This window comes from Acinetobacter sp. 766875, assembly GCF_000582055.1.
Lineage (GTDB): Bacteria > Pseudomonadota > Gammaproteobacteria > Pseudomonadales > Moraxellaceae > Acinetobacter > Acinetobacter nosocomialis.
This window is the reverse complement of sequence record NZ_JEXX01000011.1, coordinates 57,672-99,191: the sequence shown is the minus strand read 5'-3', so window position 1 is coordinate 99,191 and position 41,520 is coordinate 57,672. Positions and strand designations below refer to the sequence as shown.

The window sequence follows — 41,520 nt, the reverse complement described above, 5'->3', positions numbered from 1 at the left end:
TAGGCAAGCGCATGCGGTGATTCCACCTAGAAAAAATGCGAAACCATGGAAAGATACAAAGATCAGCTCGCTAGAGCGAAATGAATTACTTCGAACAGTTAAACGTTTAGGCAGCACACTATGGAAAAAATGGTCAGGCTATCATCGGCGAAGTTTGGTTGAAACTAAGATGCATTGCATCAAGTTATTAGGCGATAAACTCAGTGCTAGGAATTTTGACAGCCAAGTGAATGAGATCCATGCACGCGTAGCCGTATTAAATAAATTTACAGAATTAGGCAGACCTCATACCCAAGTTGTAACCTAAATTTTAGCAACTTAGGAAAACTCTGCCGTCAAAGGCTTTATGCAACAAAGCCTATTCAATATACAGATTATGCTTGAAAAAATTAAATTTTACAGGATGCATTTTATTCCAAAAAACATAGTTTTTAAAATAAAAAAACAATGCTCATTATTTAATCTTGAAATTATATTTTATTAATTTAATTAAATAATACATTTCAACAATGACCCAAGAAATATAATTTTACCAATCATTATATATTCAAACTAAAAAATAAATAATTATTTAGCAAATCAAATAATTACATGGTGGCTTATTTTAGTTAAAACTATTGTTTTAATAACAAGTATAAAAGCCACCTAAAAAAGCTAAAAAAAGTAAGTCAATTGAGCATTGTCAAAAGCATTTTTTATATTATAACTACAAGATAATCATTTTTTACTTTAGCCAACCTTAATACTTGAATAATCTTCCAATAAGAATAGCTTAACGATATAGGGCAAATTATATTTAACCTGTTAAACATAACAGTATTTAATTGGCAATAATTTATGGTATTTATCAAAAGATTTCTATTTCAGGGTACTTGAACAGGTAGCATGGCCAACATTACCCCTCATTTTTCAATTTCGACAGATGGTTTTATTCGTATGAATGAGAACCAACTCATGAATTACCCTTTTCAACACGTTGTATCTATCGTTGAATCAACCCAAATTGAAAAATCTCAAATTGTTTATTATGGTTTTACTGAATGGGCGACATTAAAAACTCCTGCTTTAAGTACAGGATGGGACTGGGAATTCGTTGAACAAAACGGTTTTGTTACTTTAAAACGAACTGGTTTGCCTAGAAGCAATATTATGATTGTTGATATATCTGGTACAGATATTGGATTTGATAGCACTGAAACATTAATCAAAAGGAAGATAGATATTTTGTTCTGGGAACAGTTCATTTATGCTCAAATCAATACAAGCTTAACCAAGCCTAAAGTAAGTCTGAATTTCTCTTAGAAACCTGTAAATTTTTACAGTTACCGCCTTTCCAGCTGTTCAGTAAAGTCACATCAAAAATAAGTGGAAGCACTTGTAGTGAATATTATTGCTGGATTTCAAAACAATTTTTCAGAAGGCTTATATAGCAAATTTAAAAGTTACCGTTATAAGGTATTTGTTGAGCATTTGGGATGGGAGTTAAACTGCCCACATAATGAAGAACTCGATCAATTTGATAAAGTCGATACAGCTTATGTGGTCGCTCAAGATAGAGACTCTAATATTATTGGCTGTGCCAGATTACTACCTACGACTCAACCGTATTTACTTGGTGAAATATTTCCTCAATTACTGAATGGAATACCTCTCCCGTGTTCCCCAGAAATTTGGGAATTATCAAGGTTTTCAGCCGTAGATTTTTCAAATCCGCCTACAACAGCAAGTCAAGCAGTGTCATCGCCAGTTTCTATTGCAATTTTGCAAGAAGCGATTAACTTTGCAAGAGAACAAGGGGCCAAACAACTTATTACGACCTCTCCTCTAGGTGTAGAGCGTTTATTACGTGCTGCTGGTTTTCGCGCCCATCGTGCAGGCCCACCAATGACGATTGATGGCTATTCTATGTTTGCCTGTTTAATTGATGTGTAATGGTTTAAAGGTTAACTCTTGTCTCTCGGACATGAGTTAACCTAGTTTTTTTATAATCAAGAAATACGCTTATTACGAAGAATAAATAACGCGTATCAATCAATCTTGGTTTTTAAATTTAAGTTTGCTTTTTTATAATAAGTCTCATCCGTTTTAGAGTTTCCATCACGCGGCATAAATGATGTCGATATAATTGCAACGACAGCCATACTTCCAATATAAAGCATAATTAAATATGGGTTACCTTGCCCAATACTGAGCAGCTTGGTGGCAATCATAGGGGCTAAACCACCACCCAAAACACCTGCCAACTGTACTGAAATCGAGATACCGCTGTAGCGAATTTCCGCAGGAAATTGACGCGCAAAAAGCTGAGCTTGTGGCGCATACATAATTGGAAACACCACACCAATTGCCAAAACAATTGCCGTCCAGACCAGTACAGGATCTTTGGTATTGAGCATGCTAAAAAATGGATAGCAGTAAAGTGCTAATACGCATAGACCAAACATAAACATATTGCGTTGACCGACTTTATCGGACAAATGTCCGCATAACGGCGTCATAAATAAAATCACGGCTGCACCGCAAATGGTGGCAAATAAAATATCTTGGCGGGGAATACCAAGTTGTGCAGTGGTATAAGCCAAAGTAAATGTTGACGCAATATAAAACCATGCATTTTCAGCAGCACGCGCCAGAATAATGGTGATAAGCTGTTTTGGATGATTTTTAAAAACCTGAAAGGCAGGAACTTTGACTTCTTCAGATTGCTGTTTTACTTTTTCAAAGTCTGGTGACTCAGGCACTTTTACACGAATATACCAGCCCACTGCCAGTAAAATAATGCTGGCAAGAAATGGTAACCGCCAGCCCCAGCTAAACAGTGCTTGCTCAGGTAATAACGATACCAGTCCTAGTGCGATTGAGGCGAGCATTAAGCCCCCACCTGTACTCGCCTGTGGCAAACTTCCCCAGAACCCTTTACCACCTTCGGGTGCATGTTCTACTGCCATAAGCACGGCACCGCCCCACTCACCGCCCATGGCCATACCTTGAATAAATCGCAAGATCACCAAACCAATTGCGGCCCAATATCCAATTGATTCATAAGTTGGTAAGAGGCCAATCAGTACGGTTGGAATTCCCATGAGCATCAGCGTTAGCAACAACATTGACTTACGACCAATCTTGTCACCGAAATGACCAAAGACCAAGCCGCCTAAAGGCCGCCCAATAAACCCAACGGCATAGGTTGCAAATGCTGCAAGCACACCTGTAAGTGGGTCCAGATTAGGGAAAAATAACTTGTTAAAAATGAGCGCTGCTGCTGCACCATAAACAAAAAAGTCATACCACTCAATCGTGGTGCCAACCATGCTAGAGATGCCTGCTAATCGATGTGACGACTTTTTAGGATGTGAACCGTTTCCATGTATTGTTTGCATCGTAATGTCCTTTTTAGATTTTCTTGTTTTGTCTTTTTATGCTTATGATCTGTCCTGTCCATAAGCATGTTCAGGTCTCGCTTGATCTCCTTAAGCTTTTTGTGTGTTTTTAAAATGGGTTAGCTTAGTTTTTCTAAAATTTGCTCTAACTCCGGATTACGTTCTTGCCAACGTGGTTGTTTATCTTTATCGACAATCAGTGCACGAACGCCCTCAATAAAGTCACCATGCTCAAACCAGATATCCTGTAAATCACGCTCAAGCTGCATACACTGCTGTAGTGAAAGACCGCGCCCTAAATATTGCAGTTTCAAGCTGGTTTGTTTGGCAATAAATGAACGCTGCTGCAAAATACTAAGCATCTTACTCGCCCAAGCCTTTAAGCTTTCATCCTGTTCATTTTCAAGGCTTTGCTCAATCTCATCTAAATGCTGATATCCGAAGTGTTTACGGATGCCTTCGGCAAGTTGTTTAAGCTCACTTTCGACAGGCCGAGTAATAAATCGGGTAATGATGCGTTCAATTCCCTCTTTGCTTAAACTTGGCGCTTCAACGAGAGCGTCTTGTAAAGCTTGTAACTGATCGCTTGGCACATGGTAGTCAATTAAGTCGAGATAGAGCGCATCGCTACTACTAATCTGCTCACCCGTAATTGCCATATAAACGCCAATATCATCAAGGCGAGACAGGAAATGAGTTGCGCCAACGTCAGGGAAAAAACCAATCGCTGTTTCAGGCATGGCAAATCTGGACTTTTCACTGCTTACCACAATGTGACACGCCTGAGCCAAGCCAAAACCACCGCCTAATACATAGCCATCAAGCACAACAATGATTGGCTTTTCATATTCGCGCAGTGTATTGAGCATTTTATATTCGGCACTAAAGTAGCCTTTGTAATCGGCTGTGCCATTTTTATAACTGTCGTAGAGATAGCGGATATCACCACCTGCACAGAAGGCTTTTGGGCTATTTGATTTGATTAAGATCGCCTGAACAGCAGCATCATTTCGCCACAGTTCCAATTGGGCACCAATCCCTTCAATCATATCTAGCGACAATGCATTGAGATGAGTCACACGATCTAACGTAATCACGCCGAGCTTACCTTGTCGCTCAATCATTAAGTGATTTTCTGTATTCATTTTATTGATCTCTTACTGATTTTTAAAATTTGCCTGCCGTTTTTCAACAAAGGCCTGCATGCCTTCTTTTTGGTCCGCAGTTGCAAAAATTGAGTGGAACATGCGGCGTTCAAAACGTAAACCTTCGGTAAGATTCACTTCAAAAGCTCGGTTAATGGTTTCTTTGAGCATCATGTTTGCAGTTAAAGACCGTGCTGCGATTTTTTCAGCGGCTTGCAAGGTTTGTTCAAGTAATTCTTCTTTACTAAACACACGTGCAACCAAACCACTTTGTTCTGCCTCTACTGCGCCCATTTGACGAGCGGTAAGGCACATTTCCATTGCCTTAGCTTTACCAATGGCATGGGTTAAACGCTGTGTCCCACCAATGCCCGGAATTACCCCTAAAGTGACTTCGGGTAAACCAAACTTGGCGTTGTCCGCACAATAAATAAAGTCACACATAAGCGCCAGCTCACAGCCACCACCCAAGGCATAGCCACTCACCGCAGCAATTAAAGGTTTACGGCGCTGTGCAATACGGTCTGCAAGATGAAAAAAGTCATCTAAATAAATATCGGGGAAAGCCAAATCGGCCATTTCTTTAATGTCGGCCCCTGCGGCAAAAGCTTTTTCTGAGCCTGCCAATACGATGCAACCAATTTCGCTGTCTTTTTCGAGTTGATCTAATGCCTGATTAATTTCACTAATTAATTCACTGTTTAAAGCATTGAGCGCTTGAGGGCGATTTAAGGTAATCAGTCCAACCCCATTACGCTTTTCTAATAAAATACTTTGCCACTGCATTATTTATTCCTTGTTCTGGTTCTATAGACTACGTGCGATGACTAAACGTTGGATATCACTTGTGCCTTCGTAAATTTGACAAATACGCGCATCACGATAAATACGCTCAATTGGGAAGTCTCTGAGATAGCCATAGCCACCAAACACTTGTAGGGCACTTGAGCACACACGCTCAGTCATTTCTGAAGCAAATAACTTAGCCATTGAGGCTTCGTTGAGACACGGTTGGCCTGCTTCTTTGAGACGTGCAGCGTAATGAACCAGTTGTCTCGCTGCTTCAATTTCGGTTGCCATACTGGCAAGGCGAAATGCGATGGTTTGATGCTCAAAAATTGGTTTTCCAAAAGTAATACGCTCTTTGGCATAACGAGTTGCTTCTTCGAGCGCTGCCCGTGCTAGACCGACTGCTTGTGCGGCAATACCAATACGCCCACCTTCTAAATTGGCAAGAGCGATTTTCAAGCCCTCACCTTCTTTACCCAGCATGAGACTTTTATGAATGCGCACATCGGTCAGAGCAATCTGACACGTATCTGAAGCATGCAGACCGAGTTTTTCTTCAACACGAATCACTTCATAACCCGGTGTCTCGCGTGGGACTAAAAAGGCACTAATACCTTTTTTGCCCGCGCTCGGATCGGTCACGGCAAACACAATAATGACACCGGCATTATTACCTGAGGTAATAAACTGCTTGGCACCATTTAAAATGTAATCGTCGCCATCTTTCACCGCTCGGGTTTTAATGGCTCCCGCATCCGATCCTGTATGCGGTTCGGTTAAGGCAAAAGCTCCAATCATTTCACCTTGTGCCAGAGGTTTTAAAAAGCGCTCTTTTTGCTCGTCGGTACCAAACTTTAAAATAGGCACACAACCAACCGAGTTATGTACGCTCATGATGGTTGAGGTTGCACCATCTGCCGCCGCAACTTCTTCGAGTGCCAGTACATAGGCTAAGTTACCCGTGTCTGAACCGCCCCATTGCTCTGAAACAAGCATTCCCATAAAACCGAGTTGTCCCATTTGAGTCAGAGTGTCTTTTGGGAAAGTCCCGTCTCGATCCCAATCACTGGCATTAGGCTTGATTTGTTCTTGGGCGAAACTTTTCGCCATATCACGAATGAGTAATTGTTCTTCGGTAAATTGCATTATTATTTCCTTTACCCTGCTTTAGCTTGTTGTTTAGCAATTTCTTGATTACGCAATAAAAAGCGCTGAATTTTGCCACTTGGAGTTTTAGGTAATTCACTCACAAATTCAACTAATCGTGGGTAAGCATGAGCAGAAAGTCGTCTTTTCACAAACTGGCTGAGTTCTTCAGCAAGTGCATCTGAAGGTTGTACGCCCGCAGCTAAAATTACAAAGGCCTTGACCACTTCGGTACGATCCGGATCAGGCACGCCTATTACTGCGGCTTCAATCACAGCATCATGTTCAAGCAGTGCGCTTTCTACATCAAAAGGCCCAATACGATAGCCCGATGTGGTGATTACATCATCACTACGGCCTACAAAGCTCATACTGCCATCGGCATGAAGTTCGGCAGTATCACCCGTTAAGTAGTAATGACCAACGAAAGGTGATTTACGGCTTTCTTTATAGCCACCAAACCACATCATTGGAGACTGGCTAATGTCGACTGCTAAAATTCCCGGTGTGTCTGGCGGAAGTTCTTCACCTTGTTCATTAACAATCGCAACACGATAGCCCGGACTTGGGAAACCTGCTGAGCCAGCATGAATTTCATGTTTTAAACCATGATGATTACACACCACCATGCCAACTTCGGTTTGTCCGTAATGGTCATAAATTGGAGCGTCTAAGACTTGTTTAAACCAGCGAATGACTTCCGGGTTAAGCGGCTCACCTGCACTGCTCACCACACGGAACTGACCTTTTAACGGCGCCATTTGTACCGGATCTGCTGCCATCATCATGCGGTAAGCTGTTGGTGCACCTGCCAAGTTGTTAACTTTATAATCTTTCACAATTTGGCATAGGCTATCTGTGCTGAACCCACCTTCATAAAACAAAGTGGCATGACCTAAAAATAACGGCCCAGTAATCGCATAATACAAGCCATACGCCCACCCCGGGTCGGCAATATTCCAGAATGAATCTTCTTCGGTTAAACCAATGGCATCTTGCATATATCGACCAAAAGCAATCAGTGCTTTTAATGGCACTTCCAACGGTTTAGCAGGCCCTGTTGTACCTGAAGTAAACATGAGCAAGAAAGGATCTTGAATGTTACGCATTACCAGATCACATTGATCGGACTGCTGCTTCACTTCATTCCAAAAATTAAAATCCCCTGCTTTAAGCGCAGTACCTTGTGCATCGGCCACCGTCATAATTGCAGGACACTTTTCAATTTCGTCGAGCTTGCTACGGTTACCCATATCGGTCACCACCAACTTGCTTTGTGCAAGCTGAATACGGTGCTCAATCGCTTTTGGGCCAAAGGCAGTAAATAAAGGCTGGTACACAGCACCAATTCGCCAAGCCGCCAAAATGGTTACAATCAGTTCAGGTGTTCTTGGCAATAAGCCTGAAATACGGTCGCCTGCTTTTATACCTTGAGCTTTTAAAAAGTTAGCAAATTGACTCGACCATTCTTTTAGCTCACGGAAGGTATATTGCTCTTTGCGACCGTCTTTTCCTTGCCAATACAGCGCAATTTTGTCGCCATCTGCATGTCGATCACAGCATTCATAACAAGCGTTCAGTGCATCGAGTGAACCTGACAACATCTGTTTAGCAGTGCTTTCCAAATCGAAAGCCTGTACAGCATTTTGATAATCCATCATATCTTTTCCCTCAGTCCGGATTTGTTGTTATTCACGACAGGGTTTGATTTATTGGTTTAAAGCCATCCTTTGGCTTTACCGTTATGCCTCTTGTGGTAGGTATTGCTGAATAATGCTCGAAAAATCGAGATTGGCATTACCACGCATGCACATTTGCTGATAAAGCTGTTGCACCATACCACCTAATACAACAGGCTGTTTGACTTGGCCTGCGGCTTCTACAGCGAGTCCTAAATCTTTTAGCATTAGCTGAGTTGCAAAACCGTCTTGATAGCCTCGAGATGCGGGCGCATTTTCATTAATGTGTGGCCATGGGTTACATACATCCGAACTCCAACAACGACCACTTGAGGTGTTAATTACCCCTGCCAATGCTTGTGGGTCGATGCCTAGCTTCACACCGAGTGCCATGCCTTCGGCCACCGCAGCCATTGAAATGCCTAAAATCAGGTTATTGCAAATTTTGGCAATTTGTCCTGCACCCACATCACCACAATGAACAATATTTTTGCCCATATGGCTGAGCACAGGTTTTACTTCGTTAAAGGTTTGTTCATCGGCACCCACCATAAAGGTTAAGGTTCCTGCTTGAGCACCAATGGTTCCACCAGAAACTGGTGCATCACAAATTTTAATATTTTTGCTATGTGCAACAGCAGCAATGTCTTTAATAGTTTGCGGGTCAATAGTGCTGCTATCAATGCATAAGCTACCTGCTTTTAGCACTTCCAAGACACCATTTTCACCCAAGTAAACCTCTTTAACATGCTTCGCCGCAGGCAACATGGTAATGACTACATCTGCTTGTTTAGCTGCATTCTGGGGGCTGTCGCAGACTATGCCACCTGCCTCGGCGAAGTGCTGAATAGCAACTTCACTGAGGTCGTAACCATAAACTTTGAGTCCGGCTTTTAATAGATTTTGGGCCATTCTGCCGCCCATATTGCCTAGACCGATAAAGGCGATATTCATCCGTGATCCCCTTAACGTAAACTAATGGTTGTATTTACACCGCCAACTTCATGGCTATCTTCAAACCAACGGCTGGTAATGGTTTTGGTTTGGGTATAGAACTGCACAGCCTGTTTGCCGTATGGTCCCAAGTCGCCGAGTTTTGAGCCTCTTGAGCCGGTAAAACTAAAGAACGGAACAGGTACAGGAATTGGAATGTTGATACCGACTTGGCCGATATCAATCAAGTTTTGGAAAGTACGTGCAATAGCACCGCTTTGTGTGAATAGACCTACACCGTTACCAAATGGGTTGGCATTGATAAGAGCAATTGCTTCATCGAGTGTATCGACACAAATAATTGAAAGTACCGGCCCAAAGATTTCTTCTTTATAGATACGCATGTCGGTATTTACGCCACTAAAAATCGTAGCACCCACAAAGTTACCCGATTCATAGCCTTGCACTTGCACATTGCGACCATCGAGTAGAAGTTCTGCCCCTTGCTCAACACCGCTATTAATCAAGTCAATTACACGCGCTTTGGCACGTTTTGAAATCACTGGACCAATGTCAGTATTTGGTTCATGACCTGCATTTACTTTTAGAGTTTTCGCTTTTTCAACTAACTCTTGAATCCACTGTTTACTGTCGCCAACCATCACTGCAACCGACAATGCCATACAGCGTTGCCCCGCAGCACCAAACGCTGCGCCCACTAAGGCATTTAGCGTTTGTTCTTTATTGGCATCTGGCATAACAACCACGTGGTTTTTTGCGCCCATCATGGCTTGCACACGTTTACCATGTTGCCCTGCAAGGTTATAAACATGTGTTCCAACCGCAGTTGAACCTACAAATGAAATCGCTTTAATGTCTTTATGGGTACACAAACGGTCAACCATTTCTTTGCCACCATGCACAACGTTCAGCACACCTGCTGGAATACCTGCTTGAATCGCAAGTTCAACCAGCATCATGGTTGATAACGGATCTTGTTCTGATGGTTTTAAAACGAAGGTATTGCCACACACGATTGCCATTGGGAACATCCAAAGCGGGATCATGGCTGGGAAATTAAACGGCGTAATACCCGCACAAACACCCAAAGGTTGTTGCAAGGTATATGTATCTACACCACGTGCTACACCTTCAACATATTCACCCATTTGTAAAGTACCAACTGAACAGGCATGTTCAACCACTTCTAGACCACGTTGAATATCGCCTTCAGCATCTGCCAAGGTTTTACCTTGTTCAGCCGTCAATACTTGTGCAATTTCTTTCATGTTGGCACGAATCAAGTCTTGTAGCTTAAGCATGATGCGCATACGTGCCTGAATTGGGGTTTGGCGCCAAGAAGTAAAAGCATCTTGTGCAGCTTGAATAGCAGCGTCGACTTCTTCAACCGTTGCAAAAGGCACACGGCCAATCACTTCCTGAGTTGCAGGGTTAATAATGTCTTGCCATTCTTGGGTTTTAGATTCGATAAACTGTCCGTTAATAAGTAATTTAGCGGTGTCCAATTCGATTTTCTGGATTGTGTTCATAACCTCTCCGTAGGTCATATTTTTATTGTGTTCAGTTATTAGAAAATACTTTTCTACGTATTTTCTTTATTCAGGTTTTATTTGAGACTAACAAAGAAATCTTTGACCACCAACGCAAATTCATGCACGATTGTTGTGCAAATATGCACAGGGACAACAACAAAAATGAAAGTGGATTGGGATCATCTACAGTTTTTTCTGGTTTTAGCACGCACTAAAACTCTAACCAATGCTGCACGTATTATTGGTGTTGAACATAGTACGGTAGCTAGACGGATTCAGGCCCTAGAACTTGCTTTAGGTACGACGCTATTTAAGCGTGAAGCAACGGGCTATGAGTTAACTCTCGAAGGGATGGCACTTGTCCCTCGAGTTGAGCAAATGGAACAAGCTTTCTTACAAATTGAAAAACCGCATCAACCTTTACAAGGACGTGTGCGAATTGGCACACCTGAGGGCTTTGGAACTGCATTTTTAGCCCGCTTACTGGCTGAGTTCTCTATTCAGTATCCACTGCTTACCATCGATCTAATACCCGTGCCAAAAATGATTAAGCTTTCGCATCGTGAAGCAGATATTGTGGTATCCATTGAACGCCCAACCTCGGGCCCTTATATCATTACGCGCTTATCAGACTACTGCTTAAAAATTTATGGCAGCCAGAGCTATCTAGCACAAAATCCACCGATTCGTGGTTTAGAAGATTTAACTCAGCATCGCTTTGTAAATTATATTGATGATCTGGTGTATAGTCCGGAGCTGTATTGTCTAGAACGTTTACCTTTAAAGCTGAATGCTAACTTTCGCAGTAGCAGTATTTTGGCCCAACAAATTGCAGTGAGTGCTGGTGCAGGGCTTGCAATTTTGCCGAAGTTTTTAGCAGATGACAAACCTGAGCTCGAAGAGGTATTAGAGCAACAAGTTCGTTTTACCCATACCTTCTGGATGCTGACCTTCGTTGATTTACAGCATGAGCCGCGCATTAAACTGGTCTGGGATTACTTGCGTAAACAAGCTGATAAATATCAACATTTGCTGGTCGATTAATCTTTTAATAAAAAAGCCAATCAATGATGATTGGCTTTTTGGTAAATCGAGAAAGGATAATTAAAAGATTTCTCGGCCTAATTTTTTCATGCGCGGCTTATAGAATGCATAGTAAGTCACACCTAAAACCACCACCCATACCGGACTGACGTAGAGCGCTTTTAATGTATCTGGCTCTAATGCCAAAATCACTAAAGTAAACAAGAAAAAGGCTATAACCGCATACGCCATTAACACGCCGCCCGGCATTTTAAAGGTTGATGCAGCATGAAGTTCAGGACGAGTTTTACGATAACGTAAATAGCAAGCCATGATCAAAATCCACACGCTAATGAACAAGATTACACAGAGTGAACTTGCCAGAGTAAATGCTTCCATTGTGTTTGGAACAAAGTACTGAAGCACTGCCCCACCCATAATGAAAATACATGAGAAGATTAAACCATTTGAAGGTACGGCACGTTTTGATAAACGTCCTAATATACCCGGCGCTTGACCATCTTTTGATAAGCCGAACAACATACGGCTTGTTGAAAATACGCCACTGTTCATTGAAGACATGACCGACGACAGCACAACCAAGTTCATAATAATTGCAGAAATAGGAATACCTGCATTTAAGAACAACTCAACAAACGGGCTTTTATCGGCACGAATATGATCCCAAGGCGTTACAGACATCACCACAAAAAGTGCTAACACATAAAACAGGATAATACGTACCGGAATCGCGTTAATTGCTTTTGGTAGGTTCTTTTCTGGATCTTTCGTTTCAGCAGCAGTTGTACCAATCAGCTCAACACCAATAAAGGCAAATACGGCGATCTGGAAACCTGCCAAAAACCCGCTTACACCTTTTGGAAATATACCACCATGTGACCAGACGTTACTGATGCTTACCACGTCACCATGAGGAGCTTGGAAGTGGGTTAAAATCATGTAGCCGCCCACACCAATCAAACCTATAATGGCTAAAATCTTAATAAGCGCAAACCAGAACTCAACCTCACCAAACAACTTCACTGTAAGAAGGTTAAGGCTTAAGACGAATAGTACACAGCCTGCACTAATCATCGCTTGTTGCATGGGTGAAAAACTGGCGCCTTGGGGTAACCAGAAACTTAAATAGTTAATAACCGCAGAAAGATCGGCAATACCGACCAGTACCCAGCCTAACCAATAGGTCCAACCTATATAGTAGCCAGCCCACGGACCAATTAGGTCATACGCCATGTCGACAAATGACTTGTAATGTAAATTAGCAAGTAGTAATTCACCTAATGCGCGCATAAGGAAGAAGAACATTCCACCAATTAACATGTAGATTACAAGAATTGAAGGACCTGCGAGAGAGATGGTTTTGCCCGAGCCCATAAATAGACCGGTACCAATTGCGCCGCCAATTGCAATGAGCTGTAAGTGGCGATTACTTAATTTCCGTTGTAAATGATCAGGGGAGCCTGCCTCATCTGAATGATGAACCATTGTCATATTAGAAGTCCTTTTTATATTTTGCTTAATTTAAATCAGCAACCTATAGGGAGAAAACGAACCGTATATCGTGGGTTGCTGAGTCTATACCTCAGGACAAGATGTTCAAGTATATTTTTTCCTTAATTGATCTATCTTTTGTCCCTATTTTTTAAGTTGCATTATTTATGTACTGCCTTCACGGCAATTTTAATTATCCAATCTCGATTCACCAGATTAGCCGGAGTTTAGCATGTGATAATGCTAGATGTCGCTTTACTCCCCCCCTCAAAACTGTGCTATTGATTCAAAAATAAACAATATTATTCCGATAAAAAAACTGATGAAAATAAAAAAAGCCAATCATGATTGATTGGCTTTTTAATAAAACTTAATGATCGTTAACGAGTTCACGTCCTAGCTTTTTCATGCGTGGTTTATACAACACATGATAGGTAACACCTAAAATAACTAACCATACCGGACTGACATATAAAGCTTTCAAAGTATCTGGCTCTAATGCCAAGATGACTAAAGTAAAAAGCATAAATGCCAAAACAACATAACTCATCAAAATGCCACCCGGCATTTTAAATGTCGATTTTTCATGTAATTCAGGACGTAATTTACGATAGCGTAAATAGCACACCATAATGAGACTCCACACACTAATGAATAGAATCACACAAAGTGAACTTGCCAACGTAAATGCCTCCATCGTGTTTGGAACAAAGTACTGAAGCACTGCCCCACCCATAATGAAAGTACAAGAGAAAATCAAACCATTTGACGGTACTGCACGTTTTGATAAACGACCAAAAGCACCCGGTGCCTGACCATCTTTTGATAAACCGAACAGCATACGACTGGTTGAAAACACACCGCTGTTCATTGAAGACATCACCGATGACAGAACAACCAAGTTCATAATAATTGCAGAAACCGGAATACCCGCATTTAAGAATAACTCAACAAATGGGCTTTTATCGGCACGAATGTGGTCCCATGGGGTTACTGACATCACAATAAATAGTGCTAGCACGTAGAAGAGGATAATACGTACCGGAATCGCGTTAATTGCTTTTGGTAAGTTCTTCTGCGGGTCTTTGGTTTCAGCAGCTGTCGTACCAACCAACTCAACACCGACAAAAGCAAAAACGGCAATCTGGAATCCTGCCAAAAAGCCTTCTGTACCTTTCGGAAATAAACCGCCATGTGACCAGACATTACTAATGCTGGCAACAGCGCCTTGCGGAGCTTGGAAATGGCTGAAAATCATATAGCCACCTACCCCGATCAGGCCAATAATTGCCAGAATCTTAATAAGGGCAAACCAAAACTCAATTTCACCAAATAGACGTACTGTTAGGAGATTAAGACCCATCACAAACAACACACAGCCAGCACTAATCATAGCCTGCTGTATTGGAGAAAAACTTGCACCATCTGGCAACCAGAAACTCAAATAGTTAATGACTGCTGAAAGGTCCGCAATACCGACCAGCACCCAACCTAACCAATAGGTCCAACCCAAATAGTAACCGGCCCAAGGACCAATCAGGTCATGAGCCATATCAACAAAAGATTTGTAATGCAGATTTGCAAGGAGTAGTTCACCCATTGCACGCATTAAGAAAAAGAACATGCCTCCAATAATCATATAAATAAAGAGAATTGAAGGACCTGCGAGGGAGATGGTTTTACCTGAGCCCATAAATAGGCCAGTTCCAATTGCACCGCCAATTGCAATCAGTTGTAAATGACGGTTAGACAGTTTTCGTTGCAGATGATCGGGAGAATTTTCCGTATCTGAATGACGAGCCGTTGTCATATTAAAATTCCTTTTTGAATTCCTTTGTTAAGATCAGCAACCTATGGCGAAAATTGAACCGTATGCCATAGGTCACTGAATCTGTTCACCAAAAAACGACTGGTTAAACCGTATCTATCTTCCTTCTGTTAGATACATCATCGTTTTTGGAGTAAAGCCGAATTACTTTTGTGCTGCCGTCACGGCAATTTCAATGAGCCAATCCGGATTGACCAAATCGGCCTGAATTGTGGCACGCGATGGAGCAACACACCCTTTTAACCATTCAACCCAAATTGCATTTACGGTTGAAAAGTCAGAAAGATTTTTCAAATAGAGCTGCGCAGAGAGCAAGCGAGATTTATCGGTATTGGCTAATGCCAAAAGTTCATCAATTGTTGCAAGAATTTCACGAGTTTGGCCTGCCACGTCTTGTTCGGTATTTTTAGGCACCTGACCTGACAGATAAACCACTTTGTTAAAAACAGTCACGGCGCTCATGACTTCGTTGGTGTTGATCTTTTGTATATCTGAATTAGACATTCGGATTTCCTTATACCTGATTAATAAATTGAACACGGGCGGTGACAGCACACATCAGTTCATAACCCACCGTACCGGATGAAACTGCGACATCATCTATAGGTAAAATGACGCCTGTACTTGATTGCCCCCAGAGCACCACTTCACTACCGACTTTGGCACTCTCAATCCCCGTTAAATCGACTGCCAACATATCCATACTGACGCGGCCAACTGTACGCGTGCGTACTGAGTCCACTAAAACTGGAGTACCTGTTGGCGAAATACGTTGATAACCATCGGCATAGCCGAAAGCCACAATCCCAATCCTCATGGGTTGCTCTGCGACAAAGTTTGAGCCATAACCTACGCTTTCATTCGGCTCTAAATGCTGAACGGAAATAATTTCACTGCGTAAGCTCATGGTCGGCTGCAAGCCCCAATCTGCAATACTATGCGTTGGGTAATCTGGCGAGCTGCCATAGAGCATGATGCCACTGCGGGCATAATCTGATTTGAGCTGGTCTTGATAGCGCAAAATTGCCGCACTATTACTTACCGATCTTTCACCCGGTAAATCCTTCACAATTTCTTCAAAGGCAGTAATTTGATAATCAATACCTTGCTGACCGAAACGATCTGCATCTGCATCTGAAAAATGCGTCATGTGCGTAATCTTGGACACATTTGCCAAGTTATTTAAACGTTCCCAAGCCTGCACATAATGTTGTGGTTTAAAACCAAGACGGTTCATACCACTGTTCATTTTCAAGAAAACATCAAATTGAGCCGGATAAGGATGCTTTTCTACCCACTCGATTTGCGCTTCACTATGAACGGTGAAACTAAGCTGATACTGCACACAATCAAATAAATCTTGAGGAGAGAAAACTCCTTCGAGCAATAAAATTGGACCTGTCCAACCTAGAGCACGAATTCGTTTTGCTTCATCAAGATCAAGTAAGGCAAAGCCATCTGCTGCTTTAAATGCTTCATAAACACGTTCAATTCCGTGTCCATAAGCATTGGCTTTTACAACGGCAAAAACCTTACTGTTTGGCATAGCCTTGCGCACCACCACCAAGTTATTTTGTAAAGCTTGATGGTGGATCACTGCGGTAATAGGACGAGGCATGATTTACTTTCCTAACGTCCGTTAAGCTGCGTGGGCGTGTGAATAACGCTGAATTGAAAGGCCATCGGTACTGATATCAGTCTTATGATTCAATACGATGTCACTGATTAATTTTCCTGAACCACACGCCATGGTCCAACCTAAAGTACCGTGACCTGTATTCAAGAACAGATTTTTAAAGCGAGTCGCACCAATAATTGGAGTACTGTCTGGTGTCATTGGACGTAAACCTGTCCAGAAAGACGCCTGTGCCATATCGCCGCCCGGGAACAAGTCTTGAGTCACCATTTGCAAGGTTGCACGGCGGTCTTCGTTTAGACCCAAATTGAAACCGCTTAACTCTGCCATTCCACCTACACGAATACGTTGGTCAAAACGAGTAATCGCGATTTTATAGGTTTCATCAAGCACTGTAGATTGCGGAGCAAAAGCAGGGTCAACAATAGGAATCGTCAACGAGTAACCTTTCACAGGATATACAGGCAACTGTAGATCAAGTGGTTTCAAGAAATCACGTGAATAACTACCAAACGCTAGTACATAACGATCTGCGGTTAAGACCTTGCCATTGACCTGAACGCCCTTAATTTGATCGCCTTCAACAATCAATTTTTCTACGTTCTGATTAAACTGGAAGTTAACACCCAACTCTTTAGCAATTTGAGCTAAAGCATTGGTAAATAAATAACAGTCACCTGTTTCGTCATTTGGTAAATGTAAACCACCAACGAGTTTATCTTGTGCATTTGCCAACGCTGGTTCTACACGACCAAGTTCGTTACCATTTAATAATTCGTAGCTTACGCCGCACTCTTCAAGCACGCTAATGTCGCGTTGAACCGCTTCCATTTGTGCTTCTTTACGGAATAGCTGCAACGTACCTTTAGCGCGGTTTTCGTAGTGAATACCCGTATCTTTTCTGAGTTCACGTAAACAGTCACGGCTGTATTCAGCCACACGCATCATACGTTCTTTGTTCACAGCATAACTTTGCGGATTACAGTTTTTCAGCATTTGCGCCATCCACTGTAATTGCCACATGCTGCCATCTAAATTAATTGCAAGCGGTGCGTGATGTTGGAACATCCATTTCACAGCTTTAAAAGGGATTCCTGGTGCTGCCCAAGGGGTCGAATACCCAGGCGAAATTTGACCTGCGTTACCAAAACTTGTCTCTTCAGCAGGACCTGACTGGCGATCAAGAACAGTAACCTCGGCTCCTTGTCGAGCCAGATAATAGGCACTTGCCACTCCAATAACGCCGCTACCTAAAACAATTACGCGCATTTCCATTCCCTCACGCACACCAGTTTATTTCACTAGTATATTTCTGCTTCAATAGTTTATTTCACTGTTTTTTAGGCTATAATCTAGGTAATTTTATGTTTTTCTCGCGAGAATTTTAAAAAAAGAGGAAATATCTATGCGCCCGTTAGATCGTATAGATCGCATGATTCTGGACATTTTGCAGCGTGAAGGACGAATTGCGATTAGTGAATTGGCATCGAGAGTCAACCTCTCTACCACCCCCTGTTCAGAGCGAGTAAAACGCCTTGAGCGCGATGGCATTATTATGGGTTATTACGCACGGCTAAACCCCGCCTACGTTGACCGTAACCTGCTGGTCTTTTTAGAAATTAAGTTATCTGCCAAATCTGGCGATGTATTTGATCAAGTAGCCAGAGATCTCGTTGAGATTCCTGAAGTACTCGAATGTCATCTTATTTCAGGTGAATTTGACTACCTTGTAAAAGCGCGTTTAAAAGAAATGAGCGCATACCGTCGCTTATTGGGAGATCTATTAAAGAAACTTCCCGCTTCGGCATCGTCACACAGTTATGTGGTCATGGAAGAAGTGAAAGAAACTCTGTATTTAGATGTAAGCAAGTAAAGCGAGCATTATTGAACTCGCTTTACTTACGTTTTGGAAATTAGAAATATTTTAAAATCGAAATATGTTTGTTTTGGTGCTTGAACTTAGAGAACCATTTAACTGCTGGATAGAGTGCAAAAGACAGCACAATTGTGATTAACCACAGCATCCACACATGGCTGACCGACAAATAACTTCCATAGTTAGCTCCCCACATACTTAGCGCAAATACATACATCAGTTTCAGCACATATAAATGCAGTAAATAAAAGAACATCGGCACCGAGCCAAATACAACCAATGGTTTTAGAAATGAGTATTGCTGCATACGTTCAAAAGCAGTCAGTACAATTAATCCGATCCCAACATTTAGCAAAATAAACAGTAAAGACGGCGGATACTTGGTGAGGTTAAAAAAGCTCATGAGGCTCAGTTGTAATGACTCAAAATGCTGCCACGGCTGGTCACCATAAACATTGATAAAACGTAGTAAAACAAACAACCCAATACTTGCGAAACCTAAACTAAGTAAAGCGCGGCCTCTTTGCTTTGCTGTATATTTTGAACTAAACAACTGGCCTAATACGTAGCCCAATAAAATCACACCAATCCAAGGTAAAACCGGATAGCTTGTGCGAAGCTTAATGCCCGCAAACTCAAGCCAGCCACGTTCGTGTAAAACGAACCATATATTTTGTAGAATGCCTTGTGAGAAGTGCACAGAATCTAATAAGTTGTGCCCAAAAATAATCACCAACGCTATACCAGCAAGAATTGGCAAAGGCAAACTTACACAGCAAGCTAGCACCACCATGCTAATACCAATTGCCCAAATCACCTGTAAATAAATGACTTCGGGTGGAAAAGTTGCTGTCCATGCAAAGTTCACCAGCGTAAGCTCTAACACAATTAAAAATAAGCCGCGTTTTAATAGAAAGGTACGCGTTTGTTGTAAGTCCTGTTTTTTTGATTGAAATAAAAATGCAGAAATACCGGTTAAAAGTACAAAAACCGGAGCACAAATATGGGCCAATAAACGACTGCCAAATAATGCTGGTTCTGTTACTGTTACGTCCATTGGATCGGTAACCTGTTTATGTAAATAGAAAGTTTCTCTTACATGGTCGAGCAACATAATGAGGATAACCAAACCACGCAATGCATCAATCGACTGTAAACGTTCAATATTTTTTTCTAAAGACATAGCAGTAATCAATAAAATAATGTAACGTTATACTATTACATTATGGTTCTTTTGTCTTTTATGGCTGATTATTTATGCAACACAAATTAGGATTGTTGTCTTCGTTGGGTCTATCATTTATATCGACATTCACTTGGGCAGAAGAAACGTCAACGGTACTTGAGACCATACGCGTTCAGGCTGAAAGTACCCAAGAAGGTATGAGCCAAAATAGCTCGGCGACTAAATTTGCTCACGATGTTTTAGATGTCCCTTTTAACCGTGCTTATGTTTCAAAACAAATGATAGAACAACAAGACGTTCAACGGATTGATGACGCATTAAGCTTGGTGAGTGGGGTTTTTCATCAAAACAGTTTTGGTGGCGGCTTTTGGGATAATTACTCTTTCCGTGGTTTTAGTACCGACCCCAATTTAGGTGCCTCTATGATCCGTAACGGCTTGAGTGTCAACCGAGGGATTAGCGCTCCTAAAGATGTCGTAAATATTGAATCTTTAGAGTTTTTAAAAGGGCCTATGGCGGCTTTATATGGTCGCGGCGAAACAGGTGGTTTGCTTAACCTCAACAGTAAAAAACCACAGTGGGAAAGCGAAAGTGAAGTTAACCTACGTGCCAATACCCAAGAACAATATCGAATTAGTCTGGAACACACGGCGCCTATAAACGATGAACTGGCCTATCGTGTAGCAGTGGCTCACGAAGATAATCAAAGCTTTCGTGATCATGTCAGCAGTGAACGCTGGTTCTTTTCACCACAGCTCACATGGAAAATTTCAGACCAAACGCAACTCGACTTTGACAGTGAATTTACAGAGCATAAAGGAACCTTTGACCGTGGTGTAAGCACAGTCAATCATCAGTTTGTGATGGACCCGAAAACCTTTACAGGTGAACCTGACGATGGCGATTTAAAAATAAAAGATTACTTTTACCAATTACGTCTGAGTCACGAATTTAACCCTGACTGGAAGCTAAATAGTGCGGTTAGCTATAAAGACGCTAAAATGGTCGGCTTTGCAACCGAGCCACGGCGTATGCAAGCCGATGGACGTACTTTAGAGCGTCAACGTCGCTATCGTGATTATACAAGCGAAGATGTGCTGGCTCAGACAGAGTTACTTGGCAAGCTTGATACGTCTTGGGCTCGCCATGAAATTTTACTTTCAACCGAACTTGGTCAACTCGACTACAAACAAAACCAGCTTCGTCGTAATCATAGTGCTAGCATGCCTAACACAATTGATATTTACCAACCTGAATATGGCAAATATTTACCAAACCTAGCACCATTTACCAATACAAAAGAACAGCAGCGTTACTTTGCGCTTAATGTACAAGATCAGATCTTTTTTAATGACGAGTGGAGTGTGCTATTTGGCAACCGTTTTGATCAGGTCGAACAAGACTTTAAAAATCACCTGACTCAGACTGAAAGCAACCAGACGCTTCACCAAAATAGTCCACGTTTCGGAGTAAATTTTAAAGCCTCTGACCAGTGGGCATTTTATACAAACTATGGCCGCTCATTTGCCATGAATAGTGGTATGAACCGAAATGGACAAACCTTCGCTCCTGAAAAAGGCGAAAGCTATGAGGTCGGTACCAAATATAAAATAAACGACCAAAGTGTGCTGAGTCTCGCTCTGTTTAAAATGAAAAAACGAAATGTACTCACAACTGACCCAATCGACAGTAACTTTCAAACCGCAGCAGGTGAAGTCAGCAGTAAAGGAATCGAGTTTGACTTAAATAGCCAAATCACTGACCGCTGGTTCGTCAATGCCAACTATAGCTATACCGATGCTCAAATTGAAAAAGACCAAGACTTGGCAAAAGGTGCACGTCTAAGTAATGTTCCAAAACACCAAGGTGCTGTAAGTACCAATTATGAGTTTCTACAAGAAGGCTCAACAAAAGCAGGTGTAGGTGCCAACCTTACCTATGTAGGCGAGCGTAGCGGACATAACCTTGATAATGGCTTTAATTTACCAAGCTATACCCTCGTAAACTTAAATGCTTACTATGCTCCATCTGACCGCTTACGCTATCAACTGAACGTAAACAACCTATTTGATAAAACCTACTATGTCTCAAGCTATAGCGATTTATGGGTTCAGCCGGGTGAACCATTGAATGCTTCAATTTCGGCACAGTGGAAGTTTTAATTTATCTATAAAATAAAAAAGCCCGAATTATTTTCGGGCTTTTTTATTAGAACATGCCATTTTCATTTACAAGCTGTTCGGGCTGTATTTGCCCGATATCCCAAAGCTCCGCAATTTTTCCATTTTCAAAACGGCAAATATGAACCACAGCCAAAATGGTGGCTTTGTCATTCATTTGCATTTCAAGTTTCGAATGCACGGCGACCAAAGTCCCATCTTCAATGACATGTTGAACATTAAAGACTTTATTGGGATTTTCAGCCGCGCTTTCACGCATCCCTTCCTTCAAAGAAGTCGCATCACCCGCATAATAAGGATTGTGATGCTTGAAATTAGGCGCAGTGTAATTGCTATAGGCTTCATCGACTTCGCCTGCTGCGGCAAGTTCTAGAAACCGTACCGCAATTTGTTTCTGAGATAAGCTCATGATTATCTCCTACTATTTTAGACCTTACTGTAACAGGTCATCTTCCTCACTCTCTTCTTCGAAGACATAGGCCATGCAGCCCCAACCATCATATTCACCCTGAAATTTTTCAGCGATGCTGGCAAACCATTGTTCCAAGTCAACAATATCTGAATACTCAGGTTCCATATTCACAAAGATGGTAATTACCCATTCATTCGGCTCAACAGAGTCATCTTGAAAAAGAGAAACTTTTTGTTCTTGGTAAAGTAAATAAAGTGCACATTGCTCTGCATTTTTTTGATCATGAAAAGCAATTGAAAATTCAATTTCATGCAGCTCTGTTAAGTCATCCCCATCTTCAACCATTTGCCAAAGTACATTGCCGTTATCGTCATCGGGAAATTGTTCGTAGTCGCGATTCATTAGATTGTCCTTGTTGTTGCTCTAATTTGTATTATTCGACATCAAGAATAACCGACTTTTATTGCAGTTTGGATATGTATTCAGTTGCGAATTGCATCAAATTTTAATTTTTTAAAAAGGCACTTGCGACTCAATCACTACATCGGTTCCTTTCAATGGATGTTGAAAAGCCAAATACGCAGCATGTAAGGCCATACGGCTTAAATGAAAACGTTTAGGTTCAGGGTGATACAACTTGTCTCCCATAATCGGATGGCCAATATGCATCATGTGCACACGTAGCTGATGTGAACGCCCTGTGACTGGTTCAAGTAACACCCGAGTTTGATCTGTTTTTTCATCATAAACGAGCGGTTGAAACAAGGTTTTGGCATGTTTGCCTAATTCAAAATGTACAATTTGTCTTGGGCGATTTTCCCAGTCGGTAATGAGTGGAACTTCAACACTGCCCTCTTGCTTTACTTGACCTTGCACCAAAGCAATATAATGCTTTTTGACTGTTCTGGCCTGAAACATTTTACTTACCGCGACTTCTGCATCACGGTGCTTGGCAAACATAAGTAGGCCCGACGTTGCCATATCTAAACGATGCGTCACTTTAGCCAAAGGGAACTTTTCCAGCACCCTTAAATAAGCACTGTCATGATGCTCAGGTAACCGGCCCATGACCGACAACAAACCCGCAGGTTTATCAACCACAATCAAATCGTCATCTTCAAATAAAATTGAAAGCGGATCTTGTGGTGGAGCATAAACAAAGTTGTCGTTTAAAGGCATAGTCGTAGAAACAGCAATAGAGCATGGCGGCAAATCATAAAGAAATTTCAGACCTACCGCAAAACAATCTATAAGCTATCAACATGTTCCACGTGAAACTCGAAAAATCTTTATCGTTTTTTATTCATTTCCGCTAAAAGATCGAGCTGAATTTCTTGAATATGTGCAAGCCTTTCCCACTGATGCGATAAAAGATGATCCATTTTTTCATGTAAATGGCGAATCTCAAGCTCGGCTTTTAAATTAATTTGATAGTCATGTTGAGAGCGCAAACGGTCTTTGGCTTCTTGACGATTTTGACTCATCATAATAATAGGTGCCTGAATTGCCGCTAAACATGACAACACTAAATTCAGCAAAATAAAAGGATAAGGGTCGACAGGACGGACTACCATCACGACTGTATTTAATACTATCCAACCTGTTAAAAAGATCGCAAAACAAATAAGGAAAGACCAACTTCCACCAAATGACGCGATTTTATCTGCCAGTTTTTCTCCAAACGTCCAGTTTTGATCAAAATCTGACTCTGTATTTCGGCTAATTAGCTCATGGCGTTGCATACTGCCAATTACTTCATTTTCTAGGTTAGATAGCTCACCCTTTTCCGAGCGTAATAGCGACTGCACATATTTAATTCGATAATCTGCCAGATCGGCCCGACAAATAAAGCTTGAGTAATTCCAATCTGGATGATCTTGGATAATTTCATCGCTAATCACATTCCGAATGACTTCACCCGAAACCAGATCTTTTAACGGGAAATTCTTTCCGCATACGGCGCATTGGCGACACTGGTTTTTATTCTCCATCTTATTCAGCTCGCAATTATAATAATAAGGATATTATATAAATGATTTCAGGCGACAACATCGTAAATAAAAATAATGCTTTAACCCAATATTTGTAAAGTTGCTGGCACTATTTTTCGATGTGCAGGAATCACCGGAACCATGTAGAGTCTTCCCAGCCAATTTTTAATATGTACCACTGTGGTTACCGTCAGTACTTGAGTCTTTTCATTCTTATAAATAGATAAAGTCACATTTAAATGCTTGTCATCATCTCCAATCACTAATTCATTTTCGGTACGTTGCCGTAAGGTGAAAATTCCAATTCGGTCGCCTGTGACATACTCATTTTCTTTTTTATTCGAATCAATTTGCTTAAAACTTCCTAAGTCTTTAAGCCCAATCTTTGAAGTAATTTTATTACGCATATTCATGCTCCACTCTACCCACTCTGGAGTGTGATGGAACAGTTTAATAAGTTGCCCAAATACATTCAGGTCGGGCTGACCAAGCACAATACTCCACGAGTCGTGAAAGTAAGCATTGTTTAATTGAGATGAGATTTGACTGTCGCTAGGTAAAGCAGAAAGATAAGGCTTATTCATAAATTATATTCTTGTAAAGTATAGTTTTTATTATAGAGAATTTTTTAGGGTGTCAAGGGAAAACATCTATGGTTTACTTCAACAATCATAACTTTGTAAGCTATAACCTTGTGCCTATAAACTTTTGATCTATAGCGTCCTAAGCCGAATCGAGACCTTTTGGGTGAGTACACACTAACGTTATACGTTTTGGTGCATGCTACTCTTTTCGATCCCTATCACACCCTTGAGATATAGTTTAGCCAGCACCCTGCGGGATTGTTTTTCTAAGAAAAGCGAATTTTTAATATTTTTGGGATTTTTTACGCCATTAGGCAAATTTAAAAGAATTTATTCCCATTTACCTATAATTAGTTATATTTAAATTCCACTTTACTTCTATTTTTCGGTTTATTTTACCAATTAAATCACTCTATGATCCTATTAGAAAATAGATAGTAAACATTTCTTCAATTCAGAAAACACTACTCTAGGTTTTTTATAAATTTGAAATTTTAATAAAAGCTACATCATCCGAAGTATTCAAACCCAACTAACTTCTTTCTGTTTTTCATATTTTTGTCTTGTTCTTTCTGCATTATTTTTAGATTTAATTTTTTCGCTTGAATACATTATAAAAACATATTATAAATTATTTCTAACCAAATAATTGGTTTCTTGGAACTTTATAATGAACAACAATATTATAATTTTTGGTTATGGAACAGGTATTTCCAAAGCCGTAGCACATAAGTTTGGTAAAGAAGGCTATAAAATCGGTTTAGTGGCACGTAATGCTGAAAAACTCGAAAAAGCCATTTTAGAACTTAAGGCACAAGGTATTGAAGCTTACGCTTTTACATGTGATTTAGCGGTTCTTGAAGATATACCAAACCTAATTAAACGCATCAAAGATCAATTAGGAGAGATTAAAAATATTCATTGGAATGCTTTCCATGATATTGAAGGCAATATCTTAAAAACCCCTCCACTAGAGCTTACTAAAAGCTTTCATATTCGTGTTTCGAGCTATATTGCGACGGTACAAGCTTGCTTAGGTGATTTAGAGAAGAACCACGGTAGCATTTTATCGACAAACGGAATTTTTGCTTTCGATGCAGTGGGCATTGACTTAGTTGCCAAAGAATATTCATCGTTAGCAACTACTGCTGCCGCTCAATACAAAGCCACCAACTTACTTGCTCATAGTCTTGCAGACTCAAATGTTTACGTGAGCCAAGTGATTGTAAATGGCTTTGTAGATGGAACCCCTGAAGCAAAAGATAAAACCTACGCGGTACATCCAGAAACAGTTGCAGATCAGTTCTGGTACTTACACCAACATAAACAAGAAACGGTTTCTCTGTGTGGTGAAGCCATTCAAGCTGCTTAAACTATTTCTCATGAGAGAAGAAGTGTAATCAATTAGGCTTCTTCGGGACTGTTCTAAATTTTGTGTAAGTACTTAATTTTCATTTATCCTTCAGAGGATAATTACAAAAGGTACTTCACATGGATGAAGCAACAATCAAAAGTATGGCTGCCGAATTGGCTAAAGGTCTAAAAACACCAGAAGACTTAAACCAAATGACAGCAGTCTTTAAAAAATTCATGATTGAAACTGCACTCAATACTGAACTTTCAGACCATCTCGGTTATGAAAAGCATCAGCCCAAGAAAGGCTCAAATAGCCGTAATGGGTTTAGTTCTAAAACCATTACAACTCAAGATGGACAACTGGCTTTAGATATTCCCCGTGATCGAGAAGGTTCATTTGAGCCACAAATTATCAAAAAGCACCAAACACGCATCACCAGTATGGATGACCAAATCCTCTCACTGTATGCAAAAGGAATGACTAATAGGGAAATTGTAGCCTTCTTCAAAGAAATGTACGATGCCGATGTGTCAGCATCTCTCATCAGCAAAGTTACCGATGCTGTGATTGAGCAAGTGACTGAGTGGCAAAATAGAGCCTTAGATAGCCTTTATCCTGTTGTCTATCTTGACTGTATTGTTGTCAAAGTCCGTCAGCACTCCAATGTGATTAACAAGTCCGTATACCTTGCTTTAGGCATCAATATGGATGGGCAAAAAGAATTACTGGGTATGTGGATTGCTCAGACAGAAGGTGCCAAATTCTGGCTGTCAGTCATGACAGAGCTAAAAAATCGAGGAGTACAGGACATTCTTGTTGCCTGTGTAGATGGATTAAAAGGCTTTCCTGACGCGATAGCCTCTGTTTACCCTCATACTGATATTCAACTGTGTATTGTGCATGTTGTACGCAATAGCCTGAGATTTGTAAGCTGGAAAGACTACAAGGCTGTTACGTCGGGTCTGAAAGCGATTTATCAGGCAAGTACAGAGGAAAATGCTTTAAAGTCCCTAGACATCTTCTGTGATCAATGGAATCACCAGTATCCCAAAATTGGAGAATCCTGGCGGGCCAATTGGGAAAATATCCGAACGATCTTTAGCTATCCAGCCGAAATACGTCATGCTATTTATACAACAAATGCGATTGAGTCGTTGAATAGCGTAATAAGCCATTCAACGAAGAAAAGGAAAATCTTTTCATCTGATGACTCAGTAAAGAAGGTCATTTACTTAGCAACATCAAATGCTGCGAAGAAATGGACGATGCCAATTCAAAATTGGCGTTTAGCAATGAATTGGTTTACGATTCAGTTCGATGATCGATTAAAAGATCATTTATAAAAAATGGAACTTACACAAAATAATTTACAGGCTCGCTTCTTCTCGTTTTTAAATTGATGTCTGTATGCATCCGAGTTCTTTAATTATTTCTCATAGTCTGAAGGATCAATTTTGTATGTTTTAAAGAGAATAGAACGTACAGAATCTTTTATTTCTTCATCATGCTTAATAATTAAATAAATATCTTTTTTAGTCAGAGGAACTTCTTTTAGTAAATCTGGTAAGTCTGCTGACCTTATAGCACTGACTTCGCTAGGTTGTTTCAAGATATTTGGATCTTGTTTTTCAAACTTAAAATCTACACCTTGTAAGTTAAAATAGACCATAACTCTTCGATTTAGAGAGTCACTATCATCATATAGAACTGTGCCTGCAGGAAGGATTGTATAGGGTGAATAGTTATCAAAATTTGATGCTATTCGTAGAGGTTTCTCTAGAACATGAATTTCGGGTGCTTTTGTACGACTCCAGAAGTAATAATTTAATAAAGACTGTATGATAAAAAGTAAAATTAGTACGGTAATTAATAAATTCTTTTTCATATCCACTTCTTTAAAAATATCTTTTATTCTTTAACTACAAATTCATAGGTCTTATCCAGCTCCCTATCACCACTAGCATAAAAACCTGCATATACATGAATCGTAAAAGTTCCCTTATATTTTGGAACTCCAGAAATTTTTAAATTGTTATAAGCATCCGCTTCATTTTCATCTATTGGGTTAATAGAGATATTCATATCACTAGGGAAATTGGTTGCAACTTCAAAAGAATATGGTATCACTCTACCACCTGATATGTTTAATTGCTGATTATATGCCTTACCTACATAGGCTACTGGAAGCCTTTCCGGCTCAATTGTATATTCGTGACCACACCCTGTCATAACCAACAATGGCACACCCAAAGTTACTAATTTAAGCTTCAGATTTTTAAACAAGTTATTTTTCTTCCCATACGATTGGAAATTTTTCTGATTTAGAGACATTACCAATCATTGCAGAGAAAATGGCTTGGCATTCTAAATTAATTTTTTTAACTGAACTGATATCTATAGGTTCACAGCTTCTATTATCATTATTTGAGCAGAATTCTACAGATACATCAATTTTGTTATTTTCAATCTTATCTATATAAGCATCCAACATTTGGTTGTTATTAGCAGTATTTTTGCAAACTATTTTTTTCGATGATGATTCTTTTACTTTATCCAAAACTTCATTGTTTTTAAAATTAATAGAAAAATTTAACTTTTCATTACTTTTCCTAGTATGTTCTATTGTGAAATTTGAAATTTTTTCACTACATCCACTTAAAAAAATTAGCCCTAATAGGTAAAGAAATTTTTTCATTTAAAACTCTATTGAAAATTGGATTTTCTTACAGCTTCTTTTGATATCAGAATATTATCTACCATAACTTTACTGCTTTGTAATAAGCCACCAAAAACTACTCTACAAGACATATTGCTAGTTAACAATTTTTCTAACTGGTTCCTATCAATACATACATTCATGGATTCATCTTCGGAAACTTTGAAGTACCCAGATGGTGTATATTTTCCTGTACATCCATAAAGGCTGAGCACAATTAAAAAATATTTATACATCCATTTTATTCAAAATTAGCATTCGTCAACTTTGCTTTATTTGATTGATAAGCATCATTTGAGTAATTTTTGCTTAATTCAATTCTGCATTCAGTATTAATTTTTGCTTTTTTAATATCGACTGAACAATCATCATTTTTACATATTTCGACATGTACCATATATTTATATAATTGATTATTAATTTCTTCTGAATCTAAGTCTACTCCACCTCTTACCATAAACTGATTTTCCAAACAATTTAGCTTAGAAATAGGAAATGCATTTTTCCCAGAAATTTCTTTTAAAGAAGAAGAGCTTGTAACAAAACCTTGGTATGTTTTTTCTCTACTATACATAGATTGAAAATATTTAAATTTTCCAAAATTAATATCGGTAGATTGAGAATCTATGTTTTTAGAAGTACAACCAAATAATAAAAATATCCATATACATGATAAAAATTTCATTTTACTTGAACCTTTTTTAATTCGGCTTGCAATATTTGCTCTGGTGATTTAGAAAAGAATCATGGCAGTATTTTATCAACAAACGGAATTTTGCTTTCGATGCAGTGGGCATCGACTTGGTTGCTAAAGAATATTCATCCTTAGCAACTACCGCTGCTGCTCAATACAAAACCACTAACTTACTGGCTCATAGTCTTGCTGACTCAAATGTTTATGTGGGCTAAGGATTGTAAATGGTTTTGCAGATGAAACACCTGAAGCTAAAGATAAAACTTATACGATCCATCCAGAAACGGTTGCGGAGCAGTTCTGGTACTTACATCAACATAAACAAGAAACTGTTTCTCTTTGTGGAGAGCCATTCAAACTGCTTAAATTATTTTTTATGAGAGAAGAAGCGTAATCAATTACGCTTCTTACAGTTTATTTTACATAAGGCCAAATGTCTGGGTCTATATAGCTCTCATCTATATGATAACCCTCTTTTTTCATATTATTTTCTTCAGTTTTACGGGCTTTTTTATTATTAGCAACTTCAGTTTCTTTTTTATGCTTATTAAAACTGATATTTACATACACTTATAGCGGGGTATGCACCTGTTTTTGCTTTTTATGGCGAATCCAACGCACCACCCAAATAACCGCAATCAGCACCACTATTGCCACAAGCGCAGGCACCAGCATAGCTGAAACCGAAAGTAAGATCGCTCCAATCCACTCACCTGTCGCAACGACAAAATTCCCTAAACCACCTGTGGTTGCAGTCGAAACACCACGTGCAGCAACTGTACTCATTTGCACCACACCAGCCGTGCCACCACCGACAATAATCGCTGCTGCCCAACTGGCAAACTGAGACATCTCCCCACTACTCACAGCCATCGTGGTGAGCGTACCCGCGATCATCGCCGCAGGGGTTGCGACTGTGTCTAAGGCGTTATCGACCCACGGAATATAGTAGGCTGCAATTTCACATACCGTTGCCACACTTAAAGCCAAACACACCGATGGCAGAGCTAACCACTCAAAACCTTTCGATGGCTCAAACCATCCCATCATGGTGGCAATGCTCATGACCAGTAGCGGCACAAACACCCGAAAACCGCAGGCAGCGCTCAGGCCCACACCAATACATAAACCCAATATTGTTTCCATAATGGTTTCCTTTTCATGCCCATCACGGGTCTTGTTATATAAGTCTTATTTTTAAACTAACAAAAAGCCCCATCGGGTGACAGGGCTTTTTGTTAAATGCGAACGCAAATATTATTTCATTCTTAACGTTTAAATTGCGTGCAGTAGCATTTCGTGCAAGGTGGTAAAGGGTCTGTGTTAATTTCTAAAAACACTCTATGTCCGCACTGAGCACAGAAATAGAAGCCTGTTCCGGGTTTTTCGCCAGCTGTTACCATGATTACATTCCTATAATCGTATATATATTAAACAGGAATATAACCCAGTTAGAGTGAATGTCAATTGTCCATTTCGCCCGATGATGATGGCATAAATGCAAAAAATGTTATTTGTACGATTTATCTTACACAGATTTAGGGATTTAGCGGATTGGCTGTCCCCTGCTTTTTTTCTAATATGAACTCATACAGGAACAGGATGTTCCGGAACATAAAACAACAATAATAGGTTCATGCATCAGGATCGTGAGATACGACAGGAGTCATATCTAGCAACCAAATACGAAAAAGCCCGACAGGATGTCGGGCTTTTTTTTATTTAAAACAATTATGATTTTGAAACCAAATTAAAATATAAAATTATTTCAATTAGAGTGGGTTTAAAAAATATTTATTTCTCTACAAAAGTTGCTTTTACTCTTTTAGAAAACAACATATATGGAATCCAAATCATTCCATAAAAGATACTTCTCATAAGCTCCTTTGAAGTATCGTTATCAAAAACTTCTTCATTAGGTAATATTAATTTTATTAATGATGCATCCACAAGAATAAGAATTATAATTAGAACGCAAAATGATATAAATAATTTTGGAAAAATAGAATGTTTTCTAAAGAATAAGTATAGCAAAATAAAGGAAATTAAGACTAAAAATATATTAACTGCTATTTCCCAAAAAAGATAATATTTCCAAAGTGGATGATAGTATGGAGAGTCAACTGAAGTTAATAAATTAAACACCCCTTCTGAAAACACAGGATAGTAATTCTGTTAACCAGTTACAATCAGCCTAATAGGAGAAATAATTAAGGCTATCCCAACTAAAGTTAACCAACCACCTAATCCTTTTAATTTATTAATCTCATTCATCTTAATTATTAAGTACTAAATATAAGTTTGATTTATATTATATTAATTTTATTTTTTCAACAAATAAGCCCCACTATTATGGGGCTTATTTAGTTATTTTAATGGCTAAGCCACTTGGCCTTCTAAAAAGTCTTGCGCAAAACGCTGTAATACACCGCCCGCTTCATATACAGAAACTTCTTCTTCTGTATCTAAACGGCAAGTCACAGGCACTTCAAGAATCTCTTCTTTACCATCTGCTGTGGCACGTTCAATCACTAAAGTTAAAGTCGAACGTGGCGCGATATTACCAATCACGCTATAAAGCTCAGTACCATCTAGCTTCAAAGTCTTACGGTTTACACCCGGTTTAAACTCAAGTGGTAACACGCCCATACCCACCAAGTTGGTACGGTGAATACGCTCAAAACCTTCTGCCACAATCGCTTCAACACCTGCAAGGCGTACACCTTTCGCAGCCCAGTCACGGCTTGAACCCTGACCGTAGTCAGCACCCGCGATAATAATTAACGGTTGCTTACGGTTCATGTAGGTTTCAATCGCTTCCCACATACGCATCACTTCGCCTTCTGGCTCTACACGCGCTTTTGAACCTTGCTTAATGGTACCGTCTGAACGAACCACCATTTCGTTATAGAGTTTCGGGTTGGCAAATGTTGCACGTTGTGCAGTCAAATGGTCACCACGGTGCGTTGCGTATGAGTTGAAGTCTTCTTCTGGTACGCCCATTTTGTGAAGATATTCACCCGCAGCCGAGTCCATCAAAATCGCATTTGAAGGCGACAAGTGGTCGGTGGTGATGTTGTCACCCAAAATCGCAAGCGGACGCATGTTCGCCAAAGTACGTGGTGCAGCCAACGCCCCTTCCCAATATGGTGGACGGCGGATGTATGTACTTTGCGGACGCCAGTCGTAAAGTGGGCTCTTCGCTTGTTCAACTTCGCCCAAGTCAAACATTGGAATGTAGACTTTACGGAACTGTTCAGGCTTCACGGCTTCTTTAACTAAGGCATCAATTTCATCGTCAGATGGCCAGATGTCTTTGAGGTAAATCGGGTTACCTTCTTTGTCATGACCTAACGCATCTTTTTCGATGTCAAAACGAATGGTACCCGCAATTGCATACGCCACAACAAGCGGTGGAGATGCCAAGAATGCTTGTTTTGCATAAGGATGGATACGACCATCGAAGTTACGGTTACCAGACAGTACTGCTGTTGCGTACAAGTCACGGTCAATAATTTCTTGTTGGATGACTGGATCTAATGCCCCCGACATACCGTTACACGTCGTACAAGCGTAAGCCACAATACCAAAACCAAGTTGTTCTAAGTCTTTTAGAACACCTGCTTCTTCAAGGTAAAGTGCAGCAGCTTTTGAACCCGGTGCAAATGATGATTTCACCCAAGGTTTACGAACTAAACCTAGCTCATTTGCTTTACGAGCCAACAAACCTGCCGCCACAGTGTTACGCGGGTTAGACGTATTGGTACATGAAGTAATTGCAGCAATAATGATTGCTCCATCTGGCATTAAGCCATCAGAACGGTTTTCAACAACACCCGCAATACCTTTTTCTTTTAAGTCCGCAGTTGAAACACGTGCATGTGGGTTTGATGGACCAGCAATGTTACGTGTGACTGTCGATAGATCAAAACGTAGTACACGTGGGTACTCTGCTTTGGACATGTCAGATGCCCAAAGGCCGATTTCTTTTGCGTACTGTTCAACCAATGCCACTTGAGTATCTTCACGACCTGTGAGGCGTAAGTAGTCGATTGTGTTTTGGTCGATGTAGAACATCGCAGCAGTAGCGCCATACTCTGGTGTCATGTTCGAAATGGTTGCACGGTCGCCTACAGACATGCTGTCAGCACCTTCACCAAAGAACTCAAGGTAAGCACCCACTACGCGCTCTTTACGCAAGAACTCTGTTAAAGCAAGTACGATATCTGTTGCAGTAATGCCTGCTTGACGCTGACCTACAAACTCAACACCAATAATGTCTGGCAGACGCATCCAAGATGCACGGCCTAACATTACGTTTTCAGCTTCTAAGCCACCCACGCCCACAGAAATTACGCCCAAAGCATCTGTATGTGGCGTGTGTGAGTCTGTACCTACACATGTGTCTGGGAATGCCACGCCATCACGCGCCTGAATGACCGGAGACATTTTCTCTAGGTTAATCTGGTGCATAATGCCGTTCCCCGCAGGGATCACATCGACATTTTTAAATGCAGTTTTGGTCCACTCAATAAAGTGGAAACGGTCTTCGTTACGACGGTCTTCAACAGCACGGTTTTTTGCAAAAGCGTCTGGGTCAGCACCACCATATTCCACCGCTAAAGAGTGGTCGACAATAAGCTGAGTCGGCACAACTGGGTTAACTTTAGATGGGTCACCGCCTTTGTCAGCAATCGCATCACGCAAACCTGCAAGGTCAACCAATGCAGTTTGACCCAAGATATCATGACACACCACGCGCGCAGGATACCAAGGAAAGTCCAAGTCCTGACGGCGTTCAATTAACTGCGTTAAATAAGCAGTTAAGTTCTCGGCATCGGCACGGCGTACCAATTGCTCTGCGAGTACTTTAGAGGTGTAAGGCAGTTTTTCGTATGCGCCTAGCTGAATATCTTCAACGGCTTGACGCACGTCGTAATATTCAAGCTGGGTGCCTGCCAGCGGTTTACGGTATTTTGTGTTCATTAACCACGCTCCGCCAATGGTTTGAATTTGAGGTTTTCAGGGCCTGTGTAGTTCGCGCTTGGACGAATGATTTTGCCGTCTTGGCGTTGTTCAATCACGTGCGCTGACCAACCTGCTGTACGTGCAATTACGAACAATGGTGTGAACATAGCAGTTGGAACACCCATTAAGTGATAGCTCACCGCACTGAACCAGTCGAGGTTCGGGAACATGTTTTTCACTTCTTTCATCACTGCTTCTAAACGCTCAGCGATGAGGTACATTTTGGTGTTCTCTTGTGCTTGTGCCAAGTCATGCGCAACTTTCTTAATGACTTCGTTACGTGGGTCAGAAACGGTATATACAGGGTGACCAAAACCAATCACGACTTCTTTATTTTCAACACGTTTACGAATGTCAGCTTCTGCTTCGTCTGCGTTGTCGTAACGTTGTTGAATCACGAATGCAACTTCGTTTGCACCACCGTGCTTAGGTCCACGAAGTGCACCAATACCGCCTGTAATTGCCGAGTACATGTCAGAACCTGTACCTGCAACCACGCGTGACGTAAATGTAGATGCGTTGAACTCGTGCTCAGCATACAAAATAAGAGATGTATGCATTGCTTGAATCCATTCTTCAGATGGTTTTTCGCCATGAAGTAAATGTAAGAAATGCGCTGCAATTGAGTCGTCATCAGTTTCAACTTCAATGCGACGACCGTTATTGCTGAAGTGGTACCAATAAAGCAGCATTGAACCTAAGCTTGCCATTAATTTATCGGCAATGTCTTTTGCGCCAGCTTCATTATGGTCTTCGTGTTCTGGAGTTAAACAACCTAGCACTGAAACACCTGTACGCATCACATCCATTGGGTGTGCAGACGGTGGTAATTGCTCAAGTGCAGTTTTAAGTGCTGCTGGTAAGCCACGGAGTGCTTTTAATTTTGCTTTATACGCTTTGAGTTCAGCTTTGTTTGGTAATTTGCCGTGTACGAGCAAGTGAGCAACTTCTTCAAACTGGCTACCCGCTGCAAGGTCAAGAATGTCATAGCCACGATAGTGCAAGTCGTTACCGCTACGTCCTACGGTACATAGTGCTGTGTTGCCTGCAACTTGTCCGCTAAGTGCAACTGATTTTTTTGGTTTGAAGCCTGTTGTTGTTTCATTTGAGCTCATAAGATTGTCCTTTCCTATCTATCTGAATTTATTTATTAAGCACGACGGAGTCGTACCATTTTCACTTGTTATTTCAGGATTAACCTTCGGTTCGACCTACTTTTCTTTCGGGAAAAGTAGGCAAAACCATTGTCATCTGCAAAACTCGTCCACAACCATCGAATATCCTATCTATCGCAGAACCATTTTTAAAAAATGTAGTCCTGTCTCAAACAGTTGCAGATGACGCCTCCGAGTATCAGATTCCAATTAATCAACTTTTTAATTTATTACTTCTTTTTAGCAAATGCGTTGTCTAAGTAGTCTTCAAACGCGTAGTAATTAATGCGTTCATATAACTCTTTACGCGTTTGCATAATATCAACCACATTCTTTTGCGTGCCTTCTTTGCGCAAGGTTTCATACACAGTTTCGGCTGCCTTGTTCATTGCACGGAAAGCAGAAAGTGGATAAAGCGCAAGGCTTACATCGGCAGATGCTAACTCTTCAGTAGTAAACAGTGGTGTAGAACCAAACTCGGTAATATTTGCCAAAATTGGTGCGCCAGTCTTCTGAGCAAATTGCTTGTACATATCAAGCTCGGTAATTGCTTCAGGGAACAACATGTCTGCACCCGCTTCAATGTAGGCACCCGCACGGTCAATTGCCGCTTGTAAGCCTTCAACCGCTAACGCATCGGTACGCGCCATAATCACGAAGCTGTCATCACCACGCGCATCAACCGCTGCTTTAATACGGTCAACCATTTCTTCTTGAGTCACAATGGCTTTGTTCGGACGGTGACCACAACGTTTTGCACCCACTTGATCTTCAATGTGCATTGCCGCAGCACCAAACTTAATGAGTGCTTTTGTAGTACGGGCAATGTTAAATGCAGAAGCACCAAAACCTGTGTCGGCATCAACCAATAATGGAAGATCACATACATCGGTAATACGGCGTACGTCGGTCAACACATCATCAAGGTTACTAATTCCCAAATCAGGTAAACCTAAAGAACCAGCGGCTACACCACCACCTGATAAGTAAATCGCTTTATAACCTGCACGTTTTGCCAAAAGTGCATGATTGGCGTTAATGGTTCCAACCACTTGTAATGGCTTTTCTTGGGCTACTGCATCGCGAAATAGCTGACCTGCGGATTGTTTAGCCATTGTTATGTTCTCCTTGTGCTTGTAGCAGTGTTTGCTCAATAATTTTGTAAGAAGCATTGATATGTCGATGCATGAGCAGCTCGGCAAGTTCTCCATCGCCTTCTGCAATTGCATCTAAAATACGGATGTGTTCGTCCCAAGCTTTGCTCGGTCGATCGGGTGTGTTTGAAAATTGAATTCGGTACATACGGATGAGGTGATAAAGCTCATCACATAGCATTTTTTCTAAGGTTTTATTGCCACTACTTTTGATAATGCAGTAGTGAAAATCGTCCTGTCCTTCTTGCAAGTAATATCCCTTACCTGCTTTAAAGTTTTCATCTTCGGCATGCATACGCAAAACATCACGTAGCGCCAAAATTTGCTTTTTATCAATATGCTGTGCCGCAAGTTTGCAAGCCAAACCTTCTAAAGAAGCTCGAATTTGGTAAAGCTCTTTGAACTGTTGCAGTGAGAGCGAAACCACGCGCGCGCCCACATGTGCAGTTCGCTCAACCAAACGCTGCCCTTCAAGGCGATGAATCGCTTCACGCAAAGGCCCACGGCTAATGCCATAAGTGCGTGCCAGTTCAGGTTCAGAAATTTTGCTACCTGCCGGGATTTGACCCAAAACAATCGCCGTCTGTATTTGCTTAAATACATGCTCGGTCAGTGTTCTTCCCTGACTTTGTAATGGCTCTGGTGCGTAGGTCAAATCTTGCATATTGTCGACAATTTTTAATCAATTATGAGTTTTATAGCTGTATGAATGAAAAAAATCAAGGTGATTGTTGACACTTTACAGAACGCATCAGGTCAATTTTTATCGTTTGACCTGTTACTTCACCTTATATTTATAGCATTACACCACTTGCTAATTAGTATTTATAAAACAGTTATTTAATATTATTTTACCTATAAATTTATGGCACTTTTTTAGTTGCTTTTCGACCTCTAATCTTTTGTTTCAAACTTTAGTCTACAACCAATGTATTACAGCAAGATTGTAGACAATCTGCTTGAATGAAAGCATGAGTTATAAATTAGTATCTATTTACCGTAATTTCTTTTAAAACTTTTTATTATTTTCAGCCAGAAAATATCGATATTAGTGAAATTATCAGGTGCTTCACGGTAGCTTTATTGATACATTATTGAACATCGACATAGTTGTGGCGTATTTTTCGAGACAGAAAAAACCCAGCACTATGCATATTGTTGAATGAAAGGACTTTTTTGATGTTTCAACATATCCCCCCATACGCAGGCGATCCAATTCTCTCTTTAATGGAACAGTTCAATGCTGATACTCGTTCTGAAAAAGTAAACTTGAGTATTGGTCTTTATTATAACGAAGACAGTATTGTTCCTCAGTTAGAGACCATTATCGAGGCGCAAAAGCGTATTGAGCCTAAAAACGGTAAAACCAAACTTTATTTGCCAATGGAAGGCTTCAAACCTTACCGTGAAGCAATTCAAGCCCTTTTATTTGGTGCAAACAGCCCAGCAGTTAAAGCTGGCCGTGCTGTAACCATCCAAACACTTGGTGGTTCAGGTGCATTGAAAGTTGGTGCGGATTTCTTAAAAACTTATTTCCCAAATTCAGATGTTTGGGTAAGCCAACCAACTTGGGATAACCACGTTGCGATTTTCAATGGCGCTGGCATCAAAACTCATTTCTACCCATATTTCGACAACGAAACACGTGGTGTAGATTTTGACGGTATGTTGTCTACACTTAAAACTTTGCCTGAGCAAAGCATTGTGTTGTTGCACCCATGCTGCCACAACCCAACGGGTGCTGACTTAAACCCAGCACAGTGGGATCAAGTGATTGCAGTATTAAAAGACCGTAACCTTATTCCATTCCTAGACATCGCTTACCAAGGTTTTGGTGACGGTATGGAAGAAGATGCGTATGCAATCCGTGCTTTAGACCAAGCGGGTCTAAACTTCATTGTGAGCAACTCGTTCTCTAAAATCTTCTCTTTATATGGCGAGCGTGTTGGCGGCTTAACTTTCGTATGTGACGATGCAGAAGCTGCTCAGTGCACATTCGGTCAGTTAAAAGCGACTGTACGTCGTATTTACTCAAGCCCTCCTACAACAGGTGCTTGGTTAGTTGATGAAGTGTTAAATGACGCTGAACTTAACCAACAATGGCAAGGTGAAGTGAAAGAGATGCGTGAGCGTATTATTAAAATGCGTAGCATCTTGAAAGATGAACTTACTAAAGCATTACCAGACCGTGACTTTAGCTACCTTGTAAACCAAAAAGGTATGTTCAGCTACACAGGTCTAACTGCTGAACAAGTTGATATCTTACGTGAAGAATATGCAATCTACTTAGTACGTAGTGGCCGTATTTGTGTAGCAGGCTTAAACATGAAAAATGTTTACACTGTTGCTAGAGCGATGGCTGAAGTACTTGCTAAATCAGTAGAAGCAGCATAAGACACCTACTAAAAAAGGCGCTTCGGCGCCTTTTTTTTATGTATCGATATTAAGATTTAGCTTTGCCCCAATATTTCAGTTTTGAGGTATGCCCAATCCCTACATTAAAACTATTGGTTGGGTCGAGTTTTTGATAGAAATTGGCCAATGCAGGTTTGGCAATGTAAAGATGCCCAACATTATGCTCTGCTGGATATTCAGCACGGCGCGCATCGAGTAACTTCCACATTTGATGTTCCATTTCTAAAGGGTCATGGCCCTTTTTAAGAATATAGTCCTGATGGAATACATGACAAAAGAAATGCCCATAATAGAGTTTATGGAGAATTTTATTTTCCATCTCGGCTGGCAGTTGCTCTACCCATTCGCGGTCATTACGACGTAACGCAATATCAAGCGCGACAATATCTTCAACTGCACTACGGTGTGTATCACGATAACGAATTGCCGCCCCTGCAATCGCAAAACGGTGTAAGAATGCCTTTCGTCCTTCCTCTTCACTACATACGAAATAGCTACCTGACTGGTGCACAGCAAAATATTCTTTTAAAAATTGCTCGGTCTGTGCTTTTGAATTATTTTCGACACGCAGCACTAAATGGTGCTCATAACGGTCTCGATATTCAGTCATACGCTTCGGTAAATGACTCGGTAAAAAGAAGGTAATCGCCTGTAAAATATGATCCGTTAAGCCCTTAATTTTAAATCGTTCTAAGAACCCATCGACTTTATCTTTCATCGCGAAGGCTTTTGGAACATTGGCTGTACCAAATTTCTCAATAAATAAGAATGTGTCTTTTCCGTACTTTTCACCAATCAAATAAGCATCTCGGTGAATATATTCACCTGCAATCGGCAAGCTTGGTAGTGAGGTCAGTAAGTAACGACGAATGGCAGTTAAATCATCGGCATCATTCGTACCAATATAAAAGACATTACTCTCTACTTTTTCATAAGTATCAAGGCGCACTGCAAATACACAGACTTTACCTGCCGAACCCGAAGCCTCAAACAAACGTGACGGATCTGCATTAAAACGTGCAGGCGTATCTTCATCGACTTGAGTCACATCATGGGCATAACGATGGTCCGATGCCTGTTTTTCGCTATCATCTAAAATATCTACGGCTTGGTATTGCTGCTTCTCTAAACGAGTTAAAATTTCTTCAGGAGTCGAGCCTAAATTCACCCCTAAATGATTAACCAGTTCTAATTGACCAGCAGCATTGACCTGAGCATATAACGCCAGTTCCGTATATGCAGGACCACGGCGTACCAAGGCACCGCCCGAGTTATTACACACACCGCCAAGTACCGATGCACCAATACAGGATGAACCAATTACTGAATGCGGTTCACGGTCATAACCTTTTAAAATTTGCTCTAAATTATCTAAGGTCGCGCCGGGCAAACAAATCACTTGCTTACCATCATGAATAACTTGAATCCCCTTTAATCGGCGCGTACTCATGACCAACACAGGACGATCATAATCATCACCATATGGGGTTGAACCACCAGTAAGCCCTGTATTGGCCGCCTGCATAATAACAATACAGTCTGCCTCAATAGCAGCTTGAAGCACCTGCCATTGCTCTAGCAATGTGCCCGGCACCACTACAGCAAGCACTTTCCCCTCACCAAAACGACGACCTTGGCGGTACTGACGCGTGCTTTGATCATCGGTCAAAACATGCGAACGCCCTACAATGTTTTGTAAACGTTCGATCACTGCTTGAGGAGAAAATATTTGCATGATGGTTTCCTTTTGGTCATCCCTACCACATAGTTTTTTAAAAATCAGAAAAGCTCAAGGGAGTTTTTCCATTTAGAACTAATATTTAAAGTAGCTAATTCCATTACTTTTGTTTTGGCAAAAGTAATCAAAACCATTGTCACTTACAGAACCTATTCGCTGTATCCATTTTTCAATTTACATTGTAAAAACAAAACTTTGCTCATACCACGCAGGCTGTAAGTGACGCTTAGCACTAGCAGCTAATCTCTAGGTGTTAGATTTAATTCAAATTGGCTACGCGTTGGCGGCAGGGACGCCGCCGTTTCGATGCGGTAGCAAGGACGTACCGTCATCGAAACAAAGGTTTTTGGTTACTTTTTTAAAAAAGTAACGTCAATTAGCTATTTATATTGAACTTTTCCCGATAAGACT

At 40.7% G+C, this 41,520-nt stretch carries 40 protein-coding genes and 2 pseudogenes; 11 read left to right on the top strand and 31 right to left on the bottom strand.

The annotated features are described in order from the left end of the window. From J576_RS11445 to abaI, 3 genes are all read left to right on the top strand, one after another. Positions 1–307 (top strand): IS5/IS1182 family transposase (locus tag J576_RS11445; RefSeq protein WP_033855602.1); only part of this gene is annotated, 307 nt, incomplete at its 5' end. 578 nt (positions 308–885) lie between these two features. Next, positions 886–1,302: a DUF4902 domain-containing protein gene (locus tag J576_RS11440; RefSeq protein ID WP_002050480.1), complete on the top strand. Its 417-nt coding sequence runs from the start codon at positions 886–888 to the stop codon at positions 1,300–1,302. Between the two features lie 63 nt (positions 1,303–1,365). After that, positions 1,366–1,932 (top strand): acyl-homoserine-lactone synthase AbaI, encoded by a 567-nt coding sequence (gene abaI / locus J576_RS11435; protein WP_081400959.1) that lies wholly within the window; start codon positions 1,366–1,368, stop codon positions 1,930–1,932. A 95-nt stretch (positions 1,933–2,027) separates the two neighbouring features. Here abaI and J576_RS11430 read toward each other — a convergent pair whose 3' ends face one another. The 7 genes from J576_RS11430 to J576_RS11400 form a co-directional block, all read right to left on the bottom strand. Then, the gene (locus J576_RS11430; RefSeq protein WP_002050568.1) at positions 2,028–3,380 is read right to left on the bottom strand and encodes an MFS transporter; all 1,353 of its coding nucleotides are present in this window, start codon (positions 3,378–3,380) and stop codon (positions 2,028–2,030) included. Positions 3,381–3,499: 119 nt separating this feature from the next. Then, positions 3,500–4,525 (bottom strand): enoyl-CoA hydratase/isomerase family protein, encoded by a 1,026-nt coding sequence (locus J576_RS11425; protein WP_002050504.1) that lies wholly within the window; start codon positions 4,523–4,525, stop codon positions 3,500–3,502. A gap of 12 nt (positions 4,526–4,537) precedes the next feature. Beyond that, positions 4,538–5,311, bottom strand: a complete 774-nt coding sequence (locus tag J576_RS11420) for an enoyl-CoA hydratase (RefSeq protein ID WP_002050554.1) — start codon at positions 5,309–5,311, stop codon at positions 4,538–4,540. Between the two features lie 21 nt (positions 5,312–5,332). Further along, positions 5,333–6,460 carry an acyl-CoA dehydrogenase family protein gene (locus tag J576_RS11415; RefSeq protein WP_002050572.1) on the bottom strand — a complete coding sequence of 376 codons (1,128 nt, stop codon included), beginning with the start codon at positions 6,458–6,460 and terminating at the stop codon, positions 5,333–5,335. An 11-nt stretch (positions 6,461–6,471) separates the two neighbouring features. Further along, entirely contained in the window at positions 6,472–8,121 is a 1,650-nt protein-coding gene (locus J576_RS11410) for an AMP-binding protein (RefSeq protein WP_025467860.1), read from the bottom strand. A gap of 81 nt (positions 8,122–8,202) precedes the next feature. Further along, the gene (gene mmsB / locus J576_RS11405) at positions 8,203–9,093 is read right to left on the bottom strand and encodes a 3-hydroxyisobutyrate dehydrogenase (protein WP_002050555.1); all 891 of its coding nucleotides are present in this window, start codon (positions 9,091–9,093) and stop codon (positions 8,203–8,205) included. Positions 9,094–9,104: 11 nt separating this feature from the next. Continuing rightward, positions 9,105–10,622: a CoA-acylating methylmalonate-semialdehyde dehydrogenase gene (locus J576_RS11400; RefSeq protein ID WP_002050534.1), complete on the bottom strand. Its 1,518-nt coding sequence runs from the start codon at positions 10,620–10,622 to the stop codon at positions 9,105–9,107. A gap of 165 nt (positions 10,623–10,787) precedes the next feature. Between J576_RS11400 and J576_RS11395 the strand changes: the two genes are divergently transcribed. Continuing rightward, on the top strand, positions 10,788–11,669 hold the full coding sequence (locus tag J576_RS11395) for a LysR family transcriptional regulator (protein ID WP_002050510.1): 882 nt from the start codon (positions 10,788–10,790) through the stop codon (positions 11,667–11,669). A 60-nt stretch (positions 11,670–11,729) separates the two neighbouring features. Here the strand turns inward: J576_RS11395 and J576_RS11390 are convergent, their stop codons facing one another. The 5 genes from J576_RS11390 to J576_RS11370 all read right to left on the bottom strand — a co-directional run bounded on the left by J576_RS11390 (position 11,730) and on the right by J576_RS11370 (position 17,893). After that, positions 11,730–13,160 carry an amino acid permease gene (locus J576_RS11390; RefSeq protein ID WP_002050498.1) on the bottom strand — a complete coding sequence of 477 codons (1,431 nt, stop codon included), beginning with the start codon at positions 13,158–13,160 and terminating at the stop codon, positions 11,730–11,732. A gap of 370 nt (positions 13,161–13,530) precedes the next feature. Then, positions 13,531–14,970 (bottom strand): amino acid permease, encoded by a 1,440-nt coding sequence (locus J576_RS11385; RefSeq protein WP_002050482.1) that lies wholly within the window; start codon positions 14,968–14,970, stop codon positions 13,531–13,533. A 162-nt stretch (positions 14,971–15,132) separates the two neighbouring features. Beyond that, on the bottom strand, positions 15,133–15,492 hold the full coding sequence (locus J576_RS11380) for a RidA family protein (RefSeq protein ID WP_002050487.1): 360 nt from the start codon (positions 15,490–15,492) through the stop codon (positions 15,133–15,135). 10 nt (positions 15,493–15,502) lie between these two features. Beyond that, a complete protein-coding gene (alr, locus tag J576_RS11375) occupies positions 15,503–16,606 on the bottom strand; it encodes an alanine racemase (RefSeq protein ID WP_033855601.1) in 1,104 nt (367 codons plus the stop codon). Between the two features lie 21 nt (positions 16,607–16,627). Beyond that, complete coding sequence (locus tag J576_RS11370; protein WP_001263980.1) at positions 16,628–17,893, bottom strand: D-amino acid dehydrogenase; 1,266 nt, start codon at positions 17,891–17,893, stop codon at positions 16,628–16,630. A gap of 136 nt (positions 17,894–18,029) precedes the next feature. Between J576_RS11370 and J576_RS11365 the strand changes: the two genes are divergently transcribed. Beyond that, positions 18,030–18,497, top strand: coding sequence for an Lrp/AsnC ligand binding domain-containing protein (locus J576_RS11365; protein ID WP_001247568.1), 468 nt, complete (start codon positions 18,030–18,032; stop codon positions 18,495–18,497). Positions 18,498–18,537: 40 nt separating this feature from the next. Here J576_RS11365 and J576_RS11360 read toward each other — a convergent pair whose 3' ends face one another. Next, a complete protein-coding gene (locus J576_RS11360; protein WP_002050550.1) occupies positions 18,538–19,683 on the bottom strand; it encodes an acetyltransferase domain-containing protein in 1,146 nt (381 codons plus the stop codon). Between the two features lie 74 nt (positions 19,684–19,757). Between J576_RS11360 and J576_RS11355 the strand changes: the two genes are divergently transcribed. Beyond that, on the top strand, positions 19,758–21,848 hold the full coding sequence (locus J576_RS11355; protein WP_025467859.1) for a TonB-dependent receptor: 2,091 nt from the start codon (positions 19,758–19,760) through the stop codon (positions 21,846–21,848). A 46-nt stretch (positions 21,849–21,894) separates the two neighbouring features. Here the strand turns inward: J576_RS11355 and J576_RS11350 are convergent, their stop codons facing one another. The 5 genes from J576_RS11350 to J576_RS11330 all read right to left on the bottom strand — a co-directional run bounded on the left by J576_RS11350 (position 21,895) and on the right by J576_RS11330 (position 24,853). Next, entirely contained in the window at positions 21,895–22,275 is a 381-nt protein-coding gene (locus J576_RS11350; RefSeq protein WP_002050553.1) for a nuclear transport factor 2 family protein, read from the bottom strand. Positions 22,276–22,299: 24 nt separating this feature from the next. After that, positions 22,300–22,680 carry a ribonuclease E inhibitor RraB gene (locus J576_RS11345; RefSeq protein WP_002050544.1) on the bottom strand — a complete coding sequence of 127 codons (381 nt, stop codon included), beginning with the start codon at positions 22,678–22,680 and terminating at the stop codon, positions 22,300–22,302. 111 nt (positions 22,681–22,791) lie between these two features. Next, positions 22,792–23,457, bottom strand: coding sequence for an RluA family pseudouridine synthase (locus J576_RS11340; protein WP_002050564.1), 666 nt, complete (start codon positions 23,455–23,457; stop codon positions 22,792–22,794). 110 nt (positions 23,458–23,567) lie between these two features. Beyond that, on the bottom strand, positions 23,568–24,269 hold the full coding sequence (locus J576_RS11335; protein ID WP_002050503.1) for a DUF1003 domain-containing protein: 702 nt from the start codon (positions 24,267–24,269) through the stop codon (positions 23,568–23,570). An 80-nt stretch (positions 24,270–24,349) separates the two neighbouring features. Continuing rightward, positions 24,350–24,853, bottom strand: coding sequence for a DUF2867 domain-containing protein (locus tag J576_RS11330; protein WP_002050535.1), 504 nt, complete (start codon positions 24,851–24,853; stop codon positions 24,350–24,352). A gap of 670 nt (positions 24,854–25,523) precedes the next feature. On the opposite strand from J576_RS11330, the gene J576_RS11325 reads away from it, so the two are divergent. Together J576_RS11325 and J576_RS11320 are read left to right on the top strand one after the other, a co-directional pair. Continuing rightward, positions 25,524–26,225, top strand: coding sequence for an SDR family NAD(P)-dependent oxidoreductase (locus J576_RS11325; RefSeq protein ID WP_002050560.1), 702 nt, complete (start codon positions 25,524–25,526; stop codon positions 26,223–26,225). A gap of 119 nt (positions 26,226–26,344) precedes the next feature. Then, entirely contained in the window at positions 26,345–27,553 is a 1,209-nt protein-coding gene (locus tag J576_RS11320; RefSeq protein ID WP_002050494.1) for an IS256-like element ISAba26 family transposase, read from the top strand. A gap of 83 nt (positions 27,554–27,636) precedes the next feature. Here J576_RS11320 and J576_RS11315 read toward each other — a convergent pair whose 3' ends face one another. The 5 genes and pseudogenes from J576_RS11315 to J576_RS11295 all read right to left on the bottom strand — a co-directional run bounded on the left by J576_RS11315 (position 27,637) and on the right by J576_RS11295 (position 29,611). Next, positions 27,637–28,095, bottom strand: a complete 459-nt coding sequence (locus J576_RS11315) for a hypothetical protein (protein ID WP_025467858.1) — start codon at positions 28,093–28,095, stop codon at positions 27,637–27,639. Positions 28,096–28,118: 23 nt separating this feature from the next. Further along, positions 28,119–28,541: a hypothetical protein gene (locus tag J576_RS11310; protein ID WP_025467857.1), complete on the bottom strand. Its 423-nt coding sequence runs from the start codon at positions 28,539–28,541 to the stop codon at positions 28,119–28,121. Beyond that, positions 28,495–28,905, bottom strand: coding sequence for a hypothetical protein (locus tag J576_RS11305; RefSeq protein ID WP_025467856.1), 411 nt, complete (start codon positions 28,903–28,905; stop codon positions 28,495–28,497). The genes J576_RS11310 and J576_RS11305 overlap by 47 nt, the downstream gene beginning before the upstream one ends. A gap of 8 nt (positions 28,906–28,913) precedes the next feature. Continuing rightward, a pseudogene (locus J576_RS20590) lies at positions 28,914–29,117 on the bottom strand (hypothetical protein); the annotation flags it as partial. A 50-nt stretch (positions 29,118–29,167) separates the two neighbouring features. Further along, the gene (locus tag J576_RS11295; RefSeq protein WP_002050541.1) at positions 29,168–29,611 is read right to left on the bottom strand and encodes a hypothetical protein; all 444 of its coding nucleotides are present in this window, start codon (positions 29,609–29,611) and stop codon (positions 29,168–29,170) included. 36 nt (positions 29,612–29,647) lie between these two features. On the opposite strand from J576_RS11295, the pseudogene J576_RS20330 reads away from it, so the two are divergent. Continuing rightward, positions 29,648–30,014 (top strand): annotated as a pseudogene (locus tag J576_RS20330) (SDR family NAD(P)-dependent oxidoreductase); the annotation flags it as partial. Positions 30,015–30,190: 176 nt separating this feature from the next. Here J576_RS20330 and J576_RS11290 read toward each other — a convergent pair. The 7 genes from J576_RS11290 to J576_RS11265 all read right to left on the bottom strand — a co-directional run bounded on the left by J576_RS11290 (position 30,191) and on the right by J576_RS11265 (position 37,620). After that, the gene (locus J576_RS11290; RefSeq protein WP_002050515.1) at positions 30,191–30,766 is read right to left on the bottom strand and encodes a DUF4126 domain-containing protein; all 576 of its coding nucleotides are present in this window, start codon (positions 30,764–30,766) and stop codon (positions 30,191–30,193) included. 122 nt (positions 30,767–30,888) lie between these two features. Continuing rightward, complete coding sequence (locus J576_RS20325; protein ID WP_001983336.1) at positions 30,889–31,023, bottom strand: zinc ribbon-containing protein; 135 nt, start codon at positions 31,021–31,023, stop codon at positions 30,889–30,891. A gap of 391 nt (positions 31,024–31,414) precedes the next feature. Further along, on the bottom strand, positions 31,415–31,780 hold the full coding sequence (locus J576_RS11285; RefSeq protein WP_228128192.1) for a DUF2569 domain-containing protein: 366 nt from the start codon (positions 31,778–31,780) through the stop codon (positions 31,415–31,417). Between the two features lie 219 nt (positions 31,781–31,999). Then, positions 32,000–34,606, bottom strand: a complete 2,607-nt coding sequence (acnD, locus tag J576_RS11280; RefSeq protein ID WP_002050567.1) for a Fe/S-dependent 2-methylisocitrate dehydratase AcnD — start codon at positions 34,604–34,606, stop codon at positions 32,000–32,002. Beyond that, entirely contained in the window at positions 34,606–35,763 is a 1,158-nt protein-coding gene (gene prpC, locus J576_RS11275) for a bifunctional 2-methylcitrate synthase/citrate synthase (RefSeq protein ID WP_002050577.1), read from the bottom strand. Before prpC ends, acnD begins: the two co-directional genes overlap by 1 nt. Positions 35,764–36,032: 269 nt before the next feature. Beyond that, entirely contained in the window at positions 36,033–36,917 is an 885-nt protein-coding gene (gene prpB / locus J576_RS11270; protein WP_002050520.1) for a methylisocitrate lyase, read from the bottom strand. After that, the gene (locus J576_RS11265) at positions 36,910–37,620 is read right to left on the bottom strand and encodes a GntR family transcriptional regulator (protein ID WP_002050495.1); all 711 of its coding nucleotides are present in this window, start codon (positions 37,618–37,620) and stop codon (positions 36,910–36,912) included. The genes prpB and J576_RS11265 overlap by 8 nt, the downstream gene beginning before the upstream one ends. Before the next feature lie 45 nt (positions 37,621–37,665). Here J576_RS11265 and J576_RS19765 point away from each other — a divergent pair, with 45 nt between their 5' ends. After that, on the top strand, positions 37,666–37,800 hold the full coding sequence (locus tag J576_RS19765; protein ID WP_081400958.1) for a hypothetical protein: 135 nt from the start codon (positions 37,666–37,668) through the stop codon (positions 37,798–37,800). Between the two features lie 335 nt (positions 37,801–38,135). Next, the gene (locus tag J576_RS11260) at positions 38,136–39,350 is read left to right on the top strand and encodes an amino acid aminotransferase (protein WP_002050546.1); all 1,215 of its coding nucleotides are present in this window, start codon (positions 38,136–38,138) and stop codon (positions 39,348–39,350) included. Positions 39,351–39,399: 49 nt separating this feature from the next. Here J576_RS11260 and dld read toward each other — a convergent pair whose 3' ends face one another. After that, on the bottom strand, positions 39,400–41,106 hold the full coding sequence (gene dld / locus J576_RS11255; protein ID WP_002050574.1) for a D-lactate dehydrogenase: 1,707 nt from the start codon (positions 41,104–41,106) through the stop codon (positions 39,400–39,402). Positions 41,107–41,520: the final 414 nt, after the last annotated feature.

Coding starts and splice junctions, on each gene's coding strand:
- J576_RS11315 (WP_025467858.1), bottom strand. CDS start 28,095: ATGAAAAAGAATTTATTAATTACCGTACTAATTTTACTTTTTATCATA.
- J576_RS11400 (WP_002050534.1), bottom strand. CDS start 10,622: ATGAACACAATCCAGAAAATCGAATTGGACACCGCTAAATTACTTATT.
- J576_RS11320 (WP_002050494.1), top strand. CDS start 26,345: ATGGATGAAGCAACAATCAAAAGTATGGCTGCCGAATTGGCTAAAGGT.
- J576_RS11410 (WP_025467860.1), bottom strand. CDS start 8,121: ATGATGGATTATCAAAATGCTGTACAGGCTTTCGATTTGGAAAGCACT.
- J576_RS11310 (WP_025467857.1), bottom strand. CDS start 28,541: ATGTCTCTAAATCAGAAAAATTTCCAATCGTATGGGAAGAAAAATAAC.
- J576_RS11415 (WP_002050572.1), bottom strand. CDS start 6,460: ATGCAATTTACCGAAGAACAATTACTCATTCGTGATATGGCGAAAAGT.
- dld (WP_002050574.1), bottom strand. CDS start 41,106: ATGCAAATATTTTCTCCTCAAGCAGTGATCGAACGTTTACAAAACATT.
- J576_RS11420 (WP_002050554.1), bottom strand. CDS start 5,311: ATGCAGTGGCAAAGTATTTTATTAGAAAAGCGTAATGGGGTTGGACTG.
- acnD (WP_002050567.1), bottom strand. CDS start 34,606: ATGAACACAAAATACCGTAAACCGCTGGCAGGCACCCAGCTTGAATAT.
- J576_RS11395 (WP_002050510.1), top strand. CDS start 10,788: ATGAAAGTGGATTGGGATCATCTACAGTTTTTTCTGGTTTTAGCACGC.
- prpB (WP_002050520.1), bottom strand. CDS start 36,917: ATGGCTAAACAATCCGCAGGTCAGCTATTTCGCGATGCAGTAGCCCAA.
- J576_RS11305 (WP_025467856.1), bottom strand. CDS start 28,905: ATGAAAAAATTTCTTTACCTATTAGGGCTAATTTTTTTAAGTGGATGT.
- J576_RS11355 (WP_025467859.1), top strand. CDS start 19,758: ATGCAACACAAATTAGGATTGTTGTCTTCGTTGGGTCTATCATTTATA.
- J576_RS20325 (WP_001983336.1), bottom strand. CDS start 31,023: ATGGTAACAGCTGGCGAAAAACCCGGAACAGGCTTCTATTTCTGTGCT.
- J576_RS11345 (WP_002050544.1), bottom strand. CDS start 22,680: ATGAATCGCGACTACGAACAATTTCCCGATGACGATAACGGCAATGTA.
- J576_RS11290 (WP_002050515.1), bottom strand. CDS start 30,766: ATGGAAACAATATTGGGTTTATGTATTGGTGTGGGCCTGAGCGCTGCC.
- J576_RS11390 (WP_002050498.1), bottom strand. CDS start 13,160: ATGACAATGGTTCATCATTCAGATGAGGCAGGCTCCCCTGATCATTTA.
- J576_RS11330 (WP_002050535.1), bottom strand. CDS start 24,853: ATGAATAAGCCTTATCTTTCTGCTTTACCTAGCGACAGTCAAATCTCA.
- J576_RS11295 (WP_002050541.1), bottom strand. CDS start 29,611: ATGAAATTTTTATCATGTATATGGATATTTTTATTATTTGGTTGTACT.
- J576_RS11370 (WP_001263980.1), bottom strand. CDS start 17,893: ATGCGCGTAATTGTTTTAGGTAGCGGCGTTATTGGAGTGGCAAGTGCC.
- J576_RS11350 (WP_002050553.1), bottom strand. CDS start 22,275: ATGAGCTTATCTCAGAAACAAATTGCGGTACGGTTTCTAGAACTTGCC.
- J576_RS19765 (WP_081400958.1), top strand. CDS start 37,666: ATGAAAAAAATCAAGGTGATTGTTGACACTTTACAGAACGCATCAGGT.
- J576_RS11340 (WP_002050564.1), bottom strand. CDS start 23,457: ATGCCTTTAAACGACAACTTTGTTTATGCTCCACCACAAGATCCGCTT.
- J576_RS11360 (WP_002050550.1), bottom strand. CDS start 19,683: ATGTCTTTAGAAAAAAATATTGAACGTTTACAGTCGATTGATGCATTG.
- J576_RS11265 (WP_002050495.1), bottom strand. CDS start 37,620: ATGCAAGATTTGACCTACGCACCAGAGCCATTACAAAGTCAGGGAAGA.
- J576_RS11260 (WP_002050546.1), top strand. CDS start 38,136: ATGTTTCAACATATCCCCCCATACGCAGGCGATCCAATTCTCTCTTTA.
- J576_RS11425 (WP_002050504.1), bottom strand. CDS start 4,525: ATGAATACAGAAAATCACTTAATGATTGAGCGACAAGGTAAGCTCGGC.
- alr (WP_033855601.1), bottom strand. CDS start 16,606: ATGCCTCGTCCTATTACCGCAGTGATCCACCATCAAGCTTTACAAAAT.
- J576_RS11325 (WP_002050560.1), top strand. CDS start 25,524: ATGAACAACAATATTATAATTTTTGGTTATGGAACAGGTATTTCCAAA.
- J576_RS11385 (WP_002050482.1), bottom strand. CDS start 14,970: ATGACAACGGCTCGTCATTCAGATACGGAAAATTCTCCCGATCATCTG.
- J576_RS11335 (WP_002050503.1), bottom strand. CDS start 24,269: ATGGAGAATAAAAACCAGTGTCGCCAATGCGCCGTATGCGGAAAGAAT.
- prpC (WP_002050577.1), bottom strand. CDS start 35,763: ATGAGCTCAAATGAAACAACAACAGGCTTCAAACCAAAAAAATCAGTT.
- J576_RS11365 (WP_001247568.1), top strand. CDS start 18,030: ATGCGCCCGTTAGATCGTATAGATCGCATGATTCTGGACATTTTGCAG.
- mmsB (WP_002050555.1), bottom strand. CDS start 9,093: ATGAATATCGCCTTTATCGGTCTAGGCAATATGGGCGGCAGAATGGCC.
- J576_RS11430 (WP_002050568.1), bottom strand. CDS start 3,380: ATGCAAACAATACATGGAAACGGTTCACATCCTAAAAAGTCGTCACAT.
- J576_RS11440 (WP_002050480.1), top strand. CDS start 886: ATGGCCAACATTACCCCTCATTTTTCAATTTCGACAGATGGTTTTATT.
- J576_RS11380 (WP_002050487.1), bottom strand. CDS start 15,492: ATGTCTAATTCAGATATACAAAAGATCAACACCAACGAAGTCATGAGC.